This is a genomic window from Streptomyces sp. NPDC007905, assembly GCF_042959345.1.
Classification (GTDB): domain Bacteria; phylum Actinomycetota; class Actinomycetes; order Streptomycetales; family Streptomycetaceae; genus Streptomyces.
This window is the reverse complement of the sequence record NZ_JBIBKS010000011.1, coordinates 170,854-227,350: the sequence shown is the minus strand read 5'-3', so window position 1 is coordinate 227,350 and position 56,497 is coordinate 170,854. Positions and strand designations below refer to the sequence as shown.

The 56,497-nt window shown below is 71.8% G+C and carries 49 protein-coding genes and 5 pseudogenes (1 of these 54 cut by a window edge); 40 read left to right on the top strand and 14 right to left on the bottom strand.

The annotated features are described in order from the left end of the window. A protein-coding gene (locus ACFZDC_RS21455) for an acyl-CoA thioesterase domain-containing protein (protein ID WP_391326001.1) crosses the window boundary here: on the top strand, positions 1-590 show its 3' portion. It extends 271 nt beyond the left edge of the window; only the last 590 of its 861 coding nucleotides appear in the window; its start codon lies beyond the left edge, outside the window; its stop codon occupies positions 588-590. Here ACFZDC_RS21455 and ACFZDC_RS21450 read toward each other — a convergent pair. After that, complete coding sequence (locus ACFZDC_RS21450) at positions 577-1,176, bottom strand: TIGR03086 family metal-binding protein (protein ID WP_391325999.1); 600 nt, start codon at positions 1,174-1,176, stop codon at positions 577-579. The genes ACFZDC_RS21455 and ACFZDC_RS21450 overlap by 14 nt on opposite strands. Before the next feature lie 100 nt (positions 1,177-1,276). Here ACFZDC_RS21450 and ACFZDC_RS21445 point away from each other — a divergent pair, with 100 nt between their 5' ends. Then, positions 1,277-2,257 carry a WYL domain-containing protein gene (locus tag ACFZDC_RS21445; protein WP_391325997.1) on the top strand — a complete coding sequence of 327 codons (981 nt, stop codon included), beginning with the start codon at positions 1,277-1,279 and terminating at the stop codon, positions 2,255-2,257. A 170-nt stretch (positions 2,258-2,427) separates the two neighbouring features. Here ACFZDC_RS21445 and ACFZDC_RS21440 read toward each other — a convergent pair whose 3' ends face one another. Beyond that, a complete protein-coding gene (locus tag ACFZDC_RS21440) occupies positions 2,428-3,054 on the bottom strand; it encodes a TetR family transcriptional regulator (protein ID WP_391325995.1) in 627 nt (208 codons plus the stop codon). A 145-nt stretch (positions 3,055-3,199) separates the two neighbouring features. On the opposite strand from ACFZDC_RS21440, the gene ACFZDC_RS21435 reads away from it, so the two are divergent. The 3 genes from ACFZDC_RS21435 to ACFZDC_RS21425 all read left to right on the top strand — a co-directional run bounded on the left by ACFZDC_RS21435 (position 3,200) and on the right by ACFZDC_RS21425 (position 5,392). Continuing rightward, positions 3,200-3,367, top strand: coding sequence for a hypothetical protein (locus ACFZDC_RS21435; RefSeq protein ID WP_391325993.1), 168 nt, complete (start codon positions 3,200-3,202; stop codon positions 3,365-3,367). A gap of 32 nt (positions 3,368-3,399) precedes the next feature. After that, complete coding sequence (locus ACFZDC_RS21430) at positions 3,400-3,675, top strand: DUF4190 domain-containing protein (protein ID WP_391325991.1); 276 nt, start codon at positions 3,400-3,402, stop codon at positions 3,673-3,675. A gap of 547 nt (positions 3,676-4,222) precedes the next feature. Continuing rightward, complete coding sequence (locus ACFZDC_RS21425) at positions 4,223-5,392, top strand: aminotransferase class V-fold PLP-dependent enzyme (RefSeq protein WP_391325989.1); 1,170 nt, start codon at positions 4,223-4,225, stop codon at positions 5,390-5,392. Between the two features lie 51 nt (positions 5,393-5,443). Here the strand turns inward: ACFZDC_RS21425 and ACFZDC_RS21420 are convergent, their stop codons facing one another. Further along, positions 5,444-6,109 carry an N-acetylmuramoyl-L-alanine amidase gene (locus tag ACFZDC_RS21420; protein WP_391325987.1) on the bottom strand — a complete coding sequence of 222 codons (666 nt, stop codon included), beginning with the start codon at positions 6,107-6,109 and terminating at the stop codon, positions 5,444-5,446. A 60-nt stretch (positions 6,110-6,169) separates the two neighbouring features. Here ACFZDC_RS21420 and mnmA point away from each other — a divergent pair, with 60 nt between their 5' ends. After that, on the top strand, positions 6,170-7,300 hold the full coding sequence (gene mnmA, locus ACFZDC_RS21415) for a tRNA 2-thiouridine(34) synthase MnmA (RefSeq protein ID WP_391325985.1): 1,131 nt from the start codon (positions 6,170-6,172) through the stop codon (positions 7,298-7,300). A 3-nt stretch (positions 7,301-7,303) separates the two neighbouring features. On the opposite strand, the gene ACFZDC_RS21410 is transcribed toward mnmA, so the two are convergent. Further along, entirely contained in the window at positions 7,304-8,086 is a 783-nt protein-coding gene (locus ACFZDC_RS21410; protein WP_391325983.1) for an alpha/beta fold hydrolase, read from the bottom strand. A gap of 37 nt (positions 8,087-8,123) precedes the next feature. Then, positions 8,124-8,447, bottom strand: coding sequence for a DUF427 domain-containing protein (locus ACFZDC_RS21405; RefSeq protein ID WP_391325981.1), 324 nt, complete (start codon positions 8,445-8,447; stop codon positions 8,124-8,126). A gap of 51 nt (positions 8,448-8,498) precedes the next feature. Between ACFZDC_RS21405 and ACFZDC_RS21400 the strand changes: the two genes are divergently transcribed. From ACFZDC_RS21400 to ACFZDC_RS21380, 5 genes are all read left to right on the top strand, one after another. After that, positions 8,499-9,038: a TIGR00730 family Rossman fold protein gene (locus ACFZDC_RS21400; protein WP_391325980.1), complete on the top strand. Its 540-nt coding sequence runs from the start codon at positions 8,499-8,501 to the stop codon at positions 9,036-9,038. Between the two features lie 7 nt (positions 9,039-9,045). Continuing rightward, positions 9,046-9,744, top strand: coding sequence for an SDR family oxidoreductase (locus ACFZDC_RS21395; RefSeq protein WP_391325978.1), 699 nt, complete (start codon positions 9,046-9,048; stop codon positions 9,742-9,744). Between the two features lie 120 nt (positions 9,745-9,864). Continuing rightward, positions 9,865-10,872, top strand: coding sequence for a methionine synthase (locus ACFZDC_RS21390; RefSeq protein ID WP_391325976.1), 1,008 nt, complete (start codon positions 9,865-9,867; stop codon positions 10,870-10,872). A 15-nt stretch (positions 10,873-10,887) separates the two neighbouring features. After that, positions 10,888-13,083: an NAD-dependent DNA ligase LigA gene (gene ligA / locus ACFZDC_RS21385; protein WP_391325974.1), complete on the top strand. Its 2,196-nt coding sequence runs from the start codon at positions 10,888-10,890 to the stop codon at positions 13,081-13,083. Positions 13,084-13,342: 259 nt separating this feature from the next. Beyond that, on the top strand, positions 13,343-15,583 hold the full coding sequence (locus tag ACFZDC_RS21380; RefSeq protein ID WP_391325972.1) for an EAL domain-containing protein: 2,241 nt from the start codon (positions 13,343-13,345) through the stop codon (positions 15,581-15,583). Positions 15,584-15,852: 269 nt separating this feature from the next. On the opposite strand, the pseudogene ACFZDC_RS21375 reads toward ACFZDC_RS21380, so the two are convergent. Continuing rightward, positions 15,853-15,993: pseudogene (locus tag ACFZDC_RS21375) on the bottom strand (hypothetical protein); the annotation flags it as partial. Positions 15,994-16,258: 265 nt separating this feature from the next. Next, positions 16,259-16,390: pseudogene (locus ACFZDC_RS21370) on the bottom strand (TetR family transcriptional regulator); the annotation flags it as partial. 249 nt (positions 16,391-16,639) lie between these two features. Here ACFZDC_RS21370 and gatC point away from each other — a divergent pair. From gatC to gatB, 4 genes are read left to right on the top strand one after another with little or no spacing between them, the layout of a single operon-like run. Further along, entirely contained in the window at positions 16,640-16,936 is a 297-nt protein-coding gene (gatC, locus tag ACFZDC_RS21365) for an Asp-tRNA(Asn)/Glu-tRNA(Gln) amidotransferase subunit GatC (RefSeq protein ID WP_042167914.1), read from the top strand. A gap of 2 nt (positions 16,937-16,938) precedes the next feature. Continuing rightward, complete coding sequence (gatA, locus tag ACFZDC_RS21360; protein WP_391325969.1) at positions 16,939-18,432, top strand: Asp-tRNA(Asn)/Glu-tRNA(Gln) amidotransferase subunit GatA; 1,494 nt, start codon at positions 16,939-16,941, stop codon at positions 18,430-18,432. Then, a complete protein-coding gene (locus tag ACFZDC_RS21355) occupies positions 18,429-18,668 on the top strand; it encodes a hypothetical protein (RefSeq protein ID WP_073889792.1) in 240 nt (79 codons plus the stop codon). Before gatA ends, ACFZDC_RS21355 begins: the two co-directional genes overlap by 4 nt. A gap of 16 nt (positions 18,669-18,684) precedes the next feature. After that, positions 18,685-20,199, top strand: a complete 1,515-nt coding sequence (gene gatB, locus ACFZDC_RS21350; RefSeq protein ID WP_391325967.1) for an Asp-tRNA(Asn)/Glu-tRNA(Gln) amidotransferase subunit GatB — start codon at positions 18,685-18,687, stop codon at positions 20,197-20,199. Between the two features lie 48 nt (positions 20,200-20,247). Here gatB and ACFZDC_RS21345 read toward each other — a convergent pair. After that, positions 20,248-20,446 (bottom strand): annotated as a pseudogene (locus ACFZDC_RS21345) (SAM-dependent methyltransferase); the annotation flags it as partial. A 46-nt stretch (positions 20,447-20,492) separates the two neighbouring features. Here ACFZDC_RS21345 and ACFZDC_RS21340 point away from each other — a divergent pair. The 6 genes and pseudogenes from ACFZDC_RS21340 to ACFZDC_RS21315 all read left to right on the top strand — a co-directional run bounded on the left by ACFZDC_RS21340 (position 20,493) and on the right by ACFZDC_RS21315 (position 26,030). Then, the gene (locus ACFZDC_RS21340) at positions 20,493-20,807 is read left to right on the top strand and encodes a hypothetical protein (RefSeq protein ID WP_391325965.1); all 315 of its coding nucleotides are present in this window, start codon (positions 20,493-20,495) and stop codon (positions 20,805-20,807) included. Positions 20,808-21,002: 195 nt separating this feature from the next. Further along, a pseudogene (locus tag ACFZDC_RS21335) lies at positions 21,003-21,552 on the top strand (GNAT family N-acetyltransferase); the annotation flags it as partial. Positions 21,553-21,616: 64 nt separating this feature from the next. Beyond that, positions 21,617-22,177, top strand: coding sequence for a hypothetical protein (locus tag ACFZDC_RS21330; RefSeq protein WP_391325963.1), 561 nt, complete (start codon positions 21,617-21,619; stop codon positions 22,175-22,177). A 196-nt stretch (positions 22,178-22,373) separates the two neighbouring features. Further along, entirely contained in the window at positions 22,374-22,565 is a 192-nt protein-coding gene (locus tag ACFZDC_RS21325) for a hypothetical protein (protein ID WP_391325961.1), read from the top strand. A gap of 158 nt (positions 22,566-22,723) precedes the next feature. After that, positions 22,724-25,798, top strand: coding sequence for an AAA family ATPase (locus ACFZDC_RS21320; RefSeq protein WP_391325959.1), 3,075 nt, complete (start codon positions 22,724-22,726; stop codon positions 25,796-25,798). Positions 25,799-25,835: 37 nt separating this feature from the next. Further along, the gene (locus ACFZDC_RS21315; RefSeq protein WP_391325957.1) at positions 25,836-26,030 is read left to right on the top strand and encodes a DUF6191 domain-containing protein; all 195 of its coding nucleotides are present in this window, start codon (positions 25,836-25,838) and stop codon (positions 26,028-26,030) included. 9 nt (positions 26,031-26,039) lie between these two features. Here the strand turns inward: ACFZDC_RS21315 and ACFZDC_RS21310 are convergent, their stop codons facing one another. Continuing rightward, positions 26,040-27,209 carry a PQQ-dependent sugar dehydrogenase gene (locus ACFZDC_RS21310; protein WP_391325956.1) on the bottom strand — a complete coding sequence of 390 codons (1,170 nt, stop codon included), beginning with the start codon at positions 27,207-27,209 and terminating at the stop codon, positions 26,040-26,042. 76 nt (positions 27,210-27,285) lie between these two features. After that, positions 27,286-28,284, bottom strand: a complete 999-nt coding sequence (locus tag ACFZDC_RS21305; protein WP_391325954.1) for an aldo/keto reductase — start codon at positions 28,282-28,284, stop codon at positions 27,286-27,288. A 75-nt stretch (positions 28,285-28,359) separates the two neighbouring features. Between ACFZDC_RS21305 and ACFZDC_RS21300 the strand changes: the two genes are divergently transcribed. The 6 genes from ACFZDC_RS21300 (at position 28,360) to serA (ending at position 38,331) form a co-directional block, all read left to right on the top strand. After that, positions 28,360-29,313, top strand: a complete 954-nt coding sequence (locus ACFZDC_RS21300) for an NAD(P)-dependent oxidoreductase (protein WP_391325952.1) — start codon at positions 28,360-28,362, stop codon at positions 29,311-29,313. Positions 29,314-29,689: 376 nt separating this feature from the next. Then, positions 29,690-32,719 carry an EAL domain-containing protein gene (locus ACFZDC_RS21295; RefSeq protein ID WP_391325950.1) on the top strand — a complete coding sequence of 1,010 codons (3,030 nt, stop codon included), beginning with the start codon at positions 29,690-29,692 and terminating at the stop codon, positions 32,717-32,719. 243 nt (positions 32,720-32,962) lie between these two features. Beyond that, positions 32,963-34,813, top strand: coding sequence for an acetolactate synthase large subunit (locus ACFZDC_RS21290; RefSeq protein ID WP_391325948.1), 1,851 nt, complete (start codon positions 32,963-32,965; stop codon positions 34,811-34,813). Between the two features lie 20 nt (positions 34,814-34,833). Beyond that, positions 34,834-35,358, top strand: coding sequence for an acetolactate synthase small subunit (gene ilvN / locus ACFZDC_RS21285; RefSeq protein WP_391325946.1), 525 nt, complete (start codon positions 34,834-34,836; stop codon positions 35,356-35,358). A gap of 112 nt (positions 35,359-35,470) precedes the next feature. Beyond that, complete coding sequence (gene ilvC, locus ACFZDC_RS21280) at positions 35,471-36,469, top strand: ketol-acid reductoisomerase (protein ID WP_391325944.1); 999 nt, start codon at positions 35,471-35,473, stop codon at positions 36,467-36,469. A gap of 272 nt (positions 36,470-36,741) precedes the next feature. After that, on the top strand, positions 36,742-38,331 hold the full coding sequence (serA, locus tag ACFZDC_RS21275) for a phosphoglycerate dehydrogenase (protein WP_391325942.1): 1,590 nt from the start codon (positions 36,742-36,744) through the stop codon (positions 38,329-38,331). A 57-nt stretch (positions 38,332-38,388) separates the two neighbouring features. Here serA and ACFZDC_RS21270 read toward each other — a convergent pair whose 3' ends face one another. Next, a complete protein-coding gene (locus ACFZDC_RS21270) occupies positions 38,389-39,921 on the bottom strand; it encodes an MFS transporter (RefSeq protein ID WP_391325939.1) in 1,533 nt (510 codons plus the stop codon). Between the two features lie 97 nt (positions 39,922-40,018). Between ACFZDC_RS21270 and ACFZDC_RS21265 the strand changes: the two genes are divergently transcribed. After that, the gene (locus ACFZDC_RS21265; RefSeq protein ID WP_391325937.1) at positions 40,019-40,594 is read left to right on the top strand and encodes a TetR family transcriptional regulator; all 576 of its coding nucleotides are present in this window, start codon (positions 40,019-40,021) and stop codon (positions 40,592-40,594) included. Positions 40,595-41,143: 549 nt separating this feature from the next. On the opposite strand, the gene ACFZDC_RS21260 is transcribed toward ACFZDC_RS21265, so the two are convergent. Continuing rightward, positions 41,144-42,367 carry a helix-turn-helix domain-containing protein gene (locus tag ACFZDC_RS21260; protein ID WP_391325935.1) on the bottom strand — a complete coding sequence of 408 codons (1,224 nt, stop codon included), beginning with the start codon at positions 42,365-42,367 and terminating at the stop codon, positions 41,144-41,146. Between the two features lie 162 nt (positions 42,368-42,529). Here ACFZDC_RS21260 and ACFZDC_RS21255 point away from each other — a divergent pair, with 162 nt between their 5' ends. From ACFZDC_RS21255 to ACFZDC_RS21240, 4 genes and pseudogenes are all read left to right on the top strand, one after another. Further along, on the top strand, positions 42,530-43,456 hold the full coding sequence (locus ACFZDC_RS21255; protein WP_391325933.1) for a proline dehydrogenase family protein: 927 nt from the start codon (positions 42,530-42,532) through the stop codon (positions 43,454-43,456). A 32-nt stretch (positions 43,457-43,488) separates the two neighbouring features. After that, positions 43,489-45,120, top strand: coding sequence for an L-glutamate gamma-semialdehyde dehydrogenase (gene pruA / locus ACFZDC_RS21250; protein WP_391325931.1), 1,632 nt, complete (start codon positions 43,489-43,491; stop codon positions 45,118-45,120). A gap of 110 nt (positions 45,121-45,230) precedes the next feature. After that, positions 45,231-45,437 carry an alpha/beta fold hydrolase gene (locus tag ACFZDC_RS21245; protein WP_391325929.1) on the top strand — a complete coding sequence of 69 codons (207 nt, stop codon included), beginning with the start codon at positions 45,231-45,233 and terminating at the stop codon, positions 45,435-45,437. Between the two features lie 9 nt (positions 45,438-45,446). Next, positions 45,447-45,985, top strand: a pseudogene (locus ACFZDC_RS21240) (GNAT family N-acetyltransferase). Positions 45,986-45,993: 8 nt separating this feature from the next. Here the strand turns inward: ACFZDC_RS21240 and ACFZDC_RS21235 are convergent. Then, the gene (locus tag ACFZDC_RS21235) at positions 45,994-46,140 is read right to left on the bottom strand and encodes a hypothetical protein (RefSeq protein ID WP_391325927.1); all 147 of its coding nucleotides are present in this window, start codon (positions 46,138-46,140) and stop codon (positions 45,994-45,996) included. A gap of 403 nt (positions 46,141-46,543) precedes the next feature. Between ACFZDC_RS21235 and ACFZDC_RS21230 the strand changes: the two genes are divergently transcribed. From ACFZDC_RS21230 to cimA, 8 genes are all read left to right on the top strand, one after another. Further along, a complete protein-coding gene (locus ACFZDC_RS21230) occupies positions 46,544-46,675 on the top strand; it encodes a hypothetical protein (protein ID WP_391325925.1) in 132 nt (43 codons plus the stop codon). Positions 46,676-46,886: 211 nt separating this feature from the next. Further along, on the top strand, positions 46,887-47,930 hold the full coding sequence (locus ACFZDC_RS21225) for a 3-isopropylmalate dehydrogenase (protein WP_391325923.1): 1,044 nt from the start codon (positions 46,887-46,889) through the stop codon (positions 47,928-47,930). Between the two features lie 350 nt (positions 47,931-48,280). After that, positions 48,281-49,369 (top strand): branched-chain amino acid aminotransferase, encoded by a 1,089-nt coding sequence (locus ACFZDC_RS21220; RefSeq protein ID WP_391325921.1) that lies wholly within the window; start codon positions 48,281-48,283, stop codon positions 49,367-49,369. A 334-nt stretch (positions 49,370-49,703) separates the two neighbouring features. Beyond that, positions 49,704-50,420 (top strand): urease subunit gamma, encoded by a 717-nt coding sequence (gene ureA / locus ACFZDC_RS21215; protein WP_391325919.1) that lies wholly within the window; start codon positions 49,704-49,706, stop codon positions 50,418-50,420. Then, the gene (locus tag ACFZDC_RS21210) at positions 50,420-52,144 is read left to right on the top strand and encodes an urease subunit alpha (protein WP_391325918.1); all 1,725 of its coding nucleotides are present in this window, start codon (positions 50,420-50,422) and stop codon (positions 52,142-52,144) included. The genes ureA and ACFZDC_RS21210 overlap by 1 nt, the downstream gene beginning before the upstream one ends. An 11-nt stretch (positions 52,145-52,155) precedes the next feature. After that, complete coding sequence (locus ACFZDC_RS21205) at positions 52,156-53,196, top strand: agmatine deiminase family protein (RefSeq protein WP_391325916.1); 1,041 nt, start codon at positions 52,156-52,158, stop codon at positions 53,194-53,196. Positions 53,197-53,214: 18 nt separating this feature from the next. Further along, positions 53,215-53,826, top strand: a complete 612-nt coding sequence (locus ACFZDC_RS21200) for a TetR family transcriptional regulator C-terminal domain-containing protein (RefSeq protein ID WP_391326097.1) — start codon at positions 53,215-53,217, stop codon at positions 53,824-53,826. A gap of 425 nt (positions 53,827-54,251) precedes the next feature. After that, the gene (gene cimA, locus ACFZDC_RS21195) at positions 54,252-55,862 is read left to right on the top strand and encodes a citramalate synthase (RefSeq protein ID WP_391325914.1); all 1,611 of its coding nucleotides are present in this window, start codon (positions 54,252-54,254) and stop codon (positions 55,860-55,862) included. Between the two features lie 6 nt (positions 55,863-55,868). Here the strand turns inward: cimA and ACFZDC_RS21190 are convergent, their stop codons facing one another. Then, the gene (locus ACFZDC_RS21190) at positions 55,869-56,486 is read right to left on the bottom strand and encodes a GPP34 family phosphoprotein (protein WP_391325912.1); all 618 of its coding nucleotides are present in this window, start codon (positions 56,484-56,486) and stop codon (positions 55,869-55,871) included. Between the last annotated feature and the right edge of the window lie 11 nt (positions 56,487-56,497).

The following is a 56,497-nucleotide window of genomic DNA, read 5'->3' as shown; positions in this document are numbered from 1 at the left end:
CGGTCCGCACCGGTCGCACCCTCTCCACCGGCCAGGCCTCGCTCTTCCAGTACGACGACGAGGGCAACGAGGTCGAGCGCATCCGCGTCCTCGCCTCCTACGGCGACCTCTCCGCCCTTCCCGACGACGTCCGTACGACGGCGGCCCCGCCCGCGATCCCGCCGCTGGAGCAGTGCCTCGGCCCGGACGACGCACCCGCCCCGGTGCCGGGCAGCTCGGCCATCGCCGACCGGCTCATGCTCAAGCTGGACCCCGCCACCCTCGGCTGGGCGCTGGGCGCGCCCTCCGGCAAGGGCGAGATGCGGGCCTGGTTCGGGCTGGCCGACGGCCGTGACGCCGACCCGCTCTCGCTGCTGCTCGCGGTGGACGCGCTGCCGCCCACCGCCTTCGAGATCGGCCTCAAGGGCTGGGTGCCCACGGTCGAACTCACCGTCCACGTACGCCACCGCCCCGCACCCGGCCCGCTGCGCGTGTCGATCACCACGCGCAACCTGGCCGGCGGCTACCTGGAGGAGGACGCCGAGGTCTGGGACAGCGAGGGCCGCCTGGTCGCCCAGTCCCGGCAGCTCGCCCGGGTCAGGCTCGGCTGAGCGGCGCGCGGCCCATCCAGGCCGCCAACCGCTCGTAGACACCGGCCCCCTCGGCGGCCTCACGGCGGGCGTCGAAGGGCGTCTCCTCGTCGCGGGGGCGGGAGTCCGGCAGCACCCGGCGGGCGGTGGCGAGGGCGAACTCACCGAGCTCCGGGTCGAGTTCGTACGGGTGGCCGATGGCCTCGGCGAGGTCCCAGGTGTGCGTCACGATCTCCATGACGTACCCGGACAGCGCCGCGTGTCCCGGCACCTCGCCCCAGGGCACCCGCACCGGGGCCGTCATCCGCTCGTCGGCCTCCCAGGCCTTCAGAACACGGGCACGCACCTCGTCGTAGGCCGCCGCCCAGCCGTCGTCCCCGACGCCCTCGGCGAACGGGTGCATCGCCAGTCCGTCGCCGCCCTCGCCGACCACGGCGATCCGCCGGGTGCCGCCGACGATGTGGCTCAGCAGGGTCCGTACGTCGAACTCGGTGCAGGGCGTCGGGCCGTCGAGCTGCTCGGGGCGCACCGTCTTGATGAGCGCGGCCGCCTGCTCGGTGGCGCGGGTGTAGACGGGACGCGGGTCGGTGTAGCCGGTGGTGGTCATGGTGTGCCTCTCCCTCGGTCGGTACGCAGAGGATGCGCCGATAACCTGACAGAATCCGTCAACATTTGCGCGCAGTCCTGCGCGGCGGGATTCTGGGGGCGTGAAGTCCGACCGGCTGCTGTCGATCCTGCTCCTCCTGCAGACCCGGGGCCGCGTCCCCGCGCATGAACTCGCCGACCGGCTCGAGGTGTCGGTCCGCACCATCTACCGGGACATCGAGGCGCTGTCCGCCTCCGGTGTGCCCGTGTACACCGAGCGCGGCCGGCACGGCGGCATCGAACTCCTCGCCGGATTCCGCACGGACGTCACCGGCCTGACCGCGGACGAGTCCCGCGCCCTGTTCATCCTGGCCGCCCAAGGTGCCCATGCCGCGCTCGGTCTTGACGCGGCGCTCGGCTCGGCCCTGCGCAAGGTGATGGCGGCCCTGCCCGCGCCGCACCGGCCCGCCGCCGAGGTCACCAGCCGCCGCATCCTGGTCGACGCCACCCGCTGGAAGAGCGGCCCGCAACAGGCCGTGGACCTGGAGGTGCTCCAGGACGCGGTGTTCACCGACCGGCGGCTGAAACTGCGCTACCGGCACAGCGGGGAGCGGGAGCCGCGGACGTACACCGTGGACCCGTACGGGCTGGTCGCCAAGGCCGGCGTCTGGTACCTGGTCGCCGACCGGCGCGGCGCACCGCGGCTGTTCCGCGCCGACCGGGTGCGCTCGGCACGGCTGCTCGACGATCCCGTGCGGCGCCGGCCCGGTGTCGAACTCGCCGACGTCTGGGAGGTGCTGCGCCGCCAGGTGGAGGAGCGGCCCGAGGACGGGATAGACGTCACGGTACGGGTGCGGCGCGAGCGTCTCGACATGTTCCGGCGCATGGCCGCCGCGCAGCTGACCGGACTTCCCGACGAGGACGGGGAAGGCGACTGGGTCACCGCCCGGCTGTCCTACCCGGTGCTGCGCGCGGTACGCCAACTGCTCGCGTTCTCCGACCAGGTGGAGATCCTCGACCCGCCGGAGGCGCGCGCCGAGCTGGTGAGAGCGGTCCGTTCCGTCACGGCCTTGTACCGGCAGACGAGCCACTCCGACGGGTGAAACGGCAAGTGGGCGGCGGTACGTTGGCTGCGGGGGCAGGCGGGGGCAGGCGGGGGCAGGCGGGGGCAGGCGGGGGCAGGCGGGGGCAGGCGGGGGCAGGCGGGGGCAGGCCGGGCGGACAGGCTCAGCGGGGCTGACCGAAAAGGAACGCCGGGACGGTGGGGAGCGCGTCAGTCCAGCCAGTGCCGGCGGCCGATGCTGATGAGCCGCATCTGCCGGGTGGCGAGCTGGGTGACGCGCTCCCTCTCGCCCTCGGGTGCCTCCAGCACCTCCAGGAACAGGGGGGCGGTGATCAGCATCTGGTCGACATAGAGGTGGGCGAGCATCAGCAGGTCGTCGTCGTTCCAGCCCTCGGCCTCCGGGTCCTTGGCCAGCTCGGCCTTCACCTCCTCGGCGAACCGGGCCAGTTGGGCCCGAATGGCCTCGCGCACCGGCTGGACTCCGCCATGTCGCTCCCGCGCGATGAAACGGACATGTGCGGGGTACGCGTCAACGTGACGGGCGATCAGTTCGACGGCGCGCGTGATGCGTTCCTCGCTGCCGCCCGCCGTGGACACCGTCGTCCGCACCATCGGATGAAGGCTGCCCAGCGCCTCGTCGACCAGGGCCACACCGAGGTCGGCGGTGGAGCGGAAGTGCCGGTAGAAGGCGGTCGGAGCGACGCCGACGGCGCGGGTGACCTCGCGCAGACCGAGGCTGCTCAGGCTCTGCTCCTCCAGCAGTGCGAGCGCCGCGTCGAGGAACGCCTGCCGGGTCTTCTGCTTCTGGGCCTGCCGGATGCCGAGGGTGTGACTCATGTCATCCAGTTAACAACTGTTCTCCGGAATTGGAAAGCCGTGTGACACGCTAGACTCCAAGTCAGTGAACAAGTGTTACCACAACTGTTCACCCAAACTTCACAGAGGCCAAACACGAGGCATCCAGGAGGGGGGATCTGATCCCATGCTGTTCCTCGTCGCCGCACTCATGCTGCTCGGCGTCGTGCTGGGCACCGTCGCCCACGCACCGCTGACCGTCACCGCCGTCGCGGCCGCCGTCATCGCCATCTGGCTCGGCATCTTCGCGATCCGCGAGCGTCACGGCCGCCGTCGCCGCACCTCGGCCAACTGACCGTCCGCAACGACTTCCAGGAGCTGAGCACCATGCAACTCACCGCACCGGCCACGGGCCGCACCACCGAAACGCGCCCGCGCGACGCCGACGGCATGGCCGTCGCGTCCTTCATCCTCGGCCTTCTCGGCCTGCTCGTCCTCAATGTCTTCCTCGGCCCGATCGCCATCGTGCTGGCCGCCGCCGCCCTCTGGCGCGGCACGGCCCGCCGCGGCCGCGCGTACCTCGGCCTGACCCTGGGCGTGGCCGACCTGGCCGTCCTGGTGATCGCCATGGAAGTGTCCAACACGGTCTCCTGGAGCCTGTGACGCACGGCAGACGCCCCGAGGACGACGGGGCGAAGCCGCACCGGACACACCCCGACCCGGCACTGGCACCGCGGCGGCACAGCCGACCGCCCGCGGAGGCTCAGCCGGCCCACCCCGCTACCACCGCTCCGCGACCGCAGCCGCGGGCGTCCGCAGGGCGGAGCAGGTGGTTCGACCGATGGGCTTCCCTTACCGCCGTGGGCGCTCGTTCCGCAGGCGGAGCGGGTGGTCCGGCCGATGCGCTTCCGCTACCGCCGTGGGCGCTCGTTCCGCAGGGCGGAGCGGGTGGGCACGGCTGACAGCGCCGGGCGCGCACCCACCAAGGTCAAGGCGGCCGACGGGAGGCGTACGGCAGGTCCGGCGCGCCGACACCGAGGCTTGGGGCGGCCGACGGGAGACGCGCTCCAAGTCCCGGGCGCGCCGCCACCGAGGCCAAGGGCAGCCCACGCAGGCCGCACCCGAGGTCCAGGGCAACCGCTCCCGGCGCCGGCACCCACCAGCGGCCGGAGCCAACCGCAGGGACCCGCCCCGTAGAATCGGCGTCACCATGGCTTACCTCGACCACGCCGCCACGACCCCGATGCTCCCGGAGGCGGCAGAGGCGCTGACCGCCCAGCTGAGCATCACCGGCAACGCGTCCTCCCTGCACGCCTCCGGCCGCCGGGCCCGCCGCACGGTCGAGGAGTCCCGCGAAACCCTTGCCGAGGCGCTGGGCGCCCGCCCCAGCGAGGTCGTCCTCACCTCGGGCGGCACCGAGGCCGACAACCTCGCGGTGAAAGGCCTGTACTGGTCCCGCCACGACGCCGCCCCCTCCCGCACCCGCGTCCTGGCCAGCCCCGTCGAGCACCACGCCGTGCTCGACGCCGTGCACTGGCTCGGTGAACACGAGGGCGCCACCGTCGAGTACCTCCCCGTCGACTCCTACGGCCGCGTCCACCCCGAGGCGCTGCGCGAGGCCATCCTCCGCAACCCCGACGACGTCGCCCTGGCCACCGTGATGTGGGCCAACAACGAGATCGGCACGGTCCTGCCGGTCCATGAACTCGCCGACGTAGCAGAAGAGTTCGGTATCCCGCTGCACGCCGACGCGGTCCAGGCCTTCGGCCAGGTCCCGGTCGACTTCGGCGCCTCCGGCCTCGCCGCGATGACCGTCTCCGGCCACAAGATCGGCGGCCCGTACGGCATCGGCGCGCTGATCCTCGGCCGCGAGTACACCCCCGTACCCGTCCTGCACGGCGGCGGCCAGGAACGCCACGTCCGCTCCGGCACCCTCGACGTCCCCGCCGTCGCCTCCTTCGCGGTGGCCGGCCGGCTCGCCGCCGAGCAGCGCGAGTGGTTCGCCCGCGAGATCGGCGCCCTGCGAGACCAGCTGATCGACGCCGTCCGCAAGGCCGTCCCGGACGCGATCCTCGGGGGTGACCCGGCCCCCGAGGGCCGTCTCCCGGCCAACGCGCACTTCACCTTCCCCGGCTGCGAGGGCGACTCCCTGCTGCTCCTGCTGGACGCCCAGGGCATCGAGTGCTCCACCGGCTCCGCCTGCACGGCGGGCGTCGCCCAGCCCAGCCACGTCCTGCTCGCCACCGGCACCGACCCGGACCTGGCCCGCGGCACCCTGCGCTTCTCCCTCGGCCACACCTCCACCGAGGCGGACGTCGAGGCCGTCGCCAGGGCCATCGGACCGGCCGTGGAGCGGGCCCGCGCGGCGGGCCTGAGCTAGTGCTGTGACCGGACACTTCCCGGGCGGACGAAGGGACAGGTCAGCCAGGTCCTAGGAGGTCCGCTCGGCGCGGGCCAGTCGTAGGTACCGCTCCCAGTCCCAGAACCGCCCCGGATCCGTGTGGTCCGTCCCCGGCACCTCCACATGCCCGATGACATGCTCCCGGTCGGCCGGCATGCCGTAGCGCCGGCATATCGCCGCCGTCAGCCGGGCCGAGGCCGCGTACATGGCGTCCGTGAAGGAGGAGGCGTCCTCCACGAAGCCCTCGTGCTCTATGCCGACACTGCGCTCGTTGTACCCGCGGTTGCCCGCGTGGAAGGCCACGTCCAGCTCGCGTACCAGCTGGGTGATCCGCCCGTCCCTGCGCACGAGGTAGTGCGCCGCGGCGGCGTGCACCGGGTCCTGGAACACCTTGACCGCCGACGCGTAGCCGCCCTGCGTGACATGGATGACCACCCGGTCGACCGGATAGTCGTCCGGCCGGTCCGCCCGCCGGTAGTTCGCCGGCGATGCCGCCACCCAGCGCGCGCCCGGGAAGTCGACCGCCCCCGCCACCCGCGGCTTGTCCACCCCGGGCAGCCGCCACCACAGACGGGACAGCTCCTCGCGGGCCAGTGCGGCCGTGCCCACCGCGGCCGCGAGCCCGCCGACGAGCAGGGCCCGCCGCCCCAGCCGCCGGTCCCCGTCCCCCGCTGTCACCCCTGTCGTCGCCCCCATGTGATCGTCAACGGATATCCGGCGGCTCCGGTTCCCGCGTCCCCGTACCCTGGAAGGGCTATGACTGACACCCCGCAGCGCCCCCGTCCCCTCCGTGTCCTCGCCGCCATGTCCGGCGGCGTCGACTCCGCCGTCGCCGCCGCGCGCGCCGCGGAAGCCGGCCACGACGTCACCGGCGTCCATCTCGCGCTCTCCGCGAACCCTCAATCCTTCCGCACGGGCGCGCGGGGCTGCTGCACCATCGAGGACTCGCGCGACGCCCGCCGCGCCGCCGACGTCATCGGCATCCCGTTCTACGTCTGGGACCTCGCCGACCGCTTCCGGGAGGACGTCGTCGAGGACTTCGTCGCCGAGTACGAGGCCGGCCGCACCCCCAACCCCTGCCTGCGCTGCAACGAGAAGATCAAGTTCGCCGCGCTGCTGGACAAGGCGCTGGCCCTCGGTTTCGACGCCGTCTGCACCGGTCACTACGCGAAGGTGATCCTCAGGGAGGACGGCTCCCGCGAGCTGCACCGCGCCTCCGACATGGCCAAGGACCAGTCGTACGTCCTCGGCGTCCTGGACGAGAGGCAGCTCGCCCACGCGATGTTCCCGCTCGGCGACACGGTCACCACCAAGGAGGAGATCCGCGCGGAGGCCGAGCGCCGGGGTCTCGCCGTCGCCAAGAAGCCGGACTCCCACGACATCTGCTTCATCGCCGACGGCGACACCCAGGGCTTCCTGGCCCAGCGGCTCGGCAAGGCGGAGGGCGACATCGTCGACGAGTCCGGCGCCAAGCTGGGCACGCACGAGGGCGCGTACGGTTTCACCATCGGCCAGCGCAAGGGCCTCAGGATCGGTACCCCGGCCGCCGACGGCAAGCCCCGCTACGTCCTCGACATCTCCCCGGTGAACAACACGGTGACCGTCGGCCCGGCCGCCGCCCTGGACGTCGCCGCGCTGACGGCGATCAAGCCGCGCTGGTGCGGCACCGCCCCGACCGGCCCCGGCATCTACACCGCCCAGCTCCGCGCCCACGGCGGCGAGACCGAGGTCACCGCGGAACTGGTCGACGGCGAACTGCGCGTCCGCTTCACCGAGCCGGTCCGAGGCGTCGCCCCGGGCCAGGCGATCGTGCTCTACGACGGCACGCGCGTGGTCGGCTCGGCGACGATCGCCTCGACGACACGCGCGACGACTGCGGCGGTGTAGGCCCTACTCCGCGAAGCGGTCCGCGAGCACGGGGGCGAGGACGGCCGGTTCCACCATGTGGGTCTGGCCCTCCAGGACGTGGTACGAGCCCTGGGGCACCGCTTCGGCGACCGACCTGCCCGCCTCGCGCATCCACTCCGGGCTCGCCCCGCCCACGAGGGACAGGACGGGCACGGGAATCGCGGCGAGCCGCTCCCGGGGCAGCAGTCCGTCGCCCATGACCGCGTCGTCGTACGCCAGGCTCGGTGCCACGGCCTCCATGCCGGCCCACATCGGTGACTGGCGGGCGCCCCGGATCATCTCCTCGCCGAGCCCCGTCAGGCGCAGGAACAGCTCCACGGCGTCCCCGCGCCGGCCCTCGCCGAGCGCCTTGTTCAGGTTCTCCTTGTACACGGCCTCGCGCTCGGCGCCGCCCTCCAGATGGTCGGCGAACGGCACCTCGTACACGGCCACCTGACGGACCGGCAGCCCGCTGGCCGCGGCCTCCAGCACCAGCGCGCCACCTGAAGAGACGCCGAACAGCGCCGCCTCACCGCCCACCGCTTCGACCAGCGCCGCCAGGTCCTCCACCTCGCGCTCGACCGCGTACGGCGCCGTGTCCCCGCTCTCGCCGCGGCCCCGCCGGTCGTGGACGACGGCGGTGCAGCGGTCCGCGAGCCGGTGCGCCAGGGGCGCCATGGTGCCGCCGGTGGACATCGCGCCGCTCACCAGGATCACCGTCGGCCCCTGACCGATCACTTGGTACGCGAGGGAGGTGCCGTCACGGGAAGTCGTCTTCTTCTCCATGCCGTTGCAGACTGCCGTACGGCACGGAATTCAGCGGTCACGACACGTCGACCTCGTAGAAGCAGAGGTGGTCCTTGATCTCCGCCACGTCCGGCTTCGGATCCGGATAGGCCCACACGAGGTCGGGCGCGTCCGGCAGCGACCAGTAGGTCGCGGTGCCCTTGAAGGGGCAGACGGTGTGCGTGTCGGAGGGGGTGAGCAGCTCGAGACGGACGTCCTCGGCGGGGATGTAGTACCGCACCGGGCAGCCCGTCTCGCGCAGCACGAGGGGACGGTCGGTCTCCGCGAGCACCTGGCCGCCGTGCACCACGCGCACGTGCCGCTCGCCCTTCTCGATGGTGATCGTGTGTCCTCGGGTCATGCAGGGACAGCGTCCGCGGGCCCGTAGTTCTTCCCCCGTACGGTGGGGGACATGAACATCTGTGTCTTCCTCTCCGCCGCCGACCTCGACGAGCGCTACACACGTCCCGCGCGCGTGTTCGCCGAACTGCTCGGCAAGGGCGGTCACACCCTGGTGTGGGGCGGCTCCAATGTCGGACTGATGAAGGTCGTCGCCGACGGCGTGCACGAGGCGGGTGGCAGGCTGCTGGGCGTCTCCGTGGAGTTCCTGGCGAACAAGGCGCGGCCCGGCGCGGACGAGATGATCATCGCCGCCGACCTCGCCGAACGTAAGAAACTGCTCCTGGACAAGGCCGATGCCGTGGTGATCATGGTGGGCGGCACCGGGACGCTGGACGAGGCCACCGAGATCCTGGAGCTGAAGAAGCACGGCCGGACCGACAAGCCGGTGGTGCTGCTGAACACGGCCGGCTTCTACGACGGCCTCGAGGAGCAGTTCCGCCGCATGGAGGAGGAGGGCTTCCTGCCCCGCCCGCTGTCCGAGCTGGTGTTCTTCGCCGAGGACCCGGCCGCGGCACTGGCCTACCTGGAGGAGTCGCGAGGCACCCGGTGATGCGAGCATGGCGGGCATGGCTACTCATGTGATCACCGGAGCCGGTTCCGGCATCGGCGCGGCCGTCGCCCGCCGGCTGCACGCGCGCGGGGACGAACTCGTCCTGCACGCGCGCGACGCGGGCCGAGCGAAGGAGCTGGCCGCCGAGTTCCCCGGGGCGCGCACCCTGGTGGGCGACCTCGCCGACCCCGACAAGCTCTCCTGGGCCTTCTCCCACCAGACGCTGCCGGACCGGGTCGACTCGCTCCTCCACATCGCCGGTGTCGTGGACCTCGGCGAGGTCGGCGAGCTGACCCCCAAGTCCTGGCGCCACCAGCTCAACGTCAACCTGATCGCCCCCGCCGAGCTGACCCGCCACTTCCTGGCACAGCTCCGCACCGCCCGCGGCCATGTGATCTTCGTCAACTCCGGCGCCGGACTCAACGCCCACGCCGGCTGGTCCGCCTACGCCGCCTCCAAGCACGGCCTGAAGGCCCTGGCCGACTCCCTGCGCCAGGAGGAGCACGGCAACGGCGTCCGCGTCACCTCCGTCTACCCCGGCCGCACCGCGAGTCCCATGCAGGCCAAGGTCCACCAGCAGGAGGGCAAGGAGTACGAGCCGGGCCGGTGGCTCGACCCCGAGTCGGTGGCGACGACGATCCTCATGGCCCTGGATCTGCCGCGGGACGCCGAGGTCAACGACCTGACGGTGCGGCCGGGACGGTGACCGGGCGGTGCGGTGGGGCCGGCCCTGCCGTACCGCCGAGCCGGGGCGCGCGCGGGTGGGCGAGGCCGGGGGTTCAGGGGGCGGAGCACCCTGGTGCGGGGTACGGCATACCCTGCCGGGGTGAGTGAAAACAGCGAGTTCGGGTTCGCGGGAGCCACTGGCGTCGGATCCATGCCCGGTGGGGACGCCCGGGAGGCCGCCAGGACCGTCACCGGCAGCTTCGAGGACTTTCCGTTCCTGGCCGAGCTGCCCGCGCGGGGGCCGGGCGCCGACATGATCGGCCGGACCGCGGGGATGCTGGTCGAGCTGTACGCGCGCGTCGAGCCCAGCGGCTGGCGGATCGGCGACCGGCCGGGCCGGGACACCAGGCGGGCCAGGTCCTGGCTGGGAGAGGACCTCGACGCCCTGGAGGAGTTCACCCAGGGGTACGAGGGCGACCTCAAGGTGCAGGCGGTCGGGCCGTGGACGCTGGCCGCCGCACTGGAGCTGAGGAACGGCGAGTCCGCCCTGTCGGATCCCGGCGCCTGCCGCGACCTGGCCGCCTCGCTCGGCGAGGGCCTGCGCCGGCACCTCGACGAGGTGCGCAGCCGCGTCCCGGGCGCCCGGCTCGTGCTGCAGCTCGACGAGCCCTCGCTCACCGCCGTGCTCCGCGGGCAGGTGAAGACCGCCAGCGGCTACCGCACGCACCGCGCCGTGGACCGGCAGGTGGTCGAGGGCACGCTCCGGGACGTCATCGGGGTGCACGGCGGCGGACCCGTCGTGGTCCACTCCTGCGCGCCCGACGTGCCGTTCGCCCTGCTGCGCCGGGCGGGCGCGGCCGCCGTCTCCTTCGACTTCTCGCTCCTCACCGAGCGTGACGACGACGCCCTCGGTGAGGCCGTGGAAGGCGGGACCCGGCTGTTCGCAGGTGTCGTGCCGGGCACGGACGGCCCATTGTCGGACCCTGCCGGTAGCGTCATGGGTGTCAGGACGCTGTGGCGCAGGCTGGGGCTGCGTCCCGGGCTGCTCGCGGAGGCGGTCACGGTCACTCCGGCGTGCGGTCTCGCGGGCGCTTCCCCCGCCTACGCGCGCCAGGTGCTCGCCCACTGCGTCCGGGCGGCGAGATCCCTCGCTGACAACCCAGAGTAACGGGAGGACAACACGGTGGCCGGCGACAAGCAAGCGGAGACGACGGCGGTGCCCGCCGAGGCCCGCGAGAAGCACGCCCAGCTCGCGGAGCAGGTCGAGGAGCACCGCTTCCGGTACTACGTGAAGGACGCTCCCGTCATCAGCGACGCGGAGTTCGACAAGCTCCTGAAGACCCTGGAGGCGTTGGAGGCGGAGTACCCGGAGCTGCGCACTCCGGACTCGCCCACCCAGAAGGTCGCGGGGTCGTACGCGACGGAGTTCACCGCGGTCGAGCACCGCCAGCGGATGCTCTCCCTCGACAACACCTTCAACGACGACGAGCTCGCCGCCTGGGCCGACCGCATCGCCCGGGAACTGGGCGACCAGGAGTACCACTTCCTGTGCGAGCTGAAGGTCGACGGCCTCGCGGTCAACCTCACCTACGAACACGGCCGCCTCACGCGCGCGGCGACCCGGGGCGACGGCCGCACCGGAGAGGACATCACCCCGAACGTCCGTACGATCACGGAGATCCCGGACCGCCTCAAGGGCGACGACGTCCCCGATCTGGTGGAGATCCGTGGCGAGGTCTACTTCCCGATGGAGAGGTTCCTCGAGCTCAACGAACGTCTGGTCGCGGCCGGTGACAAGCCCTTCGCCAACCCCCGTAACGCAGCCGCCGGTTCACTGCGCCAGAAGGACCCGCGGGTCACCGCCACCCGCCCGCTGCACATGGTCGTCCACGGCATCGGCGCCCTGGAGGGCTTCACGGGCATGAACCGCCTCTCCCAGGCCTACGACCTGCTGAAGACCTGGGGCCTGCCCACCTCCCGGCACAACCGGGTGGTCGACGACCTCGACGGCGTCCGCGCGTTCATCGCCCACTACGGCGAGAACCGCCACTCCGTGGAGCACGAGATCGACGGCGTCGTCGTCAAGCTCGACGAGATCCGCCTCCAGGGCCGCCTCGGCTCCACCGCGCGCGCCCCGCGCTGGGCGATCGCCTACAAGTACGCGCCGGAAGAGGTCAACACCAAGCTCATCGACATCAAAGTGGGCGTCGGCCGCACCGGCCGTGTCACCCCGTACGCCCAGGTCGAGCCGGTCACCGTCGCGGGCAGCGAGGTCGAGTTCGCCACCCTGCACAACCAGGAGGTCGTCAAGGCGAAGGGCGTCCTCATCGGCGACACCGTGGTGATCCGCAAGGCCGGTGACGTCATCCCGGAGATCCTCGGCCCGGTGGTCGACCTGCGCGACGGCGGCGAGCGGGAGTTCGTGATGCCGAGCGAGTGCCCCGAGTGCGGGACGCCGCTGCGGCCCATGAAGGAGGGCGACATCGACCTCCGCTGCCCCAACGCGCGTACCTGCCCTGCCCAGTTGCGCGAGCGCGTCTCCTACCTCGCGGGCCGCGAGTGCCTGGACATCGAGCACTTCGGCCAGGTGGCCGCCGCCGCGCTCACCCGCCCGCTGGAGCCGGCCGATCCGCCGCTGGTGGACGAGGGCGACCTGTTCGACCTGACGGTGGAGAAGCTGCTGCCCATCAAGGCCCACGTCCTCGACCCGGACAGCGGCCTGCCCAAGCGGGACCCCAAGACGGGCGAGGAGAAAGTCGTCACGGTCTTCGCCAACCAGAAGGGCGAGCCGAAGAAGAACACGCTCGCGCTGCTGGAGAACATCGAGGCGGCGAAGTCCCGTCCGCTGGCCCGCTTCCTGAACGGGCTCTCCATTCGGCACGTCGGCCCGGTCGCGGCGCAGGCCCTCGCGCGCGAGTTCCGTTCCATCGACCGCATCGAACAGGCCACCGAGGAGGAGCTGGCCTCCACGAACGGCGTCGGCCCCATCATCGCCGCCGCCCTCAAGGAGTGGTTCGCCGAGGAGTGGCACCGCGAGATCGTCCGCAAGTGGAAGGCCGCCGGAGTCCCGCTGGAGGACCAGTCGTCGGGAGAGGACGAGGGGCCGCGCCCGCTGGAGGGGCTCACCGTCGTCGTCACCGGCACCCTGGAGCACTTCACCCGGGACGGCGCCAAGGAGGCGCTGCAGAGCCGCGGTGCGAAGGTGACCGGTTCGGTTTCGAAGAAGACCTCGTTCGTTGTTGTGGGTGACAATCCGGGATCAAAGTACGACAAGGCCATGCAGCTCAAGGTTCCTGTTCTGAACGAGGACGGTTTCGGCGTCCTTTTGGAGCAGGGGCCCGACGCGGCGGCCGAAGTCGCGCTTCCGACCGGGGAGTAGCGGTTGAAGGCCACCCGTTCGGCGCATATCAGTTGCATACGGGTGGCCCGGGCGCATTCGGGCGACCGTCGACGACCGCTGCCCGAGGGAGCCTTCCGCGTCCTACTGTTGAGGTGTGCGCCTGCCGTGCCCAGCTGCGGTTGGGGCATCCCCCTGTCCGCGGAGGGCACGGGGAAGGTTTCTTCAACGCGGAGCCGCTGATGGTTGTCGGGCATCGGACCGCGTGGCGTGGGCACCGCCGGCTGTGAGAGGGACGGGAATGGAACCGACCGAGAGCGCCGCCCCTGACTCATGGCTGCGCCTGCGCCGCCGTGCGGTCGCGTGGCGGGGGAGCCGGTGGACCGGGCGGGGCGCCGAGCGCACGGGAAGCCGGGCGCGCCCGGCCGGACCGGGCGCCACCCCCGAGGCCCACTCGCCGGTCCCCCTGACCATCGAGCCCGTGCCCGCGCTGCCCGGCGCCGACCCCGAACGGCGCCTGTCCTGGCCCGCGCTGCCCGCGGCCGTGGTGGCCGCCGCCGGGTTCGCCCTGGGCGCGGGCTTCTACCGCGCCTTCACCGGCAACCACGCACTCTTCCCGTGCGGCACGCTCGGCTGGTCGCTGGCCGTGCTCACCGGCGTCATCGTCGGCCACCTCGTGATGCTCGGCCGGGCCCGCTGGTGGGGCGGCACGGGGTCCGGCGCGGCCCTGACCCTCGCCGTCCTGCTGCTGTACGGCTGGGTGCCCGCCGGGATGGTCAGCCTCACCGTCGTCGTCCTGGTCGGCATAGCCAGGCGGCACCGCTGGCGGCAGGGTGTGCTGCGCGGTGCCGTGGACATCCTCGGGATCAGCGCCGGCGCCCTGGTGCTCGGCGCCTTCGGACGCGTCCCGACCGTCGAGGCGCCCTGGCGGCCCGACAGCTGGGGCGTCACCACCGTGCCCGAGGTGGTGCTCGTCGCGGCGGCCTACCTCGCCGTCAGCCGCGGCCTGCTGTGGTACCTGCACGCCCCGCGCGGTGGCGGACTGCCCACCGTCGCCCGCACCGCCCTGGTCCGGCAGGGCCTGGTCGCCGTCGCGCTGCTCGGCATAGCGCCGCTGGTGTGCGTGGTCGCCGACGCCCAGCCGATCCTGCTCCCGCTGTTCGCCATCCCGCTGGTCGCCCTCGACTCCACGCTGTGGATGGCCCGCGCCCGCGCCGAGGAGCAGCTGCGCGACCCGCTGACCGGACTGCCCAACCGGCAGTGGCTGCTGGACCGGACATGGACCGCCCTCGACGACGCCGAGCGGATCGGCGCACGCGCCGCCCTCATGCTGATCGACCTCGACCGTTTTCGGTCGGTGAACGACACCCTCGGTCATCTCGCCGGTGACCGGCTGCTGCTGCAGATAGCCGACCGGCTGCGGGTCGCCCTGCCGCGCGGCGCGGAGGCCGCCCGGCTCGGCGGCGACGAGTTCGCCGTCTTACTGCCCGTCGCCGACTCCACCACGTCGGCCACGCGGGTCGCCCGCGGCCTCGTCGCCGCCCTCAGCTCCCCGCTCGACCTCGACGGGCTCACCCTGGTCCTGGAGGCCAGCGCGGGCGTCGCGGTCTTCCCGGATCACGCGATGGACGCCGAGGGGCTGCTGCGGCGGGCCGATGTGGCGATGTACCAGGCGAAGCGGGACCGTACGGGCGTCGAGGTCTACGAGTCCAAGCGGGACTCCAACACCCCGGACCGGCTGGGCCTGCTGGGCGATCTGCGCCGGGCGCTGGACGCGCACGAGGTGCAGCTGCACTACCAGCCGAAGGTCCGCTTCGACGGACAGGTCGCCGGACTCGAGGCGCTGGTGCGGTGGGTGCATCCGGAGCGCGGGAAGGTGCCGCCGGACGAGTTCATAGCGATCGCCGAGTCCTCGGGTCTGATGCCCCATCTGACGGAGTACGTGCTGGAGACCGCGCTCGCGCAGGTCGCGCGGTGGCGGGCGCAGGGGCTGCGGGTCCCGGTGGCCGTGAACGTCTCCCCGCGCGACGTCCACACACCCGGCTTCGCGGGCTCCGTCGCCGCGCGCCTGGCCCGGCACGGAGTACCCGCGGGTGCGCTCCAGCTGGAGATAACCGAGCACGTGCTCCTCGAGGACCCGCAGCGGGCCGCCGACACCCTCGCCGGGCTCACCGGGCACGGCGTGAAGATGTCCCTGGACGACTTCGGGACCGGATACTCCTCGCTGGTGCATCTGCGCCGGCTGCCGGTGAGCGAGCTGAAGATCGACCGGTCCTTCGTGGCCCGGCTGGCGGTGGACAACGAGGACGCGGAGATCGTGCGGTGCACGGTCGACCTGGCGCACTCGCTGGGACTGCTGGTCGTCGCCGAGGGCGTGGAGGACGACGAGACCTGGGAACGGCTGCGGGACCTGGGCTGTGACGCGGTGCAGGGGTGGCTGGTCGCCGCGGCGATGCCGCCCGAGGAGACGACGGCGTGGCTGCGGGCGCGCGGCTCCCGCGGCTGGCAGCGACCGCGCGCCGCGCTGCCGGCCGCCGAGTGACCCGTCCCGTCCGCCCACCCGGTGCCGTGTTCCGGGAGGTTTCCGAAAGGGCGCTCGCCGTCGGCGGCCGCCGGCCGTCGACTCCCCGCGAAGTGCCCGATCAGCAGCGCCAAGCGCCTCTCTTGCCCCTCTACCGGCAGCCGTCCGCTGTTCGGCGAGCTGCCGCTGGTGGTCGGAGCCGATCGCGGCCGAGAGCGACGGTCCGGGCCTGCTGACGGAGACGTTCTGGGCCGGGTTGCACGGCCTGGCGACGCTGGCGAGAAGCGCTCGGACTCGGTCGGCCCGATCATCAGCGTGCCGGCCACCGGGAAGGACATGGTCGGCGCGGGGAAGCCGTAGTCGATCAGACGCTTGGCCACGTCGTCCACGCTCACGCCGGTCGCCCTGGTCAGCGGGCGCAGGTCGATGATGCGCCTCCCACAGCGGCGCCGGTGCCTGTGCCGTCGCGAACGGCAGGTCCGCCAGGCGGGTGAACATCGCGTCGTACAGGGCGGCCCTGCGCCGCGCGAAGGACGTGTACCTCTCCGCCACCGCCGCCAGTGACTCCCGCGCGCCCCGCGCCGCCGAGCGTGCCGCCCGCAGCTCCGCGGCCAGGTCCGCGAAGCCCTGCACCGCGACCGCGGCCATGATCGCGTTTTTGCCCTTGAAGTGGCTGTGGAGGACCGGCCGGCTGTACGCGATCCCGGCGGCCGGCCGGCGCGTGGTGACCGCGGCCCAGCCCTCCGCCTCGGTCAGTTCCCGTGCGGCCGTAACGATCAGCCGCTCGCGTTCCGCTCGTTCGCGCTCCCGGCGTGCCTGGACCGGCATGAGCCATGATTCTAGCGTCGCTAGAATTTCTGCCGACGCTCTGCTTGCTTCGCTCTTGTCCCCGGAAAGCCTTCTGGAGGTGCAGGACCTGTACGACAACCACTTCCTGCGCAGCCCCGCCTGGGACGCTCGCCGGTGACGACCTCGCCGGTGACCGGGGAAACCGTTTCACGGGCACCCGACCCGGCCCCATAGGATTGGGACGATTAGCCCCAGCCCGAACACACACTCACCCCAGAGGATCGCTGCATGCCTGGCATCACGCGCGAGGAGGTCGCCCACCTCGCCCGGCTGGCGCGTCTGGAGCTGAAGCCCGAAGAACTCGACCACTTCGCAGGCCAGCTGGACGACATCATCGGCGCGGTCGCCCGCGTCAGTGAGGTCGCCGACCAAGACGTACCGCCGACCTCGCATCCGCTGCCGCTGACGAACGTCATGCGGCCGGACGAGGTCCGTCCCTCGCTCACCCCCGCGCAGGCGCTCTCCGGCGCCCCGGCCCAGGAGCAGCAGCGTTTCAAGGTGCCGCAGATCCTGGGGGAGGACTGACCATGACGGACATCATCAAGCTCACGGCAGCCGAGACCGCCGAGAAGATCGCCTCAGGCGAGCTGACGGCCGTCGAGGTGACCGAGGCCCACCTCGCCCGCATCGAGGCCGTGGACGAGAAGGTCCACGCCTTCCTGCACGTCGACCGCGAGGGCGCGCTCGCCCAGGCGCGTGCCGTGGACGAGAAGCGGGCCCGCGGCGAGAAGCTCGGCCCGCTGGCCGGCGTCCCGCTCGCGCTCAAGGACATCTTCACCACCGAGGGCGTACCCACGACCGTCGGCTCGAAGATCCTCGAGGGCTGGATCCCGCCGTACGACGCGACGCTCACCAAGCGGCTGAAGGCCGCCGACGTGGTCATCCTCGGCAAGACCAACATGGACGAGTTCGCCATGGGGTCCTCCACCGAGAACAGCGCCTACGGCCCGACGGGCAACCCCTGGGACCTCACCAAGATCCCCGGTGGATCGGGTGGCGGTTCCTCCGCCGCGCTCGCCTCCTTCCAGGCACCCCTCGCCATCGGCACCGACACGGGCGGCTCCATCCGCCAGCCGGCCGCCGTCACCGGCACGGTCGGCGTGAAGCCGACCTACGGCGCGGTCTCCCGCTTCGGCATGGTGGCGTTCTCGTCCTCCCTCGACCAGGGCGGCCCCTGCGCCCGTACGGTCCTGGACGCGGCCCTCCTGCACGAGGTCATCGCCGGGCACGACCCGCTCGACTCCACCTCCATCGACGCTCCCGTCCCGCCGGTGGTCGAGGCCGCGCGCAACGGCAGCGTCGAGGGCATGCGGGTCGGCGTGGTCAAGCAGTTCCGCGGCGAGGGCTACCAGGCCGGTGTGCTGCAGCGCTTCGACGAGTCGGTCGCCCTGCTCAAGGAGTTGGGCGCCGAGATCGTCGAGCTGGACTGCCCGTCCTTCGACCTCGCGCTGTCGGCGTACTACCTGATCGCCCCCTCCGAGTGCTCCTCCAACCTCGCCCGCTTCGACGGCCTGCGCTACGGCCTGCGGGTCGGCGACGACGGCACGCACTCCGCCGAGGAGGTCACCTCCCTCACCCGGGAGGCGGGCTTCGGCCCCGAGGTCAAGCGCCGCATCATGCTCGGCACGTACGCCCTGTCGAGCGGCTACTACGACGCCTACTACGGCTCCGCGCAGAAGGTCCGCACGCTCATCACGCGCGAGTTCGAGAAGGCCTTCGAGCAGGTCGACGTGATCGTCTCCCCGACGACCCCGACCACCGCCTTCGCGATCGGCGAGCGCGCCGACGACCCGATGGCGATGTACCTGGCCGACCTGTGCACCATCCCCACCAACCTGGCGGGCAACGCGGCCATGTCCCTGCCCTGCGGTCTCGCCCCTGAGGACAACCTCCCGGTGGGCCTGCAGATCATCGCCCCGGCGCTGAAGGACGACCGCCTTTACCGGGTGGGTGCCGCCGTCGAGGCCGCCTTCGTGGAAAGGTGGGGGCACCCGCTGCTCGAGGAGGCTCCGTCGCTGTGAGTGCACTGAACAAGGCCAAGGGCTTCAAGAAGTCGAAGTCCGGCACGTACCTGTCGATGGCCGGGACCGCGTTCGGCGCGCTCGGTGTGGCCAAGCAGATCAAGAAGGCGCGCGCCGAGCACGACACACTGCGGCTGATCGACGCCACCGTGTCCGCCGTCGCCATCGTCACCGGCCTCGCCATCCTCTACCGCGAGCTGAAGCGGCTGGGCGACGACGACGTCCTGCTGGGCTGAGAGGGAAGTTTTCACCGTGACCACCACGACCGACCTGGTGTCGTACGAGGACGCGCTGGCGTCGTACGACCCCGTCATGGGCCTCGAGGTCCATGTCGAACTCGGCACCAGGACCAAGATGTTCTGCGGCTGTTCGACGGCGCTCGGCGCCGATCCGAACAGCCAGACCTGCCCCGTCTGCCTCGGCCTGCCCGGCGCGCTCCCGGTCGTGAACGCGACCGGCGTCGAGTCCGCGATCAAGATCGGTCTCGCGCTGAACTGCGAGATCGCCGAGTGGTGCCGCTTCGCCCGGAAGAACTACTTCTATCCGGACATGCCGAAGAACTTCCAGACCTCCCAGTACGACGAGCCGATCGCCTTCAACGGCTACCTCGACGTGCAGCTGGAGGACGGCGAGACCTTCCGCGTGGAGATCGAGCGCGCCCACATGGAGGAGGACACCGGCAAGTCGACGCACGTCGGCGGCGCCACCGGCCGTATCCACGGCGCGTCCCACTCCCTGCTGGACTACAACCGCGCGGGCATCCCGCTCATCGAGATCGTCACCAAGCCCATCGTCGGCGCCGGCGAGCGCGCCCCCGAGGTGGCGAAGGCGTACGTCCGTGAGCTGCGGGAACTGATCCGTGCCCTCGGCGTGTCCGAGGCCCGCATGGAGATGGGCCAGATGCGCTGCGACGTGAACCTGTCGCTCATGCCCAAGGGCAGCGAGAAGTTCGGCACGCGCAGCGAGACGAAGAACGTCAACTCGCTGCGTTCCGTGGAGCGGGCGGCCCGCTTCGAGATCCAGCGGCACGCGGCCGTGCTCTCCGGCGGCGGCACGATCATCCAGGAGACCCGCCACTTCCACGAGGACACCGGGTCCACGACCTCGGGCCGCGTGAAGGAGGAGGCCGAGGACTACCGGTACTTCCCGGAGCCCGACCTCGTGCCGGTCGCCCCCTCGCGCGAGTGGGTCGAGGAGATCCGCGCCGCCCTGCCCGAGATGCCGCTGGCCCGCCGTACCCGCCTTCTCGCCGAGTGGGGCATCTCGGCCACCGACATGCAGGCGATCCTCAACGCCGGTGCGCTGGACCCGATCGTCGCCACGATCGACGCCGGTGCCGACCCGGCCTCCGCCCGCAAGTGGTGGATGGGCGAACTGGCGCGCAGCGCCAACGAGTCGGGCAAGACGCTGGACGAGCTGGCGATCACGCCGGAGCAGGTCGCCCGGGTCACCGAGCTGGTCGCGAAGGGTGATCTGAACGACAAGCTGGCCCGCCAGGTCATCGAGGGCGTCCTCGCGGGCGAGGGCACCCCGGACGAGGTCGTCGACAAGCGCGGTCTGAAGGTCGTCTCCGACGACTCGGCGCTCGGCACGGCCGTCGACGAGGCCATCGCCGGCAACCCGGGCATCGCGGACAAGATCCGTGGTGGCAAGGTGGCCGCGGCCGGCGCTCTGGTCGGCGCCGTCATGAAGGCGACCCGGGGTCAGGCCGACGCGGCCCGCGTCAAGGAGCTGATCCTGGAGAAGCTGGGTGTGAGCGAGGGCTGAGCTCCGCTCCGGTACGGCCCCGCAGGCACGTCCTTCGGGGCCGTACCCCTACCCGCGGCGCCCCACGACCCGGGCGAACCCCAGGACGCGGCCCTCGCCGGCCCGCAGCAGCTCCACCGAGTCGCGCCATCCCGGTCATGAACTCGCTCGGGCTCTCCTCGACGCACACCTCGCTCCACAGCAGCCAGTCGCGCCGGCCGTCCTCCAGCCAGTCGGCCGTCTCGACGGTCCCAGCCCCCGTGCGCGTCGCCCCGCACCAGGTTTCCCGGCCGGAGGCGCTACGCTCGCCCGCCATGAGTGGACGCACCGACTCCGACACCGAACCCGCCATAGCCGAGACGGAGGACCCGGCGGATCACGTCTCGGACGCCCGCCGGGCCCGCTGGACCGCCACCGGCACCGGGGTGTTGCTGTGTCTGGCCGGCCTGGCCGCTTCGCTGCTGCGCCTCACCGGCTCCGCCCCCGCCCTCGTGCCCGCCGCCTACGCCCTCGGCGCCGCCGTGTGCGCCCTCGCCGCGGTCCTCGGGTACCGCGGCCGTACCCGCAGGGCTCTGTGGCTGCTGGTCGTCGGCACGATGGTCATGGCCATCGGAGACCAGTTCGACTGAAGGAGCCTTGCCGGGACGGCAGAGTTCACCGGACCGTCCTGTGACGTCCCTGGGCGGCTGCCCGGCCGGCTGGAGCGCCGGCTGCCCGCGCATCGGCGTCGAGCCGCCCGAGTACCTGGCCGCCCGAGTGCCGGGCCGCCCATGAGAGGCTCGGCGGGGTCCCGGTGGAGGAACTGCGAGAGGAGCGGCAGCGCGATGCACGCGGTATCCCTGGGTGACGGCGGCGCCGAACTGCGGCCCCTGGAGGTCTGGCACGCGGAGGAACTGCTCGCCGACATCGACCGGGGACGGGAGTTCATCGGCCGGCACATCGGTCTGCCGGACGTGGTGACCGACCTGGACGGCGCCCGCGCCTGGATACGGTCGTACGCGGACAAGCGCGCCGCCGACGCGGGCGGTGTGCACGGAATCCGGCCCGACGGGAAGCCGGCCGGCGGTCTGCTGTTCCGGGTCTGGGACACCGCGAGCGGGGTCTGCGAGGCCGGCTGATGGCTGGAGCCCGCAGCGGCCGGGCGCGGGCTCGTCACGCGCGGCATGCGGGTGCTGCTGGACTGGGCGTTCGAGGAGCGCGGGATGCACCGGGTGGAGTGGCACGCCTCCTGCGCGAACGAGGGCAGCCTCAACGTGGCGCGGCGCCTTTGCATGACCCGCGAGGGCCGTGCTCCGGGAGAACTACCCGCACCGGGGCGTGCGCACGGACACCGAGATCTGGTCGGTGCCGGCCGCGGAGTGGCGCACGGCACGCGCGCACGCAGCGCTCACAACGATCATTAAGAGACCTCTCAGACAGCGTCCGTACGGTGCCGGGCATGGCAACGAAGACAGTGGACGTGACGAAGACCGACGACGAGCAGGCACCGGAGGAGGAGGTGGCGGCCGCGGCCGCCGAAGCGGAGACCGAGACCGGGACCGAGGCCGAGGGCGCGGAACCGGCCGAGGAGCGCGAGGGGTCCGGGGCACCCGTGGCGAAGGCGCCGTCCGGGGTCGGTCAGGGGGCGGCCGCCGTCGTCTCCGCGGCACTGGGCGTGGTCTCGCTCAGCGGCGGCTGGATCGGCACGGTCGCCGCCGCCCGCGAGACCCTCGTCGGGCAGCTCCGGACCTCCTCCGGCGCGAGCGTCGCCAAACAGATCAAGGAGGTCTACGGCGATGCCTGGCACGCCACCGCCCTGTGGGCCGGCCTGTTCGCGCTGACCGCGCTGATCACCGGCGTGGCCGTGCTCGCCCGGCCCGCGTTCGGCGCCCCTGGCCGCCCGCAGGCCGTCTGGATCAAGTCGGTCGCCTGGGCGGGTGTCGCGCTCGGCGCCATCGGCCTGCTCCTGGCCGTCCTGACGTACTCGGACGCGCTGCTCGCCCTGCCCTCCACCGGCTGAGAAACCGCAGGTCCCCCGGGGGCCTTAGGGATTCCGTGAGTACCTTACGGAGCCCCTGAGGCCCCTTACGCGTGTCCGGGGGCCGCCGGCCGTCCGAAGATGCGGAACTCTCCCGATGTGGCGCACCCCCCTGGGAGACGAAGGTGGAGGCATCGCAGGAAGCGAAGCACGAAACCACCTCTCCGAAGGACACGTCATGTACGAGCTTGAACTCCACCGGATGCGTTCCGCCGAACTGCGCCGCGATGCCGCACGGAAACGCCTGGCCCGCGAGGTCGCCCGCTCCCGCCGCGCCGCCCGCCGCGAGGAGGCCGCCCTGCACAGCACCTCGGGTGCCGAGCCCCATACCGACCGCCCCCGCCGGTACCGGCTCCCGCGCACCGCGTGAGCGCCGGGCCCGTGGAGGGCGGCCGCACGGGGGTCGGCCGCCCTCCGGCCCGGGGTCGTACGACTCTCTCCGAGGGGCGTACGACCCTGTCGCCTGTTGGTACGACCATCGCACCGGCCCTGTGGAAAACAGGTGCCCCGCGGTCCGGGCCTCGTGCGATGCTCGGGACCGTGGAGACCAGGTCAGTCAGTCCCGTGTTCGTCGGCCGCACCGGCGAGTTGGACACCTTGAACGACGCGCTCGCCCGTGCCGCCGCGGGAGAGCCGCAGGCGCTGCTGCTCGGCGGAGAGGCGGGGGTCGGCAAGACCCGCCTCGTCGAGGAGTTCGCCACGGCGGCCTGCCGCCGGGCCTCCGTCGTCGCCGTGGGCGGCTGTGTGGAGATCGGTGCCGACGGGCTGCCCTTCGCGCCCTTCTCCACCGCGCTGCGCGCCCTGCGCGACGCCCTGCCCGAGGAGTTCGCCGCCGCCGTCGCCGGACAGGAGGAGGAACTCGGCCGGCTGCTGCCCGAACTCGGGGAAGCCACCTCCAGCCGCCACGACGAGCAGGGCACCGCCCGCCTGTTCGAACTCACCGCCCGGCTGCTGGAGCGGGTGGCCGTCGAGCACACGGTCGTGCTCGTCCTGGAGGACCTGCACTGGGCCGACGCCTCCACCCGGCACCTCCTCGCCTACCTCTTCCGCACCCTGCGCACCGGCCGCCTCCTCGTCCTGGCCACCTACCGCGCCGACGACATCCACCGCCGCCACCCGCTGCGCCCCCTGCTCGCCGAACTCGACCGGCTGCGCACCGTCCGCCGCCTCGAACTCGCCCGCTTCACCCGCGAGGAGGTCGCCCGCCAGATCGCCGGCATCCTCGCCACCGAACCCGACCCCGCCCAGGTCGACGAGATCTTCGAACGCTCCGACGGCAACGCCTTCTTCGTCGAGGAACTCGCCGTCGCCGCCTGCGAGGGCTGCCGCACCGGCCTCACCGACTCCCTGCGCGACCTGCTCCTGGTCCGGGTCGAGGCGCTGCCCGAGAGCGCCCAGCGGGTCGCCCGGATCGTCGCCGAGGGCGGTTGCACCGTGGAGCACCGGCTGATCGCCGCCGTCGCCCGGCTCGCCGAGGACGATCTCATCGAGGCACTGCGGGCCGCCGTGGGCGCCAACATCCTCACCGCGGCCCCGGACGGCGACGGCTACCGCTTCCGGCACGCCCTGGTCCGCGAGGCCGTCGCCGACGACCTGCTGCCCGGCGAACGCTCCCGCCTCAACCGCCGCTACGCCGAGGCCCTCGAGGCCGACCCCACGCTCGTCCCCGCCGACGAACGCGTGATGCGCCTGGCCAGCTACTGGTACCACGCGCATGACCCAGCCCGGGCCCTGCCCGCAGTCCTGGACGCCTCCGTGGTGGCCCGCCGCAGACACGCCCGCACCGAGCAACTACGGCTCCTGGAACGGGCGATGGAGCTGTGGGACACCGTTCCCGAGGAGATCCGCGCCGCCCTGCGCCCGGTCGACTACACCGACGTCTACCCTCCCTCACCGCCCGACGGGCGTGCGGGGACCCCCAGCGGCCACGACCCGGCGGCCACCCCGCTGCGCTACCTCGACCTGATGGCGGAGGCGGCGGTCGCGGGCCGCTTCGGCGGGGAACGCGAACGCGCCCTGAAGATCATCAAGCGGGCCCTGCAGCTGCTGGAGGACGAGCCGGACCCCCTGCGCGCGGCCTGGTTCTGGGTGCAGCGCTCCCGCCTCGTGCAGGCCCTGGCCCGCGGCGACGGATGGCAGGAACTGGCCACCGCGCAGGATCTGGTGCGCGGCCTGCCGCCGTCGGAGGTGCATGCCGAGGTGCTGGCGGAAGCCGCCGGCTGGTCCATGCTGCACCGGCCCGGACCCGAGGCCTTCGCGGCCGCCGAGCGGGCCGTGGAGTACGCGCGCATGGTGGGGGCCCGCGAGATCGAGCTCCACGCCCGCCTCACCCTCGGCGGCCTCATGGTCGACGCAGGCGACATCGAGGCCGGGCTCGCGGAGATGTCCCTCGTCAAGGAGGACGCGCTCCGGGAAGGCATGCGGGGCGTGGCCGGCCGGGCCTTCGTGAACCTGCCGTCCGCACTGCAGGCGGTCGGCCGCTCCCGGGAGGCCGTGCCCCTGCTGCGCGAGGGAACGGCCTTCACCCGACGGTTCGGGCTGCGGGACGCCGAGGCCTGGGTGTGGGGCAACCTCTCCGACTCGCTGTACTCGCTCGGCCAGTGGACCGAGGCCGCCGACGCCGCCGTGAACGCGCTTCGCACGGGAAACAACGCCAAGCCCCAGGGCTCGGGCGCCCTGCGCCTCGCCCATCTCGCACTCGCCCGGGGCGACCTCGCCGAAGCGAGCCGTCACCTGGCCACCGCCGGCGCCCGCTACGGATCCCACGACCCCATGCCCCAGCAGTCCCTGCGCATGGCCCGCGTCACCATCGGGGTCGCCGCCGAAGAGGGCCGCATCCTCGACGCCCGTGCCGAACTGCTCACCGCCCTGGAGGCCGGTTTCCCGCCCGGCACCCACCGCTACGCCTGGCCCCTGCTGCTGGCCGCCGCCACCGCCGAGGCCGACGCCCGGACCCGGCCCGCTGCCGCGGCGGGCCGCGCCGAAGTCCTCGACCGCCTGCGCGAGACCAGCGGAAAGCTCACCACCGGCGCGCCCCTGTGGCAGGCCCACGACCGGTGGATCCACGCCGAACTGTTCCGTGCCGAAGGCCGGGACACCGCCGAGGTCTGGTCCCCGGTGGTCGCCGCCTTCGAGTGCCTGGACCGCCCCTACGACCTCGCACGCGTCCGGTACCGCCTCGCCCAGGCCCTGCTCACCCAGGGCGGCGAACACGAGCGCGACCGTGCCCTGGAACTGCTGAGGCTGGCCGGAGCGGTCGCCGAGCATCTCGGCGCCCGCCCGCTCGCCGGCGCGGTCGCCCGGCTCGCCCAGCGCGCCCGCCTCGCCCTCGCCGGCTCCCCGCGGCCGGCGCTCACCCCGGCCGACCCGGCGCAGGCCCTCGGCCTCACCAGCCGGGAGCGGGACGTCCTGCGCCTGGTGTCGGCCGGCCGCACCAACCGTCAGATAGCCGAGGAACTCTTCATCTCACCGAAGACGGCAAGCGTCCACGTCTCGAACATCCTGTCCAAGCTCGGCGTCTCGGGCCGGGGCGAGGCGGCGGCGGTGGCGCATCGGCTGGGGTTGTTCCCGGCGGACACGCTCGCCGCCCCTACGGCGGGCTGACCCGTACGCTGGAGGAAACCGGCAGGGGGGAGCAGCCGTGTTCAACGCCTTCGAGGAACTGTTCGCGCCCAGCCGCAAGCACACCCATGACGAACAGAACCGTCTGGAACTGACCCGGGAGGACGTCGGAGACAGCGATCCCGCCCGCGGGCCGATAGACCTGGCCTCGGGGAAGGTCGTCGTGCGCCGGCCCGAGCAGCCGTCCGCCGAAGCGGATCCGGGCGAGGAGTGAGCCGCCGGGCTACTTCACCTCCACCTCCAGCACCCGGTCGTCCCCCTTCTTCGGCGTGCCCCGGCCGTCCGTGTTGCTCGTCACCAGCCACACCTTGTCGCCGCCCGCCGAAACCACCGTGCGCAGGCGGCCGTACTCGCCGGTGAGGAAAGCCTGCGGGGCCGCGGAGGCCTTGGTGCCCCGCAGCGGGATGCGCCACAGGCGCTTGCCCTTCAGGCCCGCCATCCAGATCACGCCGTCGGCGTAGGCGATGCCGCTGGGGGAGGCGTCGTCGGTGTGCCACTGGGCTGTCGGGTTGTGGAAGCGGGTGTCGGAGGACGAGCCCTCGGCGTCCGGCCAGCCGTAGTTGCCGCCCGGCTTGATCGCGTTCAGCTCGTCCCAGGTGTCCTGGCCGAACTCCGAGGCGAACAGGCGTTGTTCGGGGTCCCAGGCCAGGCCCTGCACGTTCCGGTGGCCGTACGAGTACACCGGGGAGTCCGGGAACGGGTTGCCCGGGGCCGGCTCGCCCTCCGGGGTCAGGCGGAGGATCTTGCCGCCCAGGGACTTCCGGTCCTGGGCCAGGCCACGGTCGCCGCTCTCGCCGGTGCCCGCGTAGAGCATCCTGTCGGGGCCGAAGGCGATCCGGCCGCCGTTGTGGATGTACCCCTTGGGGATGCCCTTGAAGACCGTGTCGGGAGCGCCCAGTTGCTCCCCGGCCGGCTTCCGCTCGTCGTACAGCATGCGGACGATGCGGTTGTCCGAGGCCGAGGTGAAGTAGGCGTAGATCATGTGGTCCGAGGCGTAGTCGGGGGAGAGGGCGATGCCCAGCAGGCCGCCCTCGCCTGCCGGGGAGACCCCGGAAACCTTGCCGAGCTCGGTCTTGCGGCCCGTCTTCTCGTCGATCCGGGTGATCGTGCCCTCGTCACGGGAGGAGACCAGCAGACCGCCGTCGGGGAGCGGAGCCAGGCCCCACGGTGTCTTCAGGCCCTCGGCCACCGTGCGCAGCACCTTCACCGAACCCTTGGCCGGCGGCGCCGACTCGTCGGCACGGGCGGACGGAGCGGTGCCCGGCGCCGTGCCCCTCGACGTCGTACCTCCGCCGCCGTCCGGGCTCCCTCCGCCGCCGGCGGAGCAGCCCGCCGTCAGCAGGAGCGCGGTCGCGGCCAGTACGGCCGTCACAACTCGACGTGGCACGATCATGGTCCCTTCGAGACGGCAGCTACTCCCTCTCATACACCGACGACCCCGCCCGGGTTCCCGAACCGCGGGAAGTCGCTCAGTCCCAGGACCCGCGTGCCGCCGGCAGCCGGGAGACCTCCGCCAGGTCCTCGGCGGTCAGCCGCAGCGCGTTCGCCGCCGCGTTCTCCTCGGCCCAGCGCTCCTGTTTGGTGCCGGGCAGTGCGATCACCTGACGGCCCTGGGCGAGCACCCACGCAAGCGCCACCTGGGCAGCGGTGACGTCCTCGCCGTGCCGGCGGGCGATGCGGCGCAGACCCGCGACGATCGGCTGGTTGGCCGCCATCATCTCGGCCGTGAAGCGGGGGTGGCGGGCCCGGACGTCGTCCGGCTCGAAGCCCTCGCCCGGGGTGAGCGTGCCGGTCAGGAACCCGTTGCCCAGGGGCATCGCCGCCAGGAATCCCACGCCCCTGGCCTCGCACCACGGCAACAGCGCGTCCAGCGCCTCCGGCGACCACACCGACAGTTCCGCCTGCACCGCGCTCACCGGGAAGACCTGCTGCACCCGCCGCAACTGGCGGAGCGTGGTGTCGTGCAGGCGGGATCCGGAACGGCGGCCGCCGCGCGCGCCCACCGCGCACAGGCCCAGCGCCCGCACTTTTCCGGCCCGTACCAGCTCGGCCATCGCACCCCAGGTCTCCTCGACCGGGACCTCGGGGTCCGCGCGGTGCAGCTGGTAGAGGTCGATCACGTCCGTCTGCAGGCGCCGGAGCGAGGCGTCACAGGCCCGTTTCACATACCCGGGGCGGCCGTTGGCCACGATGTGCTGCTCGCCCACGAGCAGCCCCACCTTGGTGGACACGAAGGCATCCGCGCGCCGCTCCTTCAGCACCCGCCCCAACAGCAGCTCGTTGGTGAAGGGGCCGTACATGTCCGCCGTGTCCAGGAGGGTCGAGCCCAGGTCCAGCGCCCGGTGCACGGTTCTGAGCGATGTCCCGCCCCGCTGCCGCGAGCCGCTGTACGCCCAGCTCATTGGCATGCACCCGAGTCCGACGGCCCCCACCGCGAGCGCCCCCGCGCCGATCGTCCTGCGCTCCACCTGCTCGTGAACCTCCCTCGTATGGCACCCAACCTAACCTCTGCACACCTGCACGCCTGACATAGCCTCCTGCCCATGAGTGAAGACGTATGGCTTCCCATCGCGCCGGCGGAGATCGAGGGGCTTCCCGAAGGGCCCCGGTACCTGTTCTGGGACGGGGGCGAGGACGGCGAGCAGGAGTTTCCCGGCGACCCGGCGGACTGCGTCGTGTACGTGGTGCCGTACATGAAGCGGTGGCCGGTCAAGGTCCGCCCGCTGGAGCATCTGACCCGCGTTCAGGTCATCCAGACGCTCACGGCCGGCGTCGACGACATCACCGCCCGGTTGTCGTCCATCGTGCCGGGCGTCCAGCTGTGCAACGCACGCGGTGTGCACGAGGCGAGCACGGCCGAACTCGCCCTGACCCTGACCCTGGCCTCCCTGCGCGGCATCCCCGGGTTCGTCCGGGCGCAGCAGCAGGGACGCTGGCAGAGCGGGTTCCATCCCTCCCTGGCCGACAAGACCGTCCTCATCGTCGGCTACGGCTCCATCGGCGCCGCCATCGAAGACCGGCTCGTGCCCTTTGAAGTGGCGCGGGTGGCGCGCATTGCGCGCTCCCGGCGCACCACGGCGCGCGGTCCCGTGCATCCGCTCACCGATTTGCTCTCACTGCTTCCGGAAGCCGATGTCGTGATCCTCTCCACGCCCTTGACGGAGCAGACGCTGGGTCTGGTCGACGCCGAATTCCTCGGCCGGATGAAGGACGGAGCGCTGCTCGTGAACGTCGCCCGCGGGCCCGTCGTCGACACCAAGGCGCTGCTCGCGGAGCTGGAGACCGGGCGCATCACCGCGGCCCTGGACGTGACGGATCCCGAGCCGCTGCCCGCCGAACACCCCTTGTGGCAGGCGCCCGGGGTGCTCATCAGCCCGCATGTGGGCGGCCCCAGTTCGGCCTTCCTGCCCCGCGCGAAGCGGCTGCTCGTGGACCAGTTGAACCGCTTCGTGAACCGCGAGCCCCTGCGCAACGTGATCCTTACAACAGGGACGTAATCCGCTTCCGGCACCCTCCGCAATCCTCCGGGCGCGGCCCGTGTCCGCCCTGGCGTTGATCGTCACGGAGCGTAGAGAAGCTATGTCCCTGAGTGACGATACTGGTGTATCGTCCCGACAGGGGCTGCGCCGCTGACCGTTCGGCGCCGGGGATGGACATTTCAGATTTGTGAGGGGGGCGACGGGCGATGCACGGCCTATGGACGAACGATCCGACGCGGCGGAGCCGCCGACGGCGACCCTGGCGCACGGCCACGCGCAAACGCGGCCACCACACAAGCCATCACAGCCACCACCGCAGGCCGGGCGGCCGCAGGAGGCACCCGGCGCACCGGGACCCACGGGACCCGGGGGCGGCAGGGTCCGGGAGGCCCCGGTGAACGCGCCGCCCTCCGTGACGACCGCCCTCGACGGCGTGCTGCGCGCACCGCACCCGCCGGGGGCCCCGTTGCCGCCCCGTCCGCCGGCCGTCGGCGACGGATCGCGGTTGGTCCCTCAGCTCGTCCTCGCCCTGGTCTGCGGCGCCTACGCCATCGGGTCCACTCTCGACTGGGGCTCGCGGATCATCGCGCTGATCATGGGCGACTTCGGGCTGAGCGCCGCGGCGGGCACCGCCGCCGTCTCCTGCTTCCTCTACGCCCGCGGCCCACGGGTCCGCTTCCGCCTGGCCTGGCTGCTGTTCGCGCTCTCCTCGGCGATGGCGTCCCTGGGCAACGCGGTCTGGGGATGGTACGAGGTCGTCCTGGACCAGCAGGTACCCAGCCCGAGCTACGCCGACCTGTTCTTCCTGTGCTTCGCGCCCCCGGCCATCGTCGGCCTGCTGGTGCTCGCCAAACGGCCGATGACGCGGGCGGGCTGGATCTGCCTGGGACTGGACGCCTGGCTGATCGGCGGCTCGCTGCTCACCCTGTCCTGGAGCCTCGCGCTCGCCCAGGCGGCGCGGTTCGACGGGCCGAGCGTCGCGCACACCGCGCTGTCCCTGGCGTACCCGCTGCTCGACATCGCGCTCGTCAGCATGGTGCTGGCGCTGCACTTCCGCCGCTCCCCGGGCAACCGCACGGCGGTCAACACGGCGATCGGGGCGCTCGCCCTCACCGTGATGTGCGACGCGCTGTTCACCTCGCCGCTGCTGCACAGCAGCTACCACTCCGGACAGCTGCTGGACGCGGGCTGGTTCGCCGGTTCGCTGCTGCTCGCCTACGCTCCCTGGGCCGCGCCCCGGTGCCCCGGAGCGAGGGACGGCGAGCGGCACGTATCGGGCGGGCACACGCGGGTGGTCCACGAGCACGTGCCCGGACAGCGCGGCACCGGGCACCCGTACGCGGCCGCCCCCGCGCCGGGCGGTGGCCACACCCGGTACCCCGCCGGACGGCCGCTCACCGGTTCCCTCGCCGCGCTCACCCCGTACCTCGCCGCCGCGGTGTGCACCCTGGGCATCCTCTACAACGTCCTCAACGGCCGCAGGCCCGACCACGTGGTGCTGATCACCGCGGGTGCCGTCGTGCTGGCCCTCGTCATGCGCCAGGGCATCATGCTGCTGGACAACATCACCCTCACCCAGGAACTGGCGCAGAAGGAGAACCACTTCCGCTCCCTGGTGCAGGGCTCCAGCGACGTCATCATGATCGCCGCGCCCAACGGCATCCTGCGCTACGTCTCCCCGGCCGCCGCCGGGGTCTACGGACGGCCCGCCGAGGAACTGGTGGGCAGCGAGCTGGCCGCTCTCATTCACCCGGAGGACCTGGGCTGCGTGGTGCACGAGGTGCGCCGCTTCCTCGCCACCAGCCCGCTCGAGGAACCCACCACACGCATCGAGTGCCGCTTCCGGTCCGGCGACGGCGGCTGGCTCAATGTCGAGTCCACCGTCAACCGCCACCACGGCGGCCTGATCTTCAACAGCCGGGACGTGACCGAAAGAGTGCGGCTGCAGGCCCAGTTGCAGCACAACGCCGAGCACGACCCGCTCACCGACCTGCCCAATCGCGCGCTGTTCACCCAGCGCGTCCAGCAGGCCCTGTCCGGCCGCCGCGCCAGCGACCGGGGTGCCGTCCTGCGCGGCACGGCCGTGCTCTTCATCGACCTGGACGGCTTCAAGGCGGTCAACGACACGATCGGGCACCAGGCCGGGGACGAGCTGCTCGTCCAGGCCGCCCGCAGACTTCAGGACGCGGTCCGGCACGGGGACACCGCGTCCCGGCTGGGCGGCGACGAGTTCGCGGCCCTGATCGCCGGGGACGGCAGCCGTGACCGTGCCGCCCGGGAGCGGAACATCCTGGAGCTCGCCGACCGTCTCAGGGTGACCCTCTCCCAGCCGTACGCCATCGGCGGCAACGATGTCCGGGTCAACGCCTCCATCGGCGTCGCCTTCGCGGAACCGGGCCTCGGCGCGGGCGAGTTGCTGCGCAACGCCGACCTCGCGATGTACCGCGCGAAATCGGCCGGAAAGGGCCGCGTCGAGCTGTACAAGCCGCAGATGCAGCAGGACGTCGTACGCAAGGCGGAGCTGGCCACCCGGCTGCGTGCGGCGCTGCACGACGGCGAGTTCGCGCTGCTGCACCAGCCGGTGGTCTGCCTGGAGAGCGGCCGGATCACCTCGGTCTCGGTGCAGGCGCGCTGGCGCTCCTCCCAGGGGGTGCTGTTCACCCCGGCCGAGTTCCTGCGGGTGGCCGAGGACGGCGACAAGACCGCCGAGCTGGACCGCTGGATCCTGCAGGAGGCCGTGGAGCAGGCCGCCGAGCGGGCCACCACCGGGAACGTGGTGCCGGTGACCGTCCGGATGAGCGCCCGGCGGCTGCTGGACCGCTCGATGCCGGTCGGCTCCGTGGAGGCGCTGCTGACCCGGCACGGGCTGCCGCCCGGCGCGCTGGTCATCGAGCTGTCCGACACCGACCCCAGGGCCTCGCTGGACGAGCTGGAGCGGCGTCTGACCGCGCTCAGCCGGCTCGGGGTGCGGATCGCGCTCGACGGCTTCGGCAGCGGCTACGCGGCGATCACGGCTCTGCGAAGGCTGCCCGTGGACGTCCTCAAGCTCGACCGCAGCCTGGTCGAGGGCGTGGTGGAGTCCGCGCGGCTGCACAAGATCACCAGTGGACTGCTGCGCATCGCCGGCGACCTCGGGCTCCAGTCCGTGGCGGAGGGCGTGGACCTGCCGGAGCAGATCGTCGCGCTGCGCGCGATGGGCTGCACGCATGGGCAGGGCATGGCGTTCGCGGGGCCACTGGACGAGTGCCGGCTGCGCCGGGCACTCGGATCCGGCCATTATTCCGTGCCGCGCGCACCGGCCGAGCCGGCCTTCGCGGGCGGGGGTGCCGGGGTGTACACCGGAGGGGTCGGAGGGGTGTCCGCCGTCATCGGAGGTGGCAGTGCCCTTCGTTCACATAATGAGACTCCCGTCCCACCCACTTGACACGTGGTGCGTGCCGGGGAGAGGGTCAGTTCCATGCGCACCCGAATTCTCGTACTTGGACAGCGCGTCGGCTGAGCTGGGACCCACCGGAGGACGATCCGGAAACCCCAGCGACCTCACCGGCGCGCTCCCCTCGCTTGCCTTTCGGCACGAGGGGTTTTTTGTTGCACGAGTGCCGTTCGTGCAGCGCTTGAACTCCGACCAAACCTCGCAAAAACCCTCAGCATCGAGAAGAGAATGCCGATGACCGAGCAGGCCACCGGGGCCCATCCGCAGCCGCGGCCCCGATCCGGAGGACATCAGTCCGCCCCCGTCGAGCACGTCACGGGTGCGCAGTCCCTCATCCGCTCCCTCGAGGAGGTCGGCGCTGACACGGTATTCGGCATTCCCGGCGGCGCGATCCTGCCGGCGTACGACCCGCTGATGGACTCCACCCGGGTCCGTCACGTGCTGGTCCGCCACGAGCAGGGCGCCGGCCACGCGGCCACCGGCTACGCGCAGGCCACCGGCAGGGTCGGAGTCTGCATGGCCACCTCGGGCCCGGGTGCCACCAACCTGGTCACGCCCATCGCCGACGCGCACATGGACTCGGTGCCGCTCGTGGCGATCACCGGCCAGGTCGCGTCCAAGGCGATCGGCACCGACGCCTTCCAGGAGGCGGACATCGTCGGCATCACGATGCCGATCACCAAGCACAACTTCCTGGTCACCAAGGCCGAGGACATCCCGCGGATCATCGCGCAGGCGTTCCACATCGCCTCCACCGGCCGCCCCGGCCCGGTTCTGGTCGACATCGCCAAGGACGCCCTCCAGGCGAAGACCACCTTCTCCTGGCCGCCCACCATGGACCTGCCCGGCTACCGCCCGGTGACCAAGCCGCACGCCAAGCAGATCCGCGAGGCGGCCAAGCTGATCACCTCCGCTAAGCGGCCCGTCCTCTACGTCGGCGGCGGCGTCCTCAAGGCGCAGGCCACCGCCGAGCTGAAGGTCCTCGCCGAACTCACCGGAGCACCCGTCACCACCACCCTGATGGCGCTCGGCGCGTTCCCCGACAGCCACCCGCTGCACGTGGGAATGCCGGGCATGCACGGTGCGGTCACCGCCGTCACCGCGCTGCAGAAGGCCGACCTGATCGTCGCCCTCGGAGCCCGCTTCGACGACCGCGTCACCGGCAAGCTGGACAGCTTCGCCCCGTACGCCAAGATCGTCCACGCCGACATCGACCCGGCCGAGATCGGCAAGAACCGCGCCGCCGACGTGCCGATCGTCGGTGACGCGCGCGAGGTCATCGCCGACCTGGTCCAGGCCGTGCAGAAGGAGCACAGCGAGGGCCACAAGGGCGACTACACCGCCTGGTGGAGCGACCTCAACCGCTGGCGCGAGACCTACCCGCTCGGCTACGACCAGCCCGAGGACGGCTCGCTCTCCCCGCAGCAGGTCATCGAGCGCATCGGGCAGCTCGCCCCGGAGGGCACGATCTACGCGGCGGGCGTCGGCCAGCACCAGATGTGGTCCGCGCACTTCATCCAGTACGAGAAGCCCGCCACCTGGCTGAACTCCGGCGGCGCCGGAACGATGGGCTACGCGGTCCCGGCCGCCATGGGCGCCAAGGCCGGGCAGCCGGGCCGTACCGTCTGGGCGATCGACGGCGACGGCTGTTTCCAGATGACCAATCAGGAACTGACCACCTGCGCCCTGAACAACATCCCGATCAAGGTCGCCATCATCAACAACGGCGCCCTCGGGATGGTCCGCCAGTGGCAGACCCTCTTCTACAACCAGCGCTACTCCAACACCGTGCTGCACAGCGGTCCGGAGGCCGACGGCAAGCAGCCCAGCGCCGGCACCCGCGTCCCCGACTTCGTGAAGCTGTCGGAGGCCATGGGCTGCTACGCGATCCGCTGCGAGCGCCCCGAGGACCTCGACAAGGTCATCGAGGAGGCGAACTCCGTCAACGACCGCCCGGTCGTCGTCGACTTCATCGTCCACGAGGACGCGATGGTGTGGCCGATGGTCGCCGCCGGCACCTCCAACGACGAGATCATGGCCGCACGGGACGTCCGCCCCGACTTCGGCGACAGCGCAGACGACTGAGCGAGAGAGACGAAAGAGAAATGTCCAAGCACACGCTCTCCGTCCTGGTGGAGAACACACCGGGCATCCTGGCCCGGATCGCCGCCCTCTTCTCCCGCCGTGGCTTCAACATCGACTCGCTCGCGGTCGGTGTCACCGAGCACCCCGACATCTCCCGCATCACCATCGTGGTGAACGTCGAGGACCTGCCGCTGGAGCAGGTCACCAAGCAGCTCAACAAGCTGGTCAACGTGCTCAAGATCGTCGAGCTGGAGCCGGGTCAGGCCGTTCAGCGCGAACTCGTTCTGGTGAAGGTGCGCGCCGACAACGAGACCCGGTCCCAGATCGTGGAGATCGTCCAGCTGTTCCGCGCCAAGACCGTCGACGTCTCCCCGGAGGCGGTGACCATCGAGGCCACCGGATCCGGCGACAAGCTGTCCGCCATGCTCAAGATGCTGGAGCCGTACGGCATCAAGGAACTGGTCCAGTCCGGCACGATCGCGATCGGCCGCGGCGCCCGCTCGATCACGGACCGCTCGCTGCGCGCTCTCGACCGATCCGCGTAAGGCCGAGTACGGGCGGTTCAGCGCCGCCCGTATGCCGAGACCCCGCATCTTCCCGTCCCCTCACCGGCATACGGTGGGACGCACAACCTGCACACCAAGGAGAGAACCCAAAGTGGCCGAGCTGTTCTACGACGCTGACGCCGACCTGTCCATCATCCAGGGCCGCAAGGTCGCGGTCATCGGCTACGGCAGCCAGGGCCACGCCCACGCGCTGTCGCTGCGTGACTCCGGTGTCGACGTCCGCGTCGGTCTGCACGAGGGCTCCAGGTCCAAGGCCAAGGCCGAGGAGCAGGGCCTGCGGGTGGTGACCCCCGCCGAGGCCGCCGCCGAGGCCGACGTCATCATGATCCTCATCCCGGACCCCATCCAGGCCCAGGTCTACGAGGAGTCCATCGCCCCGAACCTGAAGGACGGCGACGCGCTGTTCTTCGCCCACGGCTTCAACATCCGCTTCGGCTTCATCAAGCCCCCGGCCGGTGTCGACGTCGCCCTGGTCGCCCCCAAGGGCCCGGGCCACCTGGTCCGCCGCCAGTACGAGGAGGGCCGCGGCGTTCCCGCGATCGCCGCCGTCGAGCAGGACGCCACCGGCAGCGCCTTCCCGCTGGCCCTGTCGTACGCCAAGGCCATCGGCGGCACCCGCGCCGGTGTCATCAAGACGACCTTCACCGAGGAGACCGAGACCGACCTGTTCGGTGAGCAGGCCGTGCTGTGCGGTGGCACCTCGGCCCTGGTCAAGGCCGGCTTCGAGACCCTGGTCGAGGCGGGCTACCAGCCGGAGATCGCCTACTTCGAGTGCCTGCACGAGCTGAAGCTGATCGTGGACCTCATGTACGAGGGCGGCCTGGAGAAGATGCGCTGGTCCGTCTCCGAGACCGCCGAGTGGGGCGACTACGTCACCGGCCCGCGCATCATCACGGACGCCACCAAGGCCGAGATGAAGCAGGTCCTCGCCGAGATCCAGGACGGCACCTTCGCCCAGACCTGGATGGACGAGTACCACGGCGGCCTGAAGAAGTACAACGAGTACAAGCAGCAGGACTCCGAGCACCTGCTGGAGACCACCGGCAAGCAGCTGCGCAAGCTGATGAGCTGGGTGAACGAGGAGGCGTAAGCCTCGTGTCAGGGGGCCGGGGCAAGCTGCTCCGGCCCCCTTCGGCCACTCCGGACGGCGCCGGGTCGAGGGCGACCCGAAGGCGTTGTCCATCCCGTCCAGCCACGGACGGGTGATACTTCCGCAGCGGCGTAAAACGACGACCGCGGCGCCACTAGACTGCTGCACAACATACGCGTCAGGCCCACAGCGTCGTGCGTCTTCCGCGGCTAGCCCCCTCCACCGCCAGCGGCCGTCGGGACGGCCGTCGCATTGGACTTGTGAGGACTCACGTGAGCTCGAAACCCGTCGTACTCATCGCTGAAGAGCTGTCGCCCGCGACCGTCGACGCGCTCGGCCCGGACTTCGAGATCCGGCACACCAACGGAGCCGACCGAGCCGAACTGCTCCCCGCCATCGCCGACGTCGACGCGATCCTGATCCGTTCCGCCACCAAGGTCGACGCGGAGGCCATCGCCGCCGCCAGGAAGCTCAAGGTCGTCGCGCGAGCCGGCGTCGGCCTGGACAACGTCGACGTCTCCGCCGCCACCAAGGCCGGCGTGATGGTCGTCAACGCCCCGACCTCCAACATCGTCACGGCCGCCGAGCTGGCCTGCGGCCTGATCCTCGCCACCGCCCGCAACATCCCGCAGGCCAACGCCGCGCTGAAGAACGGCGAGTGGAAGCGCAGCAAGTACACGGGTGTCGAGCTGGCCGAGAAGACGCTGGGTGTCGTGGGCCTGGGCCGCATCGGTGCCCTCGTCGCGCAGCGCATGTCCGCCTTCGGCATGAAGGTCGTCGCCTACGACCCCTACGTGCAGCCCGCGCGGGCCGCGCAGATGGGCGTCAAGGTGCTGTCCCTGGACGAGCTGCTCGAGGTCTCCGACTTCATCACCGTCCACCTGCCCAAGACCCCCGAGACCCTCGGTCTGATCGGTGACGAGGCGCTGCGCAAGGTCAAGCCCAGCGTGCGCGTCGTCAACGCGGCGCGCGGCGGCATCGTGGACGAGGCGGCGCTGTACGCGGCGCTGAAGGAGGGCCGGGTCGCCGGCGCGGGCCTGGACGTGTACGCCAAGGAGCCCTGCACGGACTCGCCGCTGTTCGAGCTGGACCAGGTCGTCTGCACCCCGCACCTCGGTGCGTCCACGGACGAGGCGCAGGAGAAGGCCGGTATCGCGGTCGCCAAGTCGGTGCGCCTCGCGCTCGCCGGTGAGCTGGTGCCGGACGCGGTGAACGTCCAGGGCGGTGTCATCGCCGAGGACGTGAAGCCGGGTCTGCCGCTCGCCGAGCGCCTCGGCCGCATCTTCACCGCGCTCGCGGGCGAGGTCGCGGTCCGCCTCGACGTCGAGGTCTACGGCGAGATCACCCAGCACGACGTGAAGGTGCTGGAGCTCTCCGCGCTCAAGGGCGTCTTCGAGGACGTCGTGGACGAGACGGTGTCGTACGTCAACGCGCCGCTGTTTGCGCAGGAGCGGGGCGTCGAGGTGCGCCTGACGACCAGCTCCGAGTCGGCCGACCACCGCAACGTGGTGACGGTGCGTGGCACGCTCGGCGGCGGCGAGGAGGTGTCGGTCTCCGGCACGCTGGCCGGCCCGAAGCACGTGCAGAAGATCGTGGCGATCGGCGACTACGACGTCGACCTGGCCCTCGCCGACCACATGGTCGTCCTGCGCTACGAGGACCGCCCGGGTGTCGTCGGCACCGTGGGCCGCATCCTCGGCGAGGCGGGCCTCAACATCGCCGGCATGCAGGTCGCCCGTGCCGCCGCGGGCGGCGAGGCGCTGGCGGTGCTGACCGTGGACGACACGGTGTCCGCCGGTGTGCTGGCCGAGGTCGCGGAGGAGATCGGGGCGACGTCCGCCCGCTCGGTGAACCTGGTCTGAGCGTCCTGAAACGCCGGACGGGCTGAGAGTCTCAGCCCGTCCGGCGTTTTTCGTGCCCTACGCTTCGCCGGCCCCGATCTTCCGCAGGGTCAGTGCCGCTCCCACCGCGGCCAGCGCCAGGATCACCGCTCCGGCGATCGCCACCCCGTGCATCCCGCTGGTGAACGCGTCACGGGCCGTGGCGAGCAGGGAGGCGCCGGTCCGGCCGGGCAGGTGGGCGGCGGTTGCCAGGGCGCCGCCCAGCGTCTCGTGGGCCGCGGCCGGGGCCGAGGACGGCATCGCGTGGCGGTAGATCGCCGTACCGATGGAGCCGAGGACCGCCATGCCGAGCGCGCCGCCGAACTCGGTGCCGGTCTCCAGCAGGGAGGAGGCGGTGCCCGCCCGCTCCACCGGCGCGGTGCTCATGGCCAGGTCGGTCAGCTGGGACATCACCATCACGACCCCGGAGGCCAGCACACCGGCGGCGGTCAGCACCAGCCAGAGGGAGTCGGCGCCGGTGAGGGCGAGCAGGGCGTAGCCGGCCGCGGTGACGGCGAAACCGGCCGCGACGACGTGACCGCGATGGGCGCCACGGGCGACGAGCTGCCCGGTGACCGGGGCGGCGACGCCGATGAGCACCGACGGGAGCAGGCTCCACAGGGCGGCCTCCAGCGGGCTCTTGCCCAGGACCGTCTGCAGGTACTGCGTGGTGAAGATGGCCGAGCCCATCATGCCGAAGGCGGACACCAGGGTCAGGACCAGCGCCGGGGTGAAGCCGTGGCCCCGGAGCAGGGCCGGCGGGATCAGCGGCGAGGCCGCGGTGCGCTGACGGTGGACGAAGAGCGCCGCGAAGAGCAGACCGACGGTCACCGGGACGACGTACTGCGGGTGCCAGCCCTCGGAGGGGATCTCCTTCAGGCCGTAGATCACGGGGAGCACGGCGGCCATCGACAGCGGGACGCTCGGCCAGTCGAAGCGGCCGGGGTTCGGGTTCCTCGACTCGGGCAGCAGCAGCGGGCCGAGGACCAGCAGCAGCGCCATCGCGGGCAGGTTGACCAGGAAGACCGAGCCCCACCAGAAGTGCTCGACGAGGATGCCGCTCATCACCGACCCGAGGGCGATACCGCCCGTCATCACACCCGACCACAGCCCGATCGCCTTCGCCCGCTCGCCGGGGTCGGTGAACATCGTGCGCAGCAGGGCCATCGTCGACGGCATCAGGGTCGCGCCGCCGATGCCGAGGATCGCCCGGGCCGCGATCAGGGTCTCGGCGCTGTTCGCGTAGGCCGCGAGCAGCGAGGCGCCACCGAAGGCGGCGGCTCCCATCAGCAGGAGCCTGCGGCGGCCGATGCGGTCGCCCAGCGAGCCCATCGTCATCAGCAGGCCGGCCAGGACGAAGCCGTAGATGTCGAAGATCCACAGCTGCTGAGTGCCGCTCGGCCGCAGGTCGGCGCTGATCGCGGGGGTCGCGAAGTACAGGACCGAGACGTCCATGGAGACCAGCAGCAGCGGCAGCATCAGCACACCCAGAGCGGTCCACTCGCGGCGTCCGGCGCGGACGGGGGCGCCCTCGGCGCCGACGGAGACGTTCGTGCTCGTCGAGTTCGTCATGACGGTGACTGTACGGGCGTCTTAAACGCTTGTCTAGAACGCCTGTATAAGTCGGCCGTCTAGGACGGTTGTATGGATCGGCGGTAGGCTGGCTCCCATGGGACACCGTGAAGATCTGCTGGAAGGCGCCAAGCGCTGCCTGCTGGAGAAGGGGTTCGCGCGTACGACGGCTCGCGACATCGTGAAGGAGTCCGGGACCAACCTGGCCTCGATCGGCTACCACTACGGCTCGAAGGACGCGCTCCTCGCGCAGGCCTACGTCGCGCTGGTGGAGAACATGTCCGACACCTTCGACGGGAGCGGCTCCGGGATCGAGGGCGCGCCCGGTTCGCTGGAGCGCTTCCGGTGGGTGTGGTCCAACATCGTCGCCACCATGCGGGGGCCCGGCTCGCTGTACCGCCTGAGCATGGAGGTCATGACCATCGACCTGCCGGAGGTGCGCGAGCACCTGTCCCGCGCCCAGCGGGAGGGCGGGCGCGGGCTGGTGGCGCTGATGATGGATGTGCCGGAGGAGGAGGTCTGCGACGAGACCGCGGACACGCTCGGCCGCTTCTATCTGACGCTGATGACCGGACTCATCGCCCAGTGGTCGTTCGACCCGAAGACCGCCGCCGACGGCGACGCCCTCACCGAGGGCCTGCGCCAGGTCATCGAGGCCGCCACGAAGAGCTGACGGCCCGGGCCGTCGTACGGGTGCCGCCGGGCGACGAGATGTACGACACCGTGCCCGGGGCGGACGAGCGGGTTGGAGGACGCCGACCCGGTCCGGCGCGGCGCCGGCCCGATCGCGCGGCTGACGGTGGGCCAGAGACCGTAGTACGACCGTCACCTGCGCCGGGTGCACACCCTGTACGCGGCCCGCTGCACGGCCCTGCGCGCCGCCCTCGCCGCGCACGCCCCGGCGGTCCGGCTGACCGGGCCGGCGGCCGGCTTCCATGCGGTGGCGCACCTGCCGGGCGGGGTCGACGAGGTCACGGTGATCGCGGCCGCGCGGACTCGGCGCGTCGGCCTCTACGGCATGAGCGCCTGCCGCATCTCGCCCACCCCGGGACCGCCCCAACTCGCCCTGGGTTTCGGCGATGTGCCCGAGCGCGCGATCACGGAGGGCATCGCGACGGTGGCCGGCCTGCTCGACGGACGGGCGCGGACCCAGGCCTGGGGCCCGGTGCGGCAATTGGGCGTGCCGGGCGTGGCGGGGCGGACAGGACCTCGCACCAGGTCCCTAGAGCCGCGCCCTCTTCAACGCCATGTGCAGCAGCAGCCGGTCCTCGCCGTCGTCCAGGTCCAGGCCCGTCAGCTGCTCCACACGGGACAGCCGGTAGTACAGCGTCTGCCGGTGGATGCCCAGTCCGGCGGCCGTGCGGCCGGCCTGGCCCGCGCAGTCGAGGTACACCTCGGCGGTGCGGGCCAGTTCCTGGTGGGCGGGGGAGAGGAGCGGGCCGACCGCCGGGTCGTGGGCGGCCCGCGGGGGCAGCGCTGTCAGCAGCCGGTACGGCCCGATGCGCCCCCACTCGGCGACGGGCCCGAGCCGCGGCTCGGCCAGCGCGGCACGTGCCGCGGCGGCGGCCTCCTGCCAGACCTCACCCAGCCCGGCGAGTCCGGTGCGGGGCTCCCCGACCCCGGCGGCGGCCCCCCGCCCCGGCCTGCCCCCGCAGGCGCGTGCCCCGGCCCCCGGCGTCTCCTTCAGCAGCCGCGAGGCCGCCGTCAGCGCCGGCGCCGCCACATCCGTCGAGCGCAGCCGCACCAGCACCGCCAGGCTCTGCGCCGCGGCCCCCCACGGAACCGTGCACAGCGCCGTGGCGTGCGGGACCGTGCGGGCGGACGGGGCCTCGTCCGGGTCGGCGGACGGCCAGGGAGCCACACAGACCAGCGTGTGGGGGCCGTCCGCGCGCGACCCCAGGGCGGTGCGCAGTTCGGCCACCGCCATGTCCTGCTGCCAGCCGGGCTCCGCCGTCAGCACCGCCCGCAGCTCCCGGCTCAGACCGGCACCCGCCTGCGCCTCGTCGGCCAGCAGCGCGCCGATCCGGCCCGTCACCTGCATGGCGGCGGCCAGCTGCGCGTCCGTCGGACCCGGATCGTCGTCCAGGAGCCAGACATAGCCGAGAACCACACCCCGGTGGCGCACCGGCAGGCAGATGCGGCCCCGGTAGACACCGGCCTCCGGGGTCGGCGGGATCCGCACCGGTCCCGTGGCGCGCGTAATGCCGAAGCCCTCGAACCACGCCCGTACCGCCGCCGTGGAACGCCGGGTCAGGATCGAGCGGGTGCGCACCGGGTCCAGCGCCGAGGGGTCCAGGTCGCCCTCACTGTCGTACGCACCGAAGGCGATCAGCTCGAAGTCCCGGTTCTCCAGGGTCGCGGGCGCGCCCAGCAGCTCCGAGATCTCGTCGACCAGTTCCTGGTAGTCACCCTTGTAATCGGTCGCCACCCGGGCATTCTCCCGCATTCTCCGGCGCCTTCATACACTTGTCTGAGATCCCGTGCACGGATGCGTGACAGCTGTCGATGGCCGACGATCGGAGAGTTCCTTAGGTTTCACGGTGGTTCTCCGTGCCGTACCCGAATCGTCGGGTGGCGGCCGTTCGGTGCTTGTCTGTGGAGGTGCCCCGTGCTGGGTCCCGTGATTCTCGCCGCGTCGCGCAGCGACCGGATGCGACGCCTGATCTCGGCGGCCCCGGTGACCAAGCAGGTCGTCGACCGCTTCATCCCCGGCGAGACCGTGGCCGACATCGTCCCGGTCATCAAGGACCTGACGGCCCGGGGCCTGGAGCTGACGATGGACGTCGTCGGCGAGGACATCACCACCCCCGAGCAGGCCGCCGCCGCCCGGGACGCCTACCTGGAGCTGGTCGGCCGGCTCAAGGACCTCGATCTCGGCGAGAAGGTCGAGATGTCCGTCAAGCTGTCGATGTTCGGCCAGTCCCTCCCCGGCGGCCACGAGCTGGCCCTCGCCAACGTCCGGCCGGTCGTCGAGGCCGCCGCCGCCATCGGGACGACCGTCACGCTCGACGCCGAGGACCACACCACCCTGGACTCGATGTTCGCCATCCACGAGGAGCTGCGGAAGGACTTCCCGCAGACCGGCTGCGTCATCCAGGCCTACCTCTTCCGCACCGAGGCCGACGCCCGCCGCCTCGCCGCGGCCGGCAGCCGGGTGCGCCTCGTGAAGGGTGCCTACAAGGAGCCCGCCGAGGTCGCCTACCAGCAGAAGCGCGAGATCGACAAGGCCTACGTGCGCATCCTGAAGACGCTGATGGAGGGCGAGGGTTATCCGATGATCGGGTCCCACGACCCGCGCCTGATCGCCATCGCCCAGGAGCTGGCCCACCAGGCCGGGCGCAAACTGGACGAGTACGAGTTCCAGATGCTCTACGGCATCCGCGGCGAGGAGCACCTGCGGCTGGCCGCCGAGGGCCACCGCATGCGCGTCTACACCGCCTACGGCACCGACTGGTACGGCTACTTCATGCGCCGCCTCGCGGAGAAGCCGGCCAACCTGCGCTTCTTCGTCCGCAGCATGATCACCAAGGGCTGAACCACACCGCTCAGTAAGGAGTTACGGAACCCATGGACGCTGTGACCCAGGTCCCCACCCCCGTCAACGAGCCGGTGCACGGCTACGCCCCCGGCTCGCCCGAGCGCCTGCGCCTGGAGGCCAAGCTCAAGGAGCTGGCCGAGAACCCGATCGACCTGCCGATGACCATCGGCGGGGAGAAGCGGATGGGCGGCGGCGAGCCGTTCCAGGTGGTCCAGCCGCACAACCACAAGGCCGTCATCGGCACCCTGCGCAACGCCACCCAGCAGGACGCGCGGGACGCCATCGACGCGGCCCTGGCCGCCGCGCCGGCCTGGCGCGCGATGTCCTTCGACGACCGCGCCGCGATCATCCTGCGCGCCGCCGAGCTGCTGGCCGGCCCGTGGCGCGAGACCATCGCCGCCTCCACCATGCTCGGCCAGTCCAAGACCGCCCAGCAGGCCGAGATCGACACGCCCTGCGAGCTGGTCGACTTCTGGCGCTTCAATGTCCACTACGCCCGCCAGATCCTCGCCGAGCAGCCCCCGGCGAACTCCCCGGGCGTGTGGAACCGGCTCGACCACCGCCCGCTGGAGGGCTTCGTCTATGCGATCACGCCGTTCAACTTCTCGGCGATCGCGGGCAACCTGCCCACCGCCCCGGCGCTGATGGGCAACGTCGTCGTCTGGAAGCCGTCCCCGACCCAGACCCATGCGGCCGTCCTCCTCATGCAGCTGCTGGAGGAGGCGGGCCTGCCCAAGGGCGTCATCAACCTCGTCACCGGCGACGGCATCGAGGTCTCCGAGGTCGCCCTTGAGCACCGGGACCTCGCGGGCATCCACTTCACCGGCTCGACCAAGACCTTCCAGTACCTGTGGAAGACGGTCGGCAACAACATCGAGAAGTACCGCTCCTACCCGCGTCTGGTCGGCGAGACCGGCGGCAAGGACTTCCTCGTCGCCCACCCGAGCGCCGACCGCGCGATCCTGAAGACCGCCCTCACCCGGGGCGCCTTCGAGTACCAGGGCCAGAAGTGCAGCGCGACCTCCCGCGCCTACATTCCGGCCTCCATCTGGAACTCGGGCTTCAAGGAGGAGTTCGCGGCCGAGGTCGACCACCTGACCATGGGTGACGTCACGGACCTGTCGAACTTCATCGGCGCCGTGATCGACGACCGTGCCTTCGCCAAGAACAAGGCGGCCATCGACCGCGCCAAGCAGGACCCGACCTGCACGATCGTCGCGGGCGGCAGCTACGACGACTCGGTCGGCTACTTCGTCCGCCCGACCGTCATCGAGTCCACCGACCCGGAGAACGAGGTCTTCCGCACCGAGTACTTCGGCCCGGTCCTCGGTGTGTACGTCTACGAGGACGACAAGTACGACGAGATGCTGACCCAGATGGAGTCGGTCTCCGACTACGCCCTGACCGGCTCGGTCATCTCCAACGACCGCGCCGCGGCCGCCTACACGATGGAGAAGCTCCGCTACGCGGCGGGCAACTTCTACATCAACGACAAGTCGACCGGCGCCGTCGTCGGCCAGCAGCCCTTCGGCGGCGGCCGCGCCTCCGGCACCAACGACAAGGCCGGCGCCCCGCAGAACCTCCTGCGCTGGACCCTGACCCGTGCGATCAAGGAGACGCTGGTCCCGCCGACCGACTACGCCTACCCGCACATGGGCTGACAGCTCTCCCCCGAGTGACGGGCCGGGAATCCTGACATCCGAACAGGCTTCCCGGCCCGTTTCCCGTCCGGCACCGGCCCTCTCAGCCGTGCACGGTCCACTGTCGGGCGGTGCGCAGCCGTACGCCGCCTGCACCACCCTCGACCTGCCCGACCGGATCACCGGGCGGCGCCCGCGACATCCGGCCCCGCACCGCCGTCGACTCCCTCGCCGGGGCCCTGCCCCGGGTGCGCCGGGTGGTCCTGCCGGACGCCGGGCACCTGCCGCGGGTGGAGGACCCCGAAGGCATCCGGAAAGCGGTGGCGGGCGCGCTCTAGCCTGACGACATGACCCTCCGTCTCCGCACCGCCCACACCGCCGACCTCGACCCCGCCGACCTCCGCGCCGTCCGCGCACTCCTGGACGAGGCGTTCGACGGGGACTTCGGCGACCAGGACTGGGACCACGGCCTCGGCGGCATGCACGCCCTCGTCCACGACGGTGCCGGGCTCGCCGCGCACGGCTCGGTCGTGATGCGGCGGATACGCCACCGGGGGCGCTGGCTGCGCACCGGATACGTGGAGGCCGTCGCCGTGCGGGCCGATGTGCGCCGCAGCGGGCTGGGCGGCCGGGTGATGGCGGAGCTGGAGCGGATGGTCGACCGGGCCTACGAACTCGGCGCGCTCTCCGCGAGCGAGGACGGCGCCCCGTTGTACACGGCCGGGGCTGGCAGCGGTGGAGCGGGCAGGTGCACGCCCTCTCGCCCGACGGGATCGTGCGGCTGCCGGAGGAGGAGGGGGGCGTGTATGTGCGGCCCGGGCTCGCCTGGGTGCTCGACCCCGGTCACGAGCTGGTCTTCGACTGGCGGGACGGAGACCTCACCTGAGTGATACGTCAGGCAGCGTGGACCAGAATCTTCCCCGTGCTGCCGTCGCGCAGCACCGGCAGGGACGCCTCCACGACCCGCTCGAACCCGTCCGCGACCGTCTCATCCGGCGCCGGCGCCCTGCTGCGCAGATGCGGTACGGCGAAGTCGTACAACTCCTCCTGCCTGGATCCCGGCCCCGCGGGCGAGGTCGCCGCCGGGCGGCCCGACCTGGGCCGGCCCTCTCCCTCACTGCCGGCACCGTCCACAGGCCGCCACAACCGCCGTTCGGGCCCTTGTCCGGGAGCTGCGATCACTCCGTCCGCGTACGACGAATCCGCAGGTCAGGGTGGTGTGACGGGATCCTCCGTCTCAGATAGTAGGAAGTCCGAGTAATTGTGCAGACAGGCGCGGCCCGCTCCCTTAGTTTTGTAGGAGCCGAACGTCTCGCTCGATCCAGCGAATGGCGGTCGTGAGCCGGGCCTGAGCAGGCAACCCCTGCGGCCGGTGCTCCCCGCCCCTCCGGCGTCTCGTAACCCCTCATTGCGCACGTCACGTGTGTCGAAGGAGTCGATTCCCATGGCCGAGACGACCGTCCGCCGCCGAGCCCGCCACGTGTCCCGCACGAGCGAGTCCGACCGCAAGAACGCCGCCGCCGCCCTCCAGCGCGCCCTCGACCGCCGCGACAACGGCGGCGAGACCGGCCACTGAGCCGCCACTGATCCGGGAGCCGCGCCCGCACGGGGTGCGGCGCGGCCTCACCGGCCGCGCCGCACCAGGTGGGGGAAGTTTCCACGGGGCTCCAACACCCGTGCCGCGTACGGGTGGACGCCGGCCGACGGAATGGCGGCCGCCCGCCCTCCGAGTGTCCGCATGGCGGACAGGGCATGTCATCCCCTGGGACGAGGAGTAGGGTGCCGGCATGTCTCGCAGCATCAATCTCGCAGTGATCCCCGGTGACGGCATCGGCCAGGAAGTCGTGGCCGAGGGTCTGAAGGTCCTCTCCGCCGTCCTGCCGCAGGATGTGAAGCTGGAGACCAAGGAGTACGACTTCGGGGCCAAGCGCTACCACACCACCGGTGAGACCCTCACCGAGGCCGACCTCGACGCGCTCAAGCAGCACGACGCCATCCTGCTCGGCGCGATCGGCGACCCGTCCGTGCCGTCCGGCGTCCTGGAGCGCGGCTTCCTGCTCAAGCTCCGCTTCGCCTTCGACCACCACGTCAATCTGCGCCCGTCGAAGCTGCTCCCGGGTGTTGCCACCCCGCTCGCCGGTCAGCCCGAGATCGACTTCGTCGTCGTCCGCGAGGGCACCGAGGGCCCGTACACGGGCAACGGCGGCACCATCCGCAAGGGCACCCCGCAGGAGGTCGCCACCGAGGTCTCCGTCAACACGGCCTACGGTGTCGAGCGTGTGGTCCGCGACGCCTTCGAGCGCGCCCAGGCCCGACCGCGCAAGAAGCTCACGCTGGTCCACAAGAACAACGTGCTGACCTTCGCCGGGCACCTGTGGACGAACGTCTTCAACCAGGTGGCCAAGGAGTACCCCGAGGTCACCACCGACTACGTCCACGTCGACGCGGCGACCATCTACCTGGTCACCGACCCGGCCCGGTTCGACGTCATCGTCACCGACAACCTCTTCGGCGACATCATCACCGACCTCGCCGCGGCCGTCTCCGGCGGCATCGGCGTGGCCGCCTCCGGCAACATCAACCCCAGCCGGGAGTTCCCGTCCATGTTCGAGCCGGTCCACGGCTCGGCCCCGGACATCGCCGGTCAGGGCAAGGCCGACCCGACCGCCACGGTCCTGTCCGTCGCCCTGCTGCTGCGCCACCTGGGCCACGAGGCCGAGGCCGACCGCATCGACACCGCGGTCGCCGCCGACCTCACCGAGCGCGTCGGCAAGCCCGCCCGCAGCACCTCGGAGATCGGCGACGCCCTCGTCGTACGAGTAGCCGGCTGACCCATCCCCACCGCCTGAAGGGCGTGGGGGACGGCCCCCACGGCTACGCCCAAGCCGCCGGGTCGCATCCGCACCCGGCGGCTTTTCCTATGCGGTCGCCCGGTGCCACCATCATCCCCGGGCCGCTTTCACCCCGATTCCTTCGCCGAAAGACGCCCGCGCGATAATCGAACGCGGAGCCGCGGTATGAGGGAATGCTCGGACGTCCTAGCACTGGCGACTGGCAGTATGGGCGTGAGCGCGGCCCGTCACCACAACCGGTGCTGCATTTCCGGGGGACAACCCCCGGACCCCCGGCCGAAAGACCGCAGCTGCCCCGAACTACGCCAGGAAGAGAAGGACCCTCGCTCATGACGACGCCCACGATCGAGCTCAAGCCCTCCGCCCACCCGCTCGCCGCCGCGGAGCGGGAGGCGATCCTGGCCGGCCCCGGATTCGGCCGCCACTTCACCGACCACATGGTGACGATCAAGTGGACCGAGGGCCGCGGGTGGCACGACGGCCAGCTCGTTCCGTACGCGCCGATCCCCCTCGACCCGGCCACCAACGTCCTGCACTACGCCCAGGAGATCTTCGAGGGCCTGAAGGCCTACCGCCAGCCCGACGGCTCGGTCGCCACCTTCCGCCCGGACCAGAACGCCAGGCGCTTCCAGCGCTCCGCGCGGCGTCTCGCCATGCCGGAGCTGCCGATCGAGACGTTCGTCGAGGCGTGCGACGTCCTGGTCCAGCAGGACAAGGACTGGGTGCCCGCGCACGGCGGCGAGGAGTCCCTCTACCTGCGCCCGTTCATGATCGCCACCGAGGTGGGGCTGGGCGTCAAGCCCGCCAACGAGTACCTGTTCATCGTCATCGCCTCGCCGGCCGGCGCCTACTTCCCGGGCGGCGTGAAGCCGGTGTCGATCTGGGTCTCCGAGGACCGTGTCCGTGCCGTCCCCGGCGGCATGGGCGACGCGAAGACCGGCGGCAACTACGCCGCCTCCCTGCTCGCCCAGGCCGAGGCGGCCGCCAAGGGCTGCGACCAGGTGTGCTACCTCGACGCCGTGGAGCACAAGTGGGTCGAGGAACTCGGCGGCATGAACCTGTACTTCGTCTACGGCGACAAGATCATCACGCCCACACTGACCGGCTCCATCCTGGAGGGCGTCACCCGTGACTCCCTGCTGGCCGTCGCCCGCGACCTCGGCTACGAGTCCGAGGAGGGCCGCGTCAGCGTCGAGCAATGGCAGCGCGACTCCGAGAACGGCACGCTCACCGAGGTCTTCGCCTGCGGCACCGCGGCCGTGATCACCCCGGTCGGCACCGTCAAGCGGGCCGGTGCCGAGTGGCAGCAGTCCGGCGGCGAGCCCGGCAAGGTCACGCTTCGCCTGCGCCAGGCCCTCCTCGACCTCCAGCGCGGCACCGCCGAGGACAAGCACGGCTGGATGCACAGGATCGGCTGACGCTCGACCGACAGGCTCAGGGCCGCCCCGGACTTCGTGTCCGCGGCGGCCCTCGCGCGTTCCGGGGTGAGTGTCAGCAGCAGGTACACCGCTCCGCCGGCGGCGCCCGACAGCGGGAAGCTGCAGTCCACCCAGCCGGTCAGGGGCAGCAGCGGACCCTCGTATCGACACCGCGCAGTTCCCTCGGCATGGCTGGTCTCCTTCGACAGCCGCCTTCTTCATTTGAGCGACGTTCAATGTGGTATGAACTGCGAGCTTGGTCAAAGCTTCTGTTTGATGGAGAGCAGGTTTAGAGTGATGTTCTAACGCATGGAAGGCAAGGAGGTGTCGCGTCGTGCGACTCACCCCCACGGAACGTGACCGGCTGCTGCTCTTCGGAGCCGCCGAGCTGGCTCGGGCCCGCCGGGCGCGCGGCCTCAGGCTGAACGTGCCGGAGGCGACCGCGCTGATCGCGGACACCGTCTGCGAGGCCGCGCGGGACGGCAGGCGGCTCGCGGAGGCCATCGAGGCGGCCCGGTCGGTCCTCGGTCCCGAGGACGTGCTGCCGGGGGTCGCCGACGTCGTCACCGAGGTGATGGTCGAGGCCGTCTTCGACGACGGCTCCCGGCTCGCGGTGGTCTCCGACCCCATCGGCGCCGGCTCGGGCGAGGAGGGTCCGGGCGCGCTGCTGCCGGGCCCCGGGCACACCGAGCCAGAGCCGGCCGTCCGGCTCACCGTCACCAACACCGCGTCCGTGCCGGTCTCCGTCACCTCCCACTTCCACTTCTTCGAGGCCAACCCGCGGCTGGACTTCGTGCGGGAGAAGGCCTACGGCATGCGGCTCGCCGTACCCGCCGGGTCCTCGGTGCGGTTCGGGCCGGGGGAGAGCGAAGAGGTCGGTCTGGTGCCGATCGGCGGCGAGCGGATCGCGATCGGCTTCGCCGGTCTGGTCGACGGGCCGCTGGACGCGCCGGGAGCCCGGGAGGAAGCGCTGCGCAGGGCCGCCGCCTGCGGATACCTGGGAGTCACCCCGCAGGCCACGCCGGACGTCACGCCGGAAGGAGGCGAGTGATGAGCCGCTCGAAGGGACGCGAGGTGAGCCGGTCGACGCACATCGACGCGCACGCCTACGCCGCCACCCACGGCCCCCGGGCCGGTGACCGCGTCCGGCTCGGTGACTCGGGTCTGGTGATCCGGGTCGAGTCGGACGCCCAGAAGTACGGCGACGAGTTCCTCGCCGGATTCGGCAAGACCGCCCGCGACGGGCTGCACCTGAAGGCCGCCGCCGTCCGCGCGACCTGTGACGTCGTGATCAGCAACGTCGTCGTGATCGACGCGGCGCAGGGCATCCGCAAGGTGTCCATCGGCATCCGCGAGGGACGCATCTGCGCCATCGGCCGGGCCGGGAACCCCGACACCCTGGACGGGGTCGACGTCGTCGTCGGCACGGGTACGTCCATCGTGTCCGGCGAGGGGCTGATCGCCACGGCCGGTGCCGTCGACACCCATGTCCACCTGCTGTCGCCGCGGATCATGGAGGCCTCCCTCGCCTCCGGCGTGACCACGATCATCGGCCAGGAGTTCGGCCCGGTGTGGGGCGTCGGCGTCAACTCGCCGTGGGCGCTCAGGCACGCCTTCGACGCCTTCGACGCCTGGCCGGTCAACATCGGCTTCCTGGGCCGGGGTTCGTCCTCCCACAGCGCGCCCCTGATCGAGGCGCTGGCCGAGGGCGGGGCGTCCGGCTTCAAGGTGCACGAGGACATGGGCGCCCACACCCGCGCCCTGGACACGGCCCTGCGTGTCGCCGAGGAGCACGACGTCCAGGTCGCCCTGCACAGCGACGGGCTGAACGAGTGCCTGTCCGTCGAGGACACCCTGCGCGTCCTCGAGGGCCGGACCATCCACGCCTTCCACATCGAGGGCTGCGGCGGCGGACACGTGCCCAACGTGCTCAAGATGGCCGGCGTCCCGAACGTCATCGGGTCCTCCACCAACCCGACCCTGCCCTTCGGCCGGGACGCGGTCGCCGAGCACTACGGCATGATCGTCTCCGTCCACGACCTGAAGCCCGACCTGCCCGGCGACGCCGCCATGGCCCGCGACCGCATCAGGGCCGGCACGATGGGCGCCGAGGACGTGCTGCACGACCTGGGCGCGATCGGCATCACCTCCTCCGACGCCCAGGGCATGGGCCGCGCGGGCGAGACGGTCCGCCGCACCTTCGCCATGGCCGGGAAGATGAAGGCCGAACGGGGCCCGCTGGAGGGCGACGGCGAGGGCGACGACAACGCCCGCGTCCTGCGCTACATGGCCAAGCTGACCATCAACCCGGCCCTCGCCCACGGTCTCGCGCACGAGGTCGGCTCGATCGAGGTCGGCAAGCTCGCCGACATCGTGCTGTGGCGCCCCGAGTACTTCGGCGCCAAACCGCAGCTCGTCCTCAAGTCCGGCTTCCCGGCGTACGGCGTGGTCGGCGACCCCAACGCGGCCACCGACACCTGCGAACCCCTCGTGCTGGGCCCCCAGTTCGGCGCGCACGGCGGCACGCCCGCCGACATCTCGGTCGCCTTCGTCGCCCAGGCCGCCGTGGACCAGGGCAACGACACGATGCCCACGCGCCGCCGCAGGGTCGCCGTGCGCGGCACCCGGGGCATCGGCCCGGCCGACCTGCGCCTGAACGCCCGCATAGGAGCGGTCGACGTCGACCGCCGCACCGGCCTGGTCACCCTCGACGGCGACCCGCTGCGCTCCGAGCCCGCCGACTCCGTCTCCCTCAACCGCCTCTACTTCCTTTAAGGACCCGACACATGACCACCCCCGCCGCCGACGGCTTCCGCATGCCCGCCGAGTGGACCCCGCACGAGCGCACCTGGATGGCGTGGCCGGGCCCCAACCCCACCTTCGACGACCCGGACGACCTCACCGCCTCCCGCATCGCCTGGGCCTCGGTCGCCCGTACGGTCCTGCGCTTCGAGCCGGTGACGGTGGTGTGCGGCCCCGGCCGGTCGGCGGACGCGCAGGTCATGCTCGGCCCTGGCGTCGACATCGTCGAGCGCGACCTGGACGACGCCTGGATGCGGGACATCGGCCCCACCTTCCTCACCAACGGCAAGGGCGAACTGGCAGCCGTGAACTGGACGTTCAACGGCTGGGGGGCCCAGGAGTGGGCCCGCTGGGAGCACGACTCCAAGATCGCCGCGTATGTCTCCGACCTCGCGGGCGCGAAGACGTACGCCTCGAAGCTGGTCAACGAGGGCGGCGCGATCCACGTCGACGGCGAGGGCACGGTCCTGCTGACGGAGACGGTCCAGCTCGGCCCCGAGCGCAACCCGCACTGGACGCGTGAGCAGGTCGAGGCGGAGATCCACGCCCACCTCGGCACCAGCAAGGCGATCTGGCTGCCGCGCGGTCTGACCGGCGACTACCCTCCGCACGGCTTCGGCACCCTCGGCCACGTCGACATCGTCGCCGCCTTCGCCCGCCCCGGGGTCGTCGTCGCCCACCACCAGCCGGACCCGGCGCACCCGGACCACGAGGTCACCAAGGAGGTCATCGGCCTCCTGAGGTCGGCGACCGACGCCCGCGGCCGCGGCCTGGAGGTGGTCGAGGTGCCCGCCCCGACCGCCCTGGAGGCCGACGGCCACTGGGCCGACTACTCCTACATCAACCACTACCTCTGCAACGGCGGGGTCGTGCTGTGCGGCTTCGACGACCCGCGCGACGAGATCGCCGCCGCGATCTTCCGCCGCCTCTTCCCGGAGCGCACGGTCGCCCTGGTGGACGCCCGTACGATCTTCTCCGGTGGTGGTGGCGTCCACTGCATCACCCAGCAGCAGCCGAAGGTCTGACACGTGCAGGAGCAGCAGATGGCCGGTGCGGCCCGTCCGCGCAGGAACGCGCCGCCGCGCGAGGAGGTCCTCGTCGCCGCCATGGACATGATCGCCGAGCGCGGACTGGAGAAGCTCACCATGGCGGGGCTCGGCCGCGAGGTCGGCATGAGCAGCGGCCATCTGCTGTACTACTTCCGCTCCAAGGACGAGCTGCTGCTGCAGACCCTGGAGTGGAGCGAGGGCAGGCTGGGCGCCGAGCGCGGCCGCCTGCTCACCCGCCCGGGATCCGCCGGCGAGCGGCTGGACGCGTACGTCGACCTGTACGTGCCCGACGGCCACCGCGACCCGCACTGGACACTGTGGCTGGAGGTCTGGAACCGCTCGCAGAACGCCGACGACGAGGCTCGCGAGCGGCAGGCCGCCATCGAGGGCGCCTGGCACCGCGACCTGGTCGCCCTGATCGCCGAGGGCGTCTCGCGCGGCGAGTTCCGCCCGGTCGACGCCGACCGCTTCGCCGCGAAGCTGCGTGCGCTGCTCGACGGCTTCTCCATCCACGTCGCCATCGGGCTGCGCGGCACCGACCGCGATCAAGTGCTGGCACATGTACGGGAGTTCATCGGCGACGCGCTTCTTGCCGAGGACGCCTGAACGCCGTTGTGCCTGCGGCCGCGCGCGGCTGCGGCCCCGTCGTGGCTGCGGGCCCGTCGTGGCTGGTCGCGCAGTTCTCCGCGCCCCCAGGGGGTCGCGGTCCCGTCGCCTGCGTGGGCAAAGGACGACCGCATCCTGAGACGGTCGGTGAGCCGGGGGCGGTGCTGTGCCAGACTGCCTCCGTGCTCTCGTTCGCCATGATTATTGGCAGCAGGCGCGCCGGTCCGCAGTGACCACCTCGTACGACCACGTGCGGGTGGCCACCGTCGTCCTCGACCCGCGCGCAGACCTCTCGCACCCGCGAGGGGTTTTTTCGTTTTCCGGCCCACCTGCAGCCGGGAACGGAGCGCGGGGGAGTATTGGGGGGACGGTGGAGCCGGTCATTCCGGTAAGACCGAAGATCCACAATCAGGAGCCTTGAGACCATGACCGAGACGGCAACCAGCGAGCTCGACGACTCGTTCCACGTCTTCGACACGACGCTGCGCGACGGCGCGCAGCGCGAGGGCATCAACCTCACCGTCGCGGACAAGCTCGCCATCGCACGGCACCTGGACGACTTCGGCGTCGGCTTCATCGAGGGCGGCTGGCCCGGCGCGAACCCGCGGGACACCGAGTTCTTCGCCCGCGCCCGGCAGGAGATCGACTTCAAGCACGCCCAGCTGGTCGCCTTCGGCGCCACCCGCCGCGCCGGGGCCAAGGCCGCGGACGACCCGCAGGTCAGGGCGCTGCTGGACTCGGGCGCCCCGGTGATCACACTGGTCGCCAAGTCGCACGACCGGCACGTGGAGCTGGCGCTGCGCACCACGCTGGACGAGAACCTGGAGATGGTCCGGGACACCGTGTCCTACCTGCGTGAGCAGGGCCGCCGGGTGTTCGTGGACTGCGAGCACTTCTTCGACGGCTACCGCGCCAACCCGGAGTACGCGAAGTCGGTCGTCCGTACGGCCTCCCAGGCCGGCGCGGACGTCGTCATCCTCTGCGACACCAACGGCGGCATGCTTCCCGCCCAGGTGCACGCGGTCGTCTCCACGGTCCTCGCCGACACCGGCGCCCGCCTCGGCATCCACGCCCAGGACGACACCGGCTGCGCGGTCGCCAACACGCTGGCGGCGGTGGACGCGGGCGCGACCCATGTGCAGTGCACGGCGAACGGCTACGGCGAACGTGTGGGCAACGCCAACCTCTTTCCCGTCGTGGCGGCTCTGGAACTGAAGTACGGCAAGAAGGTGCTGCCGGACGGCCGCCTGCGCGAGATGACGCGCATCTCACACGCGATCGCCGAGGTCGTCAACCTCACGCCGTCCACCCATCAGCCGTACGTGGGCGTGTCGGCCTTCGCGCACAAGGCGGGTCTGCACGCGTCCGCGATCAAGGTCGACCCGGACCTGTACCAGCACATCGACCCCGAGCTGGTCGGCAACACCATGCGCATGCTGGTCTCCGACATGGCGGGCCGCGCCTCGGTCGAGCTGAAGGGCAAGGAACTGGGCATCGACCTGGGCGGCGACCGGGAGCTGGTCGGCCGCGTGGTCGAGCGGGTGAAGGAACGCGAGCTCAAGGGCTACACCTACGAGGCCGCCGACGCCTCCTTCGAGCTCCTGCTCCGCGCCGAGGTCGAGGGCAGGCCGCTGAAGTACTTCGACGTCGAATCCTGGCGGGCCATCGTCGAGGACCGCCCCGACGGCACCCACGCCAACGAGGCCACGGTCAAGCTGTGGGCCAAGAGCGAGCGGATCGTCGCCACCGCGGAGGGCAACGGCCCGGTCCACGCCCTGGACCGCGCGCTGCGCGTGGCCCTGGAGAAGATCTACCCGCAGCTCGCCAAGCTGGACCTGGTGGACTACAAGGTCCGCATCCTGGAGGGCGTGCACGGCACCTCCTCCACCACCCGGGTGCTGATCTCCACCTCCGACGGGACGGGCGAGTGGTCCACGGTCGGCGTGGCCGAGAACGTCATCGCCGCCTCCTGGCAGGCCCTGGAGGACGCGTACACCTACGGACTGCTGCGGGCCGGGGTCGAGCCGGCGGAGTAATCCCCCTCAGGGGGCGCGCCAGACGTTGTCGAAGGCGTCCTCCTCGATGCGCCGCCGCTGCCGCACGGCCTCCAGTTCCGTCAGCGCGTCGCCGACCGCGGCGAGGACGGTCTCCACCGCGTCGGCGTCGGCGCTGGTGGCGGGGTCCGTTCGTTCGGCCGGTGGCGTGTCCTGGATGCCCAGCGCCGCCGCGAGGCTCACGAGGACGGGTTCGTGCGCGTTCCAGCGTTCGCTCGCGTGGCGCCGGGCGGGTGAGTCGGCGGGTGGGGTCCGGTCGATGGTGCGGCGGGGCAGCCAGTGGCGGGCCTTGCCACCGCCCTCCGCCTCCTCCAGCGCGCCGACATAGGCCGAGGCCAGCCCGCGCCCCCGGCGCCACAGCCAGTCCTCGACGGTCTCGTACGGCTCCTGCCGGATGAGCTGGGCGCCCGCCTCGTCCAGCAGCCGGTCACCGGTGACGCGCTCGGCCGAGGGCACGAGGCGATCACCCTCCAGCGTGAAGGCCTGGGCTTCGAGGAGGTCGAGCAGCTCGGCTCCCGCCAGGGCGAGCGACAGGTCCCCCTGGCCCACGGGCCGACTGGACGGCACGTCCAGGACGACGATCAGCAGATCCTGCGGTGTGGTCATACCACCACCAT

What these genes read in the sequence shown, in the direction of transcription:
- gatC (WP_042167914.1), top strand. Translation starts at nt 16,640, where the DNA reads ATGCCTGGCATCACGCGCGAGGAGGTCGCCCACCTCGCCCGGCTGGCG.
- ACFZDC_RS21420 (WP_391325987.1), bottom strand. Translation starts at nt 6,109, where the DNA reads ATGGGGGCGACGACAGGGGTGACAGCGGGGGACGGGGACCGGCGGCTG.
- pruA (WP_391325931.1), top strand. Translation starts at nt 43,489, where the DNA reads ATGGACGCTGTGACCCAGGTCCCCACCCCCGTCAACGAGCCGGTGCAC.
- ACFZDC_RS21400 (WP_391325980.1), top strand. Translation starts at nt 8,499, where the DNA reads ATGAACATCTGTGTCTTCCTCTCCGCCGCCGACCTCGACGAGCGCTAC.
- ilvN (WP_391325946.1), top strand. Translation starts at nt 34,834, where the DNA reads ATGTCCAAGCACACGCTCTCCGTCCTGGTGGAGAACACACCGGGCATC.
- ACFZDC_RS21260 (WP_391325935.1), bottom strand. Translation starts at nt 42,367, where the DNA reads ATGCGGGAGAATGCCCGGGTGGCGACCGATTACAAGGGTGACTACCAG.
- ACFZDC_RS21190 (WP_391325912.1), bottom strand. Translation starts at nt 56,486, where the DNA reads ATGACCACACCGCAGGATCTGCTGATCGTCGTCCTGGACGTGCCGTCC.
- ACFZDC_RS21410 (WP_391325983.1), bottom strand. Translation starts at nt 8,086, where the DNA reads ATGGAGAAGAAGACGACTTCCCGTGACGGCACCTCCCTCGCGTACCAA.
- cimA (WP_391325914.1), top strand. Translation starts at nt 54,252, where the DNA reads ATGACCGAGACGGCAACCAGCGAGCTCGACGACTCGTTCCACGTCTTC.
- ACFZDC_RS21270 (WP_391325939.1), bottom strand. Translation starts at nt 39,921, where the DNA reads ATGACGAACTCGACGAGCACGAACGTCTCCGTCGGCGCCGAGGGCGCC.
- ACFZDC_RS21405 (WP_391325981.1), bottom strand. Translation starts at nt 8,447, where the DNA reads ATGACCCGAGGACACACGATCACCATCGAGAAGGGCGAGCGGCACGTG.
- ACFZDC_RS21225 (WP_391325923.1), top strand. Translation starts at nt 46,887, where the DNA reads ATGTCTCGCAGCATCAATCTCGCAGTGATCCCCGGTGACGGCATCGGC.
- mnmA (WP_391325985.1), top strand. Translation starts at nt 6,170, where the DNA reads ATGACTGACACCCCGCAGCGCCCCCGTCCCCTCCGTGTCCTCGCCGCC.
- ACFZDC_RS21290 (WP_391325948.1), top strand. Translation starts at nt 32,963, where the DNA reads ATGACCGAGCAGGCCACCGGGGCCCATCCGCAGCCGCGGCCCCGATCC.
- ACFZDC_RS21220 (WP_391325921.1), top strand. Translation starts at nt 48,281, where the DNA reads ATGACGACGCCCACGATCGAGCTCAAGCCCTCCGCCCACCCGCTCGCC.
- ACFZDC_RS21425 (WP_391325989.1), top strand. Translation starts at nt 4,223, where the DNA reads ATGGCTTACCTCGACCACGCCGCCACGACCCCGATGCTCCCGGAGGCG.
- ACFZDC_RS21230 (WP_391325925.1), top strand. Translation starts at nt 46,544, where the DNA reads ATGGCCGAGACGACCGTCCGCCGCCGAGCCCGCCACGTGTCCCGCACG.
- ACFZDC_RS21205 (WP_391325916.1), top strand. Translation starts at nt 52,156, where the DNA reads ATGACCACCCCCGCCGCCGACGGCTTCCGCATGCCCGCCGAGTGGACC.
- ACFZDC_RS21300 (WP_391325952.1), top strand. Translation starts at nt 28,360, where the DNA reads ATGAGTGAAGACGTATGGCTTCCCATCGCGCCGGCGGAGATCGAGGGG.
- ACFZDC_RS21330 (WP_391325963.1), top strand. Translation starts at nt 21,617, where the DNA reads ATGGCAACGAAGACAGTGGACGTGACGAAGACCGACGACGAGCAGGCA.
- ACFZDC_RS21320 (WP_391325959.1), top strand. Translation starts at nt 22,724, where the DNA reads ATGCTCGGGACCGTGGAGACCAGGTCAGTCAGTCCCGTGTTCGTCGGC.
- ACFZDC_RS21440 (WP_391325995.1), bottom strand. Translation starts at nt 3,054, where the DNA reads ATGAGTCACACCCTCGGCATCCGGCAGGCCCAGAAGCAGAAGACCCGG.
- ACFZDC_RS21340 (WP_391325965.1), top strand. Translation starts at nt 20,493, where the DNA reads ATGAGTGGACGCACCGACTCCGACACCGAACCCGCCATAGCCGAGACG.
- ACFZDC_RS21435 (WP_391325993.1), top strand. Translation starts at nt 3,200, where the DNA reads ATGCTGTTCCTCGTCGCCGCACTCATGCTGCTCGGCGTCGTGCTGGGC.
- ACFZDC_RS21200 (WP_391326097.1), top strand. Translation starts at nt 53,215, where the DNA reads ATGGCCGGTGCGGCCCGTCCGCGCAGGAACGCGCCGCCGCGCGAGGAG.
- ACFZDC_RS21265 (WP_391325937.1), top strand. Translation starts at nt 40,019, where the DNA reads ATGGGACACCGTGAAGATCTGCTGGAAGGCGCCAAGCGCTGCCTGCTG.
- ACFZDC_RS21395 (WP_391325978.1), top strand. Translation starts at nt 9,046, where the DNA reads ATGGCGGGCATGGCTACTCATGTGATCACCGGAGCCGGTTCCGGCATC.
- gatA (WP_391325969.1), top strand. Translation starts at nt 16,939, where the DNA reads ATGACGGACATCATCAAGCTCACGGCAGCCGAGACCGCCGAGAAGATC.
- ACFZDC_RS21325 (WP_391325961.1), top strand. Translation starts at nt 22,374, where the DNA reads ATGTACGAGCTTGAACTCCACCGGATGCGTTCCGCCGAACTGCGCCGC.
- ACFZDC_RS21310 (WP_391325956.1), bottom strand. Translation starts at nt 27,209, where the DNA reads ATGATCGTGCCACGTCGAGTTGTGACGGCCGTACTGGCCGCGACCGCG.
- ACFZDC_RS21430 (WP_391325991.1), top strand. Translation starts at nt 3,400, where the DNA reads ATGCAACTCACCGCACCGGCCACGGGCCGCACCACCGAAACGCGCCCG.
- ACFZDC_RS21210 (WP_391325918.1), top strand. Translation starts at nt 50,420, where the DNA reads ATGAGCCGCTCGAAGGGACGCGAGGTGAGCCGGTCGACGCACATCGAC.
- ACFZDC_RS21380 (WP_391325972.1), top strand. Translation starts at nt 13,343, where the DNA reads ATGGAACCGACCGAGAGCGCCGCCCCTGACTCATGGCTGCGCCTGCGC.
- ACFZDC_RS21450 (WP_391325999.1), bottom strand. Translation starts at nt 1,176, where the DNA reads ATGACCACCACCGGCTACACCGACCCGCGTCCCGTCTACACCCGCGCC.